A 57,671-nucleotide genomic window follows, 5' to 3' on the forward strand; every position below is an offset into this window, starting at 1 on the left:
AGAAGTCGGGGATCTAAACTACCTCTGCACACTACGAGGATCAAGAGCATCTCTTAAACCATCACCTAATACGTTGAATGATAAAACGGTGATAATAATCAGAATTGCTGGTGGGAGAATTAACCAAGGTTGTAAGACCAAAATAGAAGCATTACTAGCTAAAGAAAGCATATTTCCCCAAGAAGGATCTGGTTGTTGAATACCTAAACCAATTAGACTTAATACGGCTTCTGCACCAATAAAACTAGGAATTGTCAAAGTAGCAGAAATAATGATGTAAGTAGCAGTTTGTGGCAAAACATGACGGACAATAATATAAATCGGATTACCACCCATGACCTTGGCTGCTTGCACAAATTCAAGTTCTTTGATTGATAATACCTGTCCACGAATTATTCTAGCTAAACCAGCCCAACTAATTACAGAAGTGATCAAAATAATTAATAAAAATCGTTGGGCGCTAGTTAATTTGGGACTCAAAATACCTGATAGTGCTACTAATAAATAAATACTGGGAAATGTCATCAATACTTCGGCTAAACGCATGATGATGCTATCAATTAAGCCTCCAAAGTAGCCAGAAATTCCACCAATTAGTAATGCCAATGGATAGGTAATGATAATCCCAAAAATGCCAATAAACATACTAATACGACCACCATGCAACAAGCGACTAAATTGATCACGTCCTTGTTCATCTGTTCCCAAAATATTCAATTTTGCATCACCACTAACGCCAAACAAATGCCAATTTAAAGAAATACCAGGAATAATTGTAACTTCTTGCCATTTTGGAGGCAGGGAAATACTCAAATTGAATAATTGATATTTTGGTCCAGCAACAAATAATCTTAGTGGTGAAGGTTTTGTCTGGTCTATAATTATTTTTCTTTCCCCAGTTTCTAAGTTTGTATCACCTTGTGTTGTAGGATATACGTGTGGTCCAATAAACTGCCCTGACTGAGACATCCAATGAATCTGAGTGGGTGGGAGTAGTGAACCATTGGCTTGTGAATCATAAGGATTATAAGGAGCGATAAAATCAGCACCAATTACTGCTAAATAGAAACATAACAGGACAATTGCCCCAGTTCGTGCTAAAGGATTTTTATTGAGTCGTTGCCACCAATTCATAAGACCTCGCGGTAAGTGGGAAACTCAGTGTCTAAAGACACTGAGAGGGAAGCGACACGTGCGGTTTTAACCGCTGTGGATATTAAAATTGAAACCAGATTTTTGATTGGAATCTGGAAACCAACTCCCATTTCTGGGGTGATGTTAGCAACGACTGCGTTATAAGAGCTTGTTAGACTTGCAACACTGTTTCAGTGACCTTAAAACTGTTTAATTGCAAATGACAGAGCAGGGAACTAGCTTCGCATTCCGGGGTGTCGTGACTCAAATAACGGCTACCCTTCGACTACGCTTGTGGGTGGTCTGGTCAGCACGGCTTGCTTGATTACTCTTGCAAGCCCAGTCCCTTTAGGGCTGGGTTACTGACAGTTTTTGATGTAGAAGTTAATCTTGATTAATTGTTGATAAAAGTATATATCAATAAAAAACTGTAAACCTATTTTATGAACAACTTGCATCATCATCGCGCCCAATTTCCCGCTTTAAGTAATAAAATTTATTTTAACTACGGAGGCCAAGGGACTATGCCTCAAGGGGCTATGGATGCTATTACCCAATCTGAGGCACATATTCAAAATATCGGACCTTTTGGGAGTGCAGCATATAGTTGGATTTCACCGCAAATACAAGCCAGTCGAGAAGCGATCGCATCCCTACTAAATGTGCCAAGTAATACAATTACTCTCACTGGTAATGTGACTGTAGGTTGCAATATTGCGATGTGGGGCATTGATTGGCAACCTGGTGATCATTTACTGCTTTCTGATTGCGAACACCCTGGAGTCATTGCTACGGCTCAGGAAATTGCCCGCAGATTTGCGATAGAAGTTACCACCTGTCCCTTAATGGCTACTTTAAATGAGGGACAGCCTATCAGTATTATTGCTGAAAATCTCCGCCCTAAAACCCGCTTAGTTGTTTTAAGTCATGTTCTCTGGAATACAGGTCAAGTTTTGCCGATTGATAAAATTGTCGAAGTATGCAGAAGTAATAATTCTCTGTTGTTGATAGATGCGGCTCAATCTGTGGGGGTTCTGCCCTTGGATTTAACAGCCTTGGGTGTAGATTTCTATGCCTTTACCGGTCATAAATGGTTATGTGGCCCTGCGGGTGTAGGTGGGTTATATGTGCGCCCAGAAGCGAGAGAAAATTTGCACCCTACTTTTATTGGCTTAAATGGGGTAATTACTAATAATCAGGCACAACCGACGGGTTGGCAACCAGATGGACGCAGATATGAAGTATCTACTTTAGCCACTTCATTATATGTGGGTTTAAAGGCAGCAATTACAATTCATGAACAGTGGGGAACAGCACAGGAAAGATATGAGCAAATTTGCCGAAATAGTAATTATCTTTGGCAGAAATTAAACTCTTTAGCTGATGTCAAATGTTTAAAAAATTCACCTCCAGAAAGTGGATTAGTTTCTTTTTATGTAACTAATCAGCCTAGCTCTAAATTGGTGCAATCTTTAGAATCACAAAACATTTTAACACGAACAATTGCTAATCCTAATTGCATTCGTGTTAGCGTTCATTACCTAACTCTAGAGTCAGAAATTGACCAATTAATCGCAACGATAAAAGGCGACTAGAAGTCGCAGCTACACAAACAAAACCCACCTGCGTGGGTTAAATTCTATTAGTCCACAAAGGTGGACTTTGCCTGTGTAGTAGCGATTTCCAATCGCCCAATATTTAAAAGGCGACTAGAAGTCGCAGCTACACAAACAAAACCCACCTGCGTGGGTTAAATTCTATTAGTCCACGTTCGCGTTAGCGTTCCGAAGGAATAGGTGGACTTTGCCTGTGTAGTAGCGATTTCCAATCGCCCAATATTTTTAACCTTCTACCTTTTAAATCATGGAAAGACCAATTATATACATAGCAATTACCAATCACGGCTTTGGTCATGCTACCCGCACAGCTTCTATAGCTAACACCATTCAAAAATTATGTCCTGAAGTGTTGTTAATTTTAGTCACTACTGCACCTCGCTGGTTACTAGAATCTTATATAGAAGGTGATTTTATTTTACGTCAACGGGCGTTTGATTTAGGTGTGATTCAAGCTGATAGTTTGACAATGGATAAACCAGCAACTTTAGAAAAATTGCGAGAAATCAAAAAGAATCACAAATCCTTAATTGCTTCAGAAGTTAATTTTATTCGCCAAAATCGCGTTAATCTTATTTTAGCAGATATTCCTTTTTTGGCGGCAGGATTTGCTCAAGCTACGAATATTCCCTGCTGGATGATTAGTAACTTTGGTTGGGATTTGATCTATCGAGCTTGGGGAGGAGAATTTATAGAAATTGCTGATTGGATTAGTGATTGGTATGGAAAATGCGATCGCTTATTTCGTCTTCCTTTTCATGAACCTATGTCAGCTTTTCCAAATGTTACCGACGTAGGTTTAACTGGGGGTTCTCCCAATTTTACTATTGATGAATTACGCAGCAATTGGGGCATAAATACACTTCCAGAAAAAACAATTTTACTAACATTTGGGGGTTTAGGTTTACAAGAAATTCCTTATGCTAATATCAGCAAATTTCCCGATTGGCAATTTATTACTTTTGATGCCTCAGCCCCAGATTTACCTAACTTAATTAAAGTTACAAATCGCCAATACCGTCCTGTAGATTTTATGCCAATTTGTGGAAGAATTATCTCTAAACCTGGTTATGGAACATTTTCAGAAGCCACTCTTTTAGAAGTACCAGTTGTAACTATACCCCGTGATGATTTTGCCGAAGCAGCTTTTATGTTAGCAGGAATTACTAATTACAATCATCATCAAATTCTGACAGCATTAGAATTTTTTCAAGGAGATTGGGATTTTCTTTATCAATCACCTCAACCACCAAAACAAACCGAACAAATAGATAAAAATGGTAATGAAACAATAGCTAAAGCTGTGATAGATTATTTACAGACAAATATATGAACTAAACTAGCCATGACACATTACCAAAAATTATTAAGAGTTTCCACTAACGGGAAATCATTTCACAATATTACCGCTAAAATTGAAGCCATTGTTGCTGAATCTGGGATAGAAACTGGACTTTGTAGTTTATTTTTACGTCACACTTCAGCTAGTTTAGTAATTCAAGAAAATGCAGATCCTAATGTATTAGTTGATTTAGCCAACTTCATGGCAAAAATAGTACCAGAAGGAAACTATTATATTCATGATGATGAAGGGCCTGATGATATGCCAGGCCATATTCGCACAGTTTTAACCCATACTTCCGAACAAATTCCCATTAATAGTGGTCATTTGGTATTAGGAACATGGCAAGGAATCTATGTTTGGGAACATCGTCAAAGTCCTAATGTTAGAGAGTTGGTAGTTCACATTTCTGGATAGAAGAATTGGGAATTGAATTATTTTACCAAACAGAATTCAGGAGTCACAGAGTCAGAATTCAGTTGGGTATTCTGTGCGAGTGGCGGATGAATAACCGGCGTTTTTGCACCTCCACCAAATCGCAGATTTGGTGGTCTTTAATCAGTCGCAGGTCTGAATCCTCGACTGATTGATTCTGACTCGGTGGCTACTGACTCGGTGACTCCTTCTTCAATTGAGTCCTATTGAATAAAAAATATTTAAGCTTTGTATTGACTTAATTAACTGAACTAAATCTCTGAAAAATAACATGATAAACTTATTCAATTACAGCAGTTCCAAAACGATAACCTTTGCCATAAACAGTATGAATCATTGGTGTTTCACCCACTGTTTCCACCTTACGACGCAACAGACGAATTAAAGCTGCAATCACATTACTATTAGGTTGTTCTTCATTTTGCCATAAATGGTGCAAAATTTGAGCATGAGTCAGTAATTGTCCGGCATTTTCCATGAAGTATTGTAACAACTGACTTTCTTTTTGAGAAAGTTCAATCATTCTCCCGTGACGATAAGCTATTTGATTTTCTATATCTAGTTCTAAATCTGCTACAACTAACTTTCCTGTTGTACTACTATAGGATTCTGTACCAGCACGACGCAACAAAGCCCGAACTCTTGCCAGTAATTCCCGTAGTTCAAAAGGTTTAACCAAATAATCATCAGCACCAGCATCTAAACCTTGTACTCGGTCATCAAGGGTATCTTTCGCTGTCAAAAATAGTACAGGAGTTATTTTACCTTGACGACGTAATTCCTGACAAATCTCTAACCCCGTTTTTCCCGGTAACATCCAATCTAAAATCAGTAAATCATAACTGCCTATTTCTGCCAACTTACTGCCACTTGTTCCATCATAAGTAGCATCAACACTGTACCCTTCACGGGTTAATAGACGACTTAAAGGGTCAGTTAGTTCAACTTCATCATCAACTAATAAAATTTTCATTTTGTTGTTAGTGAGTAATATAGATATATTCTCAATATAGTGAACTGCAAACACATCAAGAACACAAAAAAAGAATGTTAACTGTTGCAATCCCAAAAGGGGAACTACTTAAACCTAGTCTCCGCATATTACAATCTGTAGGATTAGATTTTAGTGCTTTCTTAGAATCAGGAAACCGCCAATTGCAAATTCCTGATGCTAGTGGACAAGCAAAGGCGTTGTTAGTCCGAGCGCAAGATGTGCCTGTTTATGTAGAATATGGTCAAGCACAATTGGGAATTGTGGGCTACGATGTCCTTAGAGAAAAACAGCCTCAAGTTGCCCAATTAGTGGATTTAAAATTTGGATATTGTCGGATGTCTGTGGCTGTAAAAGCTACGAGTTCCTACAAATCTCCTTTAGATTTACCTGCTCATGGTCGAGTTGCTTCTAAATATGTAAATTGTGCGCGAGAATATTTCCAAGGTTTGGATTTACCTATAGAAATTGTCCCCTTGTATGGTTCTGTAGAATTGGGTCCAATTACCGGAATGTCGGAAGCAATTGTGGATATTATTTCGACAGGCAAGACTATAAAGGAAAATGGTTTAATTGAGATTGCAACTTTGTATGAAAGTACAGCGCGGTTAATTGTTCACCCTTTAAGTTATCGTTTGAATACAGGTAATTTACATCAATTAATTGCAAAAATTCGGTTAGGAATTCTCAGCGCAGTTTAGTTTATGAATATGGGCGAATAGAAATCGCAGCTACACAGACAAAACCCACCTTCGTGGGTTAAGAAGCTTGATTTTTGATTAGTCCACGAAGGTGGACTTTGCTTGTGTAGTAGCGAATTCTATTCGCCTTTTTCTGTTTTACTCACGGCACTAAGTTGATCTAAAATTGCTAAAATCTCTTGTTCAAAGGCAACTTGAGCGCGGTTAGTTTTTCCCCCAATATACAAAGTTTCGCCTTGTTGTAAAGCCCAAATTTGGGAATGGGAAAAATAACTCATTACCACACCTAACATCAATAACCCAAATCCTGTATAAACAATGGGAATACCAGGATCAAATTTAATTTGTAACCCCGTGCTACCAATAACATCCAGGATTTGCAAATTTACCCCATTTACAGGTATAGACATTCCTGCACGCACAGTATTAATTAATTTACCTTGAGCATCATAAATTAATACCATGCCTTGCAAATCTTTGGCTAATAGGGAAACACCTTCACTTAAATCAGGTTTAGTCGGAATCCAAGTTCCCCAAATTCTCCCTCTACCTTTGGTATCTAATTGTGCCATTGGTAATTGGAAAATTGGACTTTTATTTAATCTCACCCGAACGTTAGAAATTCCCCAATCTGTTTGATAGAAAACTACACCATGATAACGCAAAGGTTTATTAACATAAATCTTCTCATGATTAACTTCTTTACCTTCCTTATTCAACACAGACATATCTGAATAAAATTGGTCAATTCCTCCCGTGGGTGTGTAATCAATCCAAAAGCGATTTACCCGCACAGACCAATCTTTTAAGACATCTTGAGATGACCAAACACCAGCATCAACAATATTTTTCACCTGGAATGTATCACCACCAGAAATCATTTCTTGAGCCATAAATCCTGTCATTGATCCGAAAATTCCTCCCAGAAGAATAGCAACTATCCCAATGTGAACAATAATTGGACCAATTTTCCCAATTATCCCTTTACGAGCATAAAGAATATCATCTTTTTCTTGGAAAATTCGATAACTTTGTTGCTGCAAAATTGGCGTAATTGATGACAAATAAACACCTTCTAATTCCGCACTCAAGGCTAATTTTTTAAAATTGCGCGGTTCTTCATAGAATTTCCATTTTTGAGCAGCCTTGAGGGCGGGTAATTGACGAGTAAAGGTACAAGCTGTTAAACTAGTTCCAAATAGAACTAACAAACTCAAAAACCACCAAGTGCGATATACATGATCTAAGCCAACTACTTGAATCACTTTCCACGAAAGGAAACCAAACAAAGCTGGATGTTCGGGATAATTAGATTGATAAAAAGCAGGCGCTTGTCCCTGTTCAATTACCGTACCACTAACGCTAAATAAGGCAATTACTAATAGAAGAACAATTGCTAATCGTAAATCAGTTAATACAGGCAAAATTTCCCGGCGGATAAATCGCCCAGGTATTAACCACCAACTTAATTCTGTGGATGTTGTCTGATCTGAAGTCATTGCTTAGAAACTACCAATAGGAATGCGAGAAAGTAAAGAAAAAACACCAAAACCTACTAATAATGCCCCGCTAACAGGATTTATCCAACCAGACCAACGGCGCAATTCTAATATTTTTTTGATGGACGCAGTAAAAGTACCTGCTAATATTAATGGAGTTACATATCCGGCTGTGTAAGAGAGTAGCAAAACAGCACCTAGAATTAGATCTTGCGTATTAGCAACCCAACCCAATAAACTGGCTAAAACTGGTGTGCTGCAAGGGGAAGCAACCAACCCAAATGTTAAGCCAATAGAGTATGAACGCACTCCGGGAGGTAAATCTTGAGAAATCCAGTTTGTTTCATTCAAAGAAGGAAATTGTATGGGTAATGCTTCTAATAAATTCAGTCCCATAATAATAGCGATAATACTGACAATAATTGGTAAACCAATTCCTATTTGTCCATAAACTTTACCCACTAAACCTGCGACAATTCCCATTCCTGCCAATGTAGTTGCTAATCCCAACGCAAACCAAGTTGATTGGGCTGCTGCTTGTAAGCGAGTTTTAGCCTCATAACCACCAATATAGCCAATGGTAATGGGTAGCATGGACAGCATACAGGGCGTAAGGCTGGTAAGCAAGCCAGCAGCAAAAATAATGGCAATGCTGACAATACTCAGGTGTGTAAGTTGGTTAGCAACAAGGGTGTTAGCTAGTTGTTCAAGTTCGTAAATTCGGGTTTCTAGAGTTTCTAGCATGAGTATATTTAAGTAGAGAATGCTTACTCTGCTTGAATTTTAACGTATTTTGGCTGATGAAGTGAGGGAAAACAAGTAACCTGGTGCAAATCAGATTTCCGGATTTTTGTGAAAAATTGATGAATTTATAGTCAAGATTACTTCGAGAATGTTTGTAAAGCATTAATTTGTATCAAGAGATCCCCCCTAACCCCGCTTAAAAAGGGGGGAATTAGAGTCAAAGTCCCCCCTTCTCAAGGGGGATTTAGGGGGATCTCAATATTTTGGATACATGACGAAAGTCAAAGTCCCCCTTCTCAAGGGGGATTTAGGGGGATCTCAATATTTTGGATACATGACAAAGGACTTTTAAAACATCCTCTTAAACATCAGGTTAATTATTCTGAAGATTGTTTTAGACTCATCATCAAATATATATTGGAAACCAAAAATACTCATTAATCAGGAATCTACCACCATGACTCAGAAAATCAACAAAGTTTTCCAACAATCTGGAGTTATTCCCTATCGAATCATAGATGGGAAAGTTGAAATTTTATTAATTACCACTCGTAATCGTCAAGGTTGGGTAATTCCGAAAGGGGGACTTTGTAAAGGCATGAGTCCCCATGATTCCGCAGCAAAGGAAGCATGGGAAGAGGCAGGAGTTATCGGTAGAGTCACAACAGAAAATTTGGGTAATTATAAATATCGCAAACGAGGGAATACCTATCAAGTAAAACTATTTTTATTACCTGTAGAAACAGTATTAGAAGATTGGCCAGAAGCTACTTCAAGGGAAAGAAAATGGTTAGAAATTAACCAAGCTGCCGAATTGGTTAAAGAAATTTCACTAAAAAGAATTATCGAAAGTTTATAACGACTATTTAAAGAACTGCACAAAAAAATTATCCAATCTTGTGGGATGGGCATCCTGCCCGTCCTTGTATTATGTGCAGGGCCAGATGCCTGCACCACAAGAGAATTTGGGATATTTTTTTATTTGGAAGTCTCTTAAGATTAATTTAGTTTGAGATATAGTTGTGTGGTCATCGCTATCAGAATAATAAGTAGAGAATATTCAGCACTACTACCAGTGCTTAACCGGAGATTACGATTACCGGGACAAACACACCGCACAGGAGAAGGCCAAAACATTTCTACCCCAGAGCGAGTAAAGCAGTCGGCAAACCAGCCAAATGTATAACCAATTGTGAGGGCGCTCGCTATTGGTAGTAAGTTTGGTAGAAATATTGATGTTCCATAAGAGGCACTCGCTATTACCACACTAGCTACTAATGAATGTGTGCAGCTTCTATGGGGCATTGTACTTTCAAAATATCCAGATATCCAAGGAAACAACCGACCAGCCGATGATGTACTAACGTCAATATCTGGTAATAAACCACCCATTGCCCCAACAAAAATTAAAACAGGGTCCGCAGTTTCTAGTAGTAGACAAAGCAGCAGTGCCACTAATTAATAAATGCGAAATTCCTAACATTATCTAATTCTCCTTTCTTCTCTAGGCAAGCTGTCAAGTAGTCGATAAACTCCTAGGAAAATGGCCGCACTTATGCCACCAAATATATAGAGACCTTCATTATTAGTTCCCAAGCCAATAAACCGCATAATTATAAAAAGCACTCCAATTACTGAAATTAATGGTGTGATATCAAAGTAACGGCGGTGATCTGCACCTTCAAAATTTAAACCAAGGTACTCTTCCTCGATGGCACGGATAGCTAACATCGGATTTCCCCCAGCCCGTTGTTGTAATTTGGATAAGTCAGTCGGTAATAAGGCGATCGCTCTTTCAATTGCCGCACTTTCCATAATTTCCCTGATAGCCCTTTCTGGTAATGGCCTCAATTCAATTCTGGGGATTCTAATAAAAATATCCGAGCGCGGCGGATTTGTGGCTAAAACCAACATCGGCACACCCTGACGGCGTAACTTTTTAAGCCAAAATCTAAATTTCCTATCACAGCTTTGAGCATCATCGAGAATAAGAAAAGCTGTGTTTTCTTTGAAAAAATCGGCGATTCCTACGGAGCGCTTCGCTATCGCTATTTTTAATTTCTCTATAGTTAAAGATTTCCCTTGTAAAGTTTCAGTAGGAATATCAAGGCAAAAACAAATTTCTGTCATCATCTGCTTGAGTGTTGTGGGTTCTACAGATGCCACTAAAAACCCATCATCAGATAACTTTTTGATAACTGCTGATCTTAATACAGATTTACCAGAACCTTGTTCACCTACTACCAAAATGGCTCCATTCGCTAACAGAGATGCAGTGATTCTCCGTAGTTCGGGTTGACGGTAAATTTTAAACTCCCCATCTGGGGGTCTTTCTTGTACTTCCTCATTCATAGGGGATGCCTAGGTAACTGTGGAAAAAGTGAGAATAGGGCAATAATAACTAAACTAATGGGATTAAACGAACTTATTGCTAATAATAAGCCGTTTATAAACAAGATTAACCAATTAGTTCAGTGTCGTCTTTTTGTTGGTTGATTTTCTTCATGGCTAGGTTGATCAAGTTCTGCGGATTGTACGCAGCTTTGTTGATAGTGTTCCGCGATTGAGTAAAATTTTCTTTCATCTCCTCCAATTGTGCTTTGAGATCAGCAGGTAATCGATGTGGGTTTTGATAAAAGTAAGTTACCATTGCTTCTTGGACAATCATCAGACCAGTAGCTTTTTCCGCACCGGATCTAATAACATTCTCCATATCCTGATCCGTGATAAATTCAGTATTTATCAATGCTGTTTTTAATTCTTTTAAAATTTCGATAATCTCAGATGATTCAGCGTTAATAATCTGGGGATTTGTACTTTCTTTCTCTTCAAACTGTACCTTTTTAACTTTTTTCCACTCAGATACCAGGGGAGAAATTGTACTAAAACTCCCACCTCCCAACTGTTCTCGTACAGCCTCACGAGTTACTTTCTCATTATTTTTATATAGGTTTTCACAAATTCCAAAAATCTTTGATCTTAAATCTTCAGTTTGATTTATGGTAGTCATAGATTTCCATTAATGAAGGTCTGAAAAACTTTATCTGGTTCAATTCTAAAACATTAATTTATATATTAGCAATATTACAGAGAATTTGCAAAAAAAAATGACAAAAAATACCATCAAATTTTTCGGGGCTGCATTGCTAATCGTTTGAATAATCACAATCCATGCAGCATTGTCCTAAGAATCACTTACTTATAAAAATCTATGTCTTTCGGAGGATGCTATTAAGTTTGGCAATATTTTATGGTGTTATCCTTATTTTTACAGCAAATTGAGATAGCGAAGCGCGACCTAGGAATCAAAGCCGCCACAAATATAGTAAACTTTAAAAATGAAGAATTATTAAAGGTAATTGTGACAGACCTTGTCTGCCTTGTCTTCCAAGTCCTGTCCTCACCCAATTGTAAAAAACCTACACCTGTCAGACCCCCCTGCCCCCCTTCCCTACGTTAGCGCAGCGTGCCGAAGGCTGGGAAGGGGGGTTTCAAAGCCTCTCCCCGCTTCGGGGAGAGGTTTACAAGAGGGGTTTATTTATACATTAAAAACTTTTCAAACATCCTCTTAAGTTGACACCAATGCGGCTGCTCAAATCCCTACACTGCGCTATCCTAAATTAGGTCAAAATCGCGCCACCCATTAACCGCTCATACCTATATTTCAACTCATCCTTCATCAATGGCCAACGCTCCAAACTTGCATCCATATCAATCACTTTTTCCGCTGCTTGTCGCGCTAACAGCAAAACATCTTCATCTTCCACCAAACTAGCCAAAGTAAAATCTGCTACTCCAGATTGGCGAGTTCCCAGCACTTCCCCAGGGCCACGAAACCGCATATCCATTTCTGAGATAAAGAACCCATCTTGGGACTGTTCCAACACCTTTAACCGTTGTTGAGCATCAGGACTTCTGGTACTACTCATTAATAAACAATAAGATTGCGCTGCACCCCGTCCCACCCGTCCCCGTAATTGGTGCAGTTGTGATAAACCGAACCTTTCCGCGTGTTCAATTAGCATAACCGTGGCATTAGGTACATCCACACCCACCTCAATCACAGTGGTAGAAACGATAATTTGGGTTTCATTATCGCGGAATTTGTGAATTGCTGCCTCTTTTTCTGCTGAACTCATGCGTCCATGCAATAACCCAACTTGAAAATCGGGGAAAACACTTTCTTGTAACTTTTGATGTTCATCAACAGCCGAACGCAAATCTAATTTTTCCGATTCTTCTACCAAAGGCAAAACTACATAAACTTGTCTACCTTGGGCAACTTCTCGACGGATTAAATCGTAAGCTTGGGGACGTTGTTGTCCACTTAACATTGTGGTTTTAATCTGTTGTCTTCCCGGTGGTAATTCGTCAATTTGACTAACATCTAAATCCCCATGTACAGTTAATGCTAAAGTGCGAGGAATGGGTGTAGCCGTCATTGTTAAAACATGAGGTTGTTCGCCTTTTTGCTGTAATTTTGCCCGTTGTTGTACCCCAAAACGATGCTGTTCATCTATGACAACTAAACCCAAACGTTGAAAATTCACTTTATCTTGAATTAATGCGTGTGTTCCCACTAATAAAGGTAATTCACCTGTTTCTAACTGAGTATAAATTTCTCGCCTTTTAGCTATTTTTGTTGAACCTGTTAATAACTCAACTGGTAAATGTAGTAAGTTAAACCAACTAACTAATTTATGATAATGCTGTTCTGCTAATACTTCCGTGGGAGCCATTAAGGCGGCTTGATAACCTGATTGAATTGCTGCCAAAATAGCGACAACAGCCACAACTGTTTTTCCTGAACCAACATCGCCCTGAACTAAGCGATTCATGGCTACAGGTTTTTGTAAGTCTGTGAGAATTTCATTAACAACTCTTTGCTGTGCGCCAGTAAGTTTAAAAGGCAGGATTTCATTAAATTCTTCTAATAATTTACCAGTGGGTGCAAGGATGGCACTAGTTTGGATTTCTCTGGCTTTTTTTTGGCGTTGCAATAAGCCCAGTTGCAGGTAGAAAAATTCATCAAATACTAACCGACGACGAGCAATTTTCAAAGAGTCACTATCTTTAGGAAAATGAATATTAGGAATTGCATCTTTCAATTCCATTAAATTATATTTTTCTCGCAAACCTTTAGGTAAAGGATCTTTTAAATTAACAGCAGCGGTTAAAGCAATCATTACAGCCTGTCTGACTGTGTTTGCCATTACCCCTTCAGTCAGGGGATAAATAGGCACAACCCGCCCAATAGTTAGAGAATCAATAGTATCACCTGGATTTGCCAAAACTTCTAATTCTGGATTATCCAAAGTTAACCCATATTTACTTCCTTTTACCAACCCACAAGCCGCCAACATACTACCTACAGTATACTGGCGTTTTAAACTTTCTTGCCAACCCCGACTACTAAACCGCGCACCCGCATAAAAACGGCTAACTTTAATTTGTCCGCTATTATCTTTGAGGATTAATTCTAAAATTGATAACTTCTTATTTTTAGGACTGGTGAAAAAATTAAACCTTTTTACTGTTGCTATGATAGTTACTGTTTCCCCTCCTTCCAATTCACTAATATTCACCTGACGGGCATAATCAATATGATCACGAGGATAATAAAACAGTAAATCACGGACAGTATATAAATCCAACCGCGCTAAATTCTCAGATTTTCTAATGCCAATTTCTGGTAAATCTCTGAGTTTTTGGTCAATTGTTGGAGCTTGTCTTTTACTAATTTCGGCAACAATTGGGGTGGTGGGATGTTGGTTTTTAGATGCGTAATTTATTTTCGGTGCTTCTGTCTCTATTTCTTGCTGAAGTTGATGAAGATATCTTCTGATTTCTGCTAGTAAATGTTGTCTTTCTGGTAATGCCAAATTTGGATAATTAGCAAATTGCATTCCTACTTGATGCCAGCGAAGTCTTTCTTTTGGTGGTAAGGCAGTTGGGAAATTACCAAAAGTTAAACAAAGAAATTCACTAAAGCGATATTGTTTACCTACTAAATCTGTAAAGCCATTTTCCGCCTCAAATGTCAAGGCTTTATTTAGTCTGATCCAATCAGGTGTTTCATTAGTCATTAAATATCTCCAAAATACTAAAATTCCTCTTTCATTTTCGTTGATCTAGTCTACGCTTATATAATTCAGTACACTTTTAATTATAGGTTCATGACTATTGACAATAGATAGAAAATATAATAAGATAAAATGTATATCAGTTTTGATAAAAAATACCCATTAAAAATGATACAGAAATTCCAGTGCAAGTGTAGCACTTTTGAGCAAATATAATAAAACTTATCTATCTAGGTCAGAACATCCGCTAAAAATATAGGTTTTTCTCGTTCCCATACTCTGTATTTTCTCGTTTTCTCTTTCTCGTTCCCATACAGAGTATGGGAATGAATTCTAGAAGGCTCTGCCCTCCATGATAGCAGAGGCAGAGCCTCTGTGATAGCATTCCCATACAGAGTATGGGAACGAGATTAACCTACGAAGGTGGGTTTTGTTTGTGTAACTGTGATTGCTAGTCGCTGAGTAATAAATTAGACTTTTCAACCAAACTCTAAGAAAATATTTTCTGCCACCATGTTCTTGGTTGAATTTCGGGGTAATACATTTGTCTGAATCCTTTAACAAAGTCGATTGAATCCTGTGACTTAAATTCAGCTAACTTAGCATCTACAATTTGAGCTAAATTTTTGTCTAAATTTTCCTTAGCTTCTGATTTGACCGAAAACAATTTTTCTCCTGAACCGCAATTACCGTCCACAGCTTTAGCCAAGCAAATTGATATTGGACGATTGGATTGATTGCCATCAACTACTATATTAAAATTTAGTCCTTTATTGTAATATTCGTTGAATTTATTGGCTGCATTGTCACAATCTCCCTTAATATCCTTTGATTCGATATACTTGCTATCCCAGTGAATTAGCGGTATTTTTTTAGTTGTTTTAGAATTATAAGCAAAAGTGGTTCGTTTACCTTCAATTTTGCCACATTGAAATAAGTCTTTACTCGTAGGATTGGACTGACTAAAGGTTGGGGTAGCTGTAAGTGCGATCGCTGTAAGTGCTGTAGGCATCACTACCATCGTCAAACCCATGAACAATGATTTTTTAAGTGTCATATAGCTTATGTAGTGTAACTAAATTGATATTTATAAGAAATATAGCGAATTATTTGACTATTGTCTACTATTTGTAGTAAATATCAATACTAGTTCTGTTATCGCTATCCTTTGGTTGTATCGTATTAAATGAGACTAAATTATTTACCATACTGGGTTGTTGGCTGTCTCCCTTTGTGCTTACTTGCTGTCACAAACCCCACCAGAGCGCAAATAATTCCCGATCAAACTCTATCAGTTAATTCAGCGGTTACATCTCAAGGAAATACAAAAGTCATTAATGGGGGAACTGTTGCTGGCAGTAATTTATTTCACAGTTTTCAGGAATTTTCGGTTGCTACTGGTGAAAGCGCATATTTTAATAATTCTTTAAATATTCAAAATATAATCACAAGAGTGACAGGTAAATCAATTTCTAATATTGATGGTTTACTCAAGGCTGATGGTAATGCCAATTTATTTTTACTCAATCCTAACGGAATTATTTTTGGTCGTAATTATACTCTAAATATAGGCGGTTCTTTTGTAGCAAGTACAGCTAGTAGCATTAAATTTACTGACGGTGGTGAATTTAGTGCTATTAATCCTCAAAGTACATCTCTATTGAGCATAACCATGCCCTTGGGATTGCAATTTCCCGGAATGCCTGCAAGCATCATTAATCGTTCTGCTAATCTGCAAGTATCATCTGGAAAAACCATCGCTTTAGTTGGCGGGGATATTAGCTTAGAAAATGGTAAATTGGCTGCACCACAGGGACGAGTTGAACTGGGTAGTGTTGGTGGTGAAAGTCTAGTGAGTTTGCATCCCACAATCAATGGTTGGTCTTTAGGATATGACGGTATAAATAATTTTGGTAACATTCAACTACTAACTGAGTCTAAGGTAAGTGCTGATAATGGTGGGGATATTTCTATTCGAGCCAAAGATTTAACAGTGACAAATGGCTCTGCAATCTCAGCAAATACTTCTACTACAGCAAATGGTGGTCAAGTTACTATCCAAGCTAACAAAGTCGAAGTTAGTGGTGCATCGGCAAACGGTCAAATCTTCAGTACAATTGCTGCGACATCAACAGGAAGTGGCAATTCTGGAAACATAGAAATCACAACCAACAGGTTAATTACCAAAGAGGGTGGTGATGTGTCGGTGAAGACAGTTGACTCAGGGAAGGGAGGAAACCTCACCGTCAATGCTTCTGAGTCCATAGAACTGATTGGGGCTGTATCTATTCCTAATACTACCATTTTCAGTCGCAGTGGTTTTTTTGCTGCTACCGAAGGCATTGGAGACGGTGGTAATATCACAATTAATACTCCTCTGTTACAGGTGCTAGATGGTGCGCGGGTATCAGTTTCTACTCGCGGTGCAGGAAAAGACGGTATCACCGGAGGTAAGGGAGGTCTCTTAACCGTAAATGCAGCAATGATAGACCTCAGTGGTACGAGCGCTGATGGTAGATTTATCAGTGGTTTGTTTGCTTTGTCTGGAGAAGAAAGACCCAATATTAAAGAAACTGATGCTACAGGTAATGGGGGAAATATCAAGATTGAAACTAGTCAGTTAAATATTAGAAATGGAGCGCAAGTATCAGCAGCAACTTTAGGTATAGGCAAGGGCGGAAATATTACTGTACAAGCTGATACCATAAATATCGCTGGAGCATCAACTATTAGTCAGAAGTTTAGCACCTTAGCTACTGACTCTCATGCTACAGGAAACTCAGGAGACATCAAGATTGATACCAAACAGTTAAGAGTGAGTGATGGAGCAGATGTTTCTGTAACAGCTTTTGGAGCAGGGCGTTCAGGAAACCTCACTGTCAATGCTACAGAGTCTATAGAACTCATTGGAGCTAGTGCTATTCCTAATAGTACCATTTTCAGTCGCAGTGGTTTTTTTGCTGCTACCGAAGGCATTGGAGACGGTGGTAATATCACAATTAATACTCCTCTGTTACAGGTGCTAGATGGTGCGCGGGTATCAGTTTCTACTCGCGGTGCAGGAAAAGACGGTATCACCGGAGGTAAGGGAGGTCTCTTAACCGTAAATGCAGCAATGATAGACCTCAGTGGTACGAGCGCTGATGGTAGATTTATCAGTGGTTTGTTTGCTTTGTCTGGAGAAGAAAGACCCAATATTAAAGAAACTGATGCTACAGGTAATGGGGGAAATATCAAGATTGAAACTAGTCAGTTAAATATTAGCAATGGAGCAGGATTATCAGCAGCCACTTTAGGTGTAGGCAAGGGCGGAAATATTACTGTACAAGCTGATACCATAAATATCGCTGGAGCATCAACTGTTAGTCAGAAGTTTAGCACCTTAGCTACTGACTCTCGTGCTACAGGAGACTCAGGCGACATCAAGATTGATACCAAACAGTTAAGAGTGAGTGATGGAGCAGATGTTTCTGTAACAGCTTTTGGAGCAGGGCGTTCAGGAAACCTCACTGTCAATGCTACAGAGTCTATAGAACTCATTGGAGCTAGTGCTATTCCTAATAGTACCATTTTCAGCCGCAGTGGTTTATTTGCTGCTACTGAAGGGATTAAAGACGGTGGATCTTTAACTGTGAATACATCTCTACTGATAGTTAAAGATGGTGCCAGAATTTCCGTATCCACTCGTGGTAAGGGTGAAAATGGCATCCCTGGAGGCAAGGGAGGTAACTTGATTGTTAATGCCAAAGAAATTGAACTGAGTGGTATAGGTAAGGTGCAATTGCTACGCAATGGTCAGACCGAAACACGCACATTTCCCAGTGGATTGTTTGCGTTGTCTGGAGAGATCAGACCAAATATTGCAGACAATGAAGCTACGGGTGCAGGTGGTAACTTAGAAATTAACACTGACTTGTTAACTGTGCGAGATGGTGCAGAAGTATCAGTAACTGCTAAAGGTGCAGGAATAGCAGGAAACTTAGTTACAAAAGCCAATGGAATTAGATTGCAAGATGGCTCAATTATTGGTGCAACGGTGCAGGGTAGCGGCGCTAACATTACCTTAGAAGTTCGGGATTCTTTGCAACTAAGGGGTAACTCTCAAATCTCCACGACTGCTGGGGAAAATGGGGATGGAGGAAACATCAAAATCACCGCAGATACCCTGGCTATTCTAGAAAATAGTAGCATTAGCGCTGATGCTGGTAGACAAGGTGGTAATGTGCAAATTACAACCAAAGGAATTTTCTCCCTTCCAAATGCGATTACTGCCAGTTCTGCACAGGGAGCGCAATTTAGTGGGAATGTGTTAATAAATACTCCTGATATTCAACCGACTCAAGGGTTAATTGCTCCCCCTGAAAACTTTCTTAGTCCTGAAAATCAGGTAGCTTCAGCTTGTGTTTCGGAAAAAGGACAAAACCGCAGTCAATTGATTATTACTGGACGCGGTGGACTCCCACCTAATCCGACAGAACCGCTCAGTAGTGAAACGGTGAGGGTGAGTTCATCAAAATTGCCATCAGATCATAATTCTATAACTTCAGTACAGTTACCGCAACCGGCGACGGGGTGGGGAGTTAATAACAAAGGTGAACTGATTTTAATTGCTAATACAGCAACTTTACCAGGTCAGAGTTCTCAAATACCCGCTGCTAATTGTCATGTCCATTAAACATCGTAGCCTTGCTTTTTTGTGTGAGTTGTTAGTGCTAAATCTGGGATTTTTGGCTGTGGATGGGATATTTTTATCAGTGCGATCGCAAAATATTCCTCCTACTCAAATTCCAGTTAATCCTACTATCCCTGAACTCCCATCTAAACCTAAACCGTTACTTTCTCCAGAAGAACTCAAGGAAATTTTACCCTCAGATGCCAATAAACCAGAACAAAATTTCGATGTTTCTGGAAGTATTCAGGTTCATAAATTTGAGTTTATGGGTAATACGAAATCAGTATTTAGTAATGACAGATTAGCTAAAGAGTTGGAGGAATTTACTAATAAAGATATTACTTTTACGGAGTTATTACAAGCTGCTGCTAAAATTACTAATCTTTACATTGAAGAAGGATATGTTACTTCCGGTGCTTATATTCCAGCACAAACCTTAACAGGTTGTTTGGTGAAACCAGAACAAACTTCTCACAGTTGTGATATCACAATCCAGATTGTTGAAGGAAGTTTACAAGAAATTCGTATTAGTCGAGATGAGAACAGTAAAAGCTTTTTGCATGATAGTTATGTGCGATCGCGTTTGAATTTAGCCACCGGAAAACCTCTAAATATCCGTAGTTTAAAACAAGCTTTACAACTTCTACAATTAAATCCTTTAATTAAAAATCTTTCTGCTGAATTATCTGCGGGGACAACTCCTGGCACTAATTTACTGAAAATTAAAATAGCAGAAGCAGATTCTTTTAGTACCAAAATAATTGCTGATAATAGTAGAAATCCTAGTATTGGCAGTTTTCGGCGCGGTTTGGAAATAGAAGAATCCAATTTAACTGGATTAGGAGATAGTCTGAATCTAGCTTATAATAATACCGATGGTAGTAATGCCATAGATGCCAGGTATACCATACCAATTAATCCCCACAATGGAACTATCAGTTTTAACTATAGCAACACCATAAGTAACATTATTGAACAGCCATTTGATGAATTAGATATTAAGTCAAATTCTCGCAATTTTGAACTTACTTTACGTCAACCCATAATCGAGAAAGCTAATGAGAAATTCACCGAAGAACTGGCACTTGGTTTCACACTAAATAGAAAGGAAAGTAATAGTTCTATCTTGGGAGTAAACTTTCCTATATCTGTAGGAGCAGACGCACAAGGAAGCACGCGAATTTCTGCATTGCGATTCTTTCAAGAATGGAACCGGAAAAGTTTACAGCAAGTCTTTGTTGCTCGTTCTCAATTCAGTTTAGGAGTGGGAACATTTAGTGCGACAATTAATAATCAAGCACCTGATAGTCGCTCTTTTGCATGGAGAGGACAATTACTATGGTTACACTCACTTGGTTCTCAAACTGATAATCCCAAACAGAAACCAAAAATTTTACTTCGTTCTGATTTACAATTAGCAACTAGATCGCTTTTACCTTTAGAGCAATTTACATTAGGTGGTGTTTCCAACGTGCGGGGTTATCGTCAAGATGCTATTTTTAGTGATAATGGATTTTTTGCTTCTGCGGATTTTCAATTACCAATTTATAATACCAATAATGGAGAAAATATTTTACAATTAATTCCATTTATTGATGTTGGAACTACTTGGAATAGCTCTGGTAAACCAAATCCTGATTCTAACAACTTAGCTTCTTTAGGTTTAGGTTTACAGTGGCAAATGGGCGAAAAATTAAAAGCTCGTTTAGATTATGGCATTCCTTTAGTTAAAATTAATTCAATAGATAGAACATGGCAAGACAACGGTGTTTATTTTTCCATGCAGTACAACCTCTTCTAAAACCAATATTTATGTGGAAATATCGTCGCAAATTAACAACATTTTTCTTGGCATTATTAACGCTAATTTCAACCTTGATTTTTCCTATTTTCTCTGCCAATAAAGTGACAGGAACTGAAATAAAAATAAAACCAACTTCGGTTCTTATTTCTCAAGTATCTAATAGCTTGAATTTAGAACAACAAGGAAAAAAATACTATGATATTGGCAACTTTTCTGAAGCGGCTAAAATCTGGCAACAAGCAGCAGATGCTTATGGTAAAGATAAAGAAGGTAAAAATAAAAATCTCATTAATAAAGCCAAAGCTTTGCAATCCTTGGGTTTGTATCCTGAAACTTGTAATCAATTATTACAAGTATTTAATATTGTTGACTTCAAATGTGAGCAATTAAAGAGTAGTGATAAAAGTATTGATAATAAAATTATCGACCATCTAGAATCACAACCAAATTCTCTAAATAAAGTCATTGGTTTGCGGCTTTTAGGTGAAACATTCCAAAAATTTGGACAATTAGAACTTTCTCAACAACTTTTAAAAGTTAGTAAAATAGCAGCACAACAATACCCAGATCAGCAAAGTGCAATATTTATTAGTTTAGGAAATATAGAAAGAGCTATTGGTAATAGAGAGCGAGATAAGTTAAATTACACTTCGCAAATTGAGTTTATTCTTAGTGAGAAGTGTAATAATGAATTTAATCTACATGATGAAAATCAAATCAAATGTACTAACAATGAATATATAGATATAAAATCATATTATGAAGCATTTAGACATTATAATCAAGCTAGAAATTATTATAAACAAACAGCAAATAATCACACTAACTCCATAACAGGAATTCAAGCAGAACTAAATCAACTCAGTCTATTATTAGATATCCAAGAATGGTGGAATGAACAATTTAATAAAAGTCAAAGATATCAACCATATACTTGGACTGAATTAAAAGATGATCTGAATAATCAAATCGAATATTTATGGAAATCTATTAATTCTCATTTGGTTAAATTATCTGAAAGTCCTCAAATAATTCGTGAGTTAGTATACGCAAAGATTAATTTTGCAGAAAATCTAACTCGTTGGAGAAAAAATACTCAAAACGATAAACTTCCACAAGAACAAGAAATTGCTCAACTTCTATCAACAGCTATTCAAAACGCTCGTAAATTTAAAGACCAGCAAGCTGAAGCACTTGCTTTAACTCATCTTGCTAAGTTATACGAACTACAATCACAGAAAGAAAACCTCACAAAAGAAGACAGAGTTGATAACCTTTCTCAAGCGAAAATTTTCACAAAACAAGCTCTAATGCTGTTAAATAATCTGAATTTTGATAATCGGCAAATTCTATATCGTAATAGACACCAATTAGGGCGCATTTTAAGAGATTCAAAAAATATTGAAGGAGCATTAACATCTTATGCTGAAGCATGGAATATACTTCAGTCACTGCGAGCGGATTTAGTCAATAGTGCTGATAATCAGTTTTCTTTTCGTCAAAATGTCGAACCTGTGTATCGAGAATTTATTGATTTACTATTGCAAGCTGAGAGTAGTAAAATTAATTTTAAAAAACTAGGATTGCTTAATAATATCACCACAGTATACAGTTCTAATCAAGAAAATATTCCCTTCAATATAGCTCGTTTAGTTATGGAATCACTGCAATTAGCAGAGTTAGATAACTTCCTCCAAGATCCTTGTTTACCACCAATAGAAAAGTTAGTACAAATTGAAAATATTGATCAAGAAGCAGCAGTTATTTATCCAATTCTTTTGAAGGATAGATTAGAGGTTATTCTATTTCAAAAAAATAAATCTCCTTATCATTATTCAGTTCCTAAAGATTCGCAAATAAATTTTAATAAAACTATAGAAAATTTCGCCGACCTTATCTATAGTCAAGTTGAGGATGGAAAATTATCTGCTTTGGAACAACAGAATAGAGATAGAACCAAAACGTTTAATGAGAATAAAGAAGAGGTTTTAGAAGTTTCTCAACAACTATATAAATGGTTAATTGAACCGCTAAAACAAAAAGATCATCTAGACCAGGTTAAAACTTTAGTATTTGTACTAGACCGTGTTTTCCAAAACATTCCCTTAGCTGCTCTTTATGATGGTAAAAATTATTTAATTGAAAATTATAATATAGCTATAAGTGTGGGTCAACAACTCAAAGACTCAAAACGACTTGAACCAAAAAATATAGAGATTTTAGCGGCTGGTTTGAGTAAAGAGGTTTCAGTCCAAGGGAATAAATTTCCTGAACTAAAAGATATCAAAGATGAGTTAGAAAATATTAAAAATTTAAAGGATAAACTCAGAATAAGTCCAAAAATACTTTGTGATTACAAAGAAATTTGTCCCCAGGAATTTACCAAACATAATTTCCAAATAGAGATGAAATCTTCTCCTACGGTAGTACACTTATCAACACACGGTGTTTTCAGTTCTAACCGAGAGCAAACGTTTATAGTAACTAGTGATATTGACGACAATACGATTAAAATAGATGATTTTCAGAATTTACTCAACCCCCAAGGTAAAAGTAGAAACAAAAATATTGAATTACTGGTTTTAAGTGCTTGTCAAACAGCTTCGGGAGATGAAAAAGCAGCACTGGGTATGGCCGGGGTGGCTTTGCGTTCCGGTGCAAGTAGTACCATTGCTAGTTTATGGCCTGTATCAGCTAAAGGTACAACAGAGTTGATGAAGGAATTTTATGCAAATTTAACTAACTCTGATGCGAAAATGAGTAGAGCGGAAGCACTTCGTAAAGCCCAAATTTCTCTCATGAAACAAGATGGATATCAGCATCCTTTTTACTGGGCGGCTTTTACCCTTATAGGTAGTTGGCTTTAGCTATATTAAGAGATTAGCGTGATTAGAAAAGAAGTTCTTACACCTCTTCTTTTTTTATTCACAAAACTATCCATATTCATCTTATTTACTTTTAATTTCCTTTAAGTTGATCACGAAGTTCTTCCGCCTTTTTTTTTCCATTCTCAAATTTACCTCTATTATACTTGTCTACTTTATCAATTGCTTTCTGGAATTCTTTAATAGCTTCTTCTAAAAGTTGTATGGCTTTATTCTTATCTGATGGATTTAATTGTTTGGCTTGGTACATTAAGGTTTCACCTTTATTATATAAGTTTAAAGAACAACCTTTATTCAGGTCTGTTGGAGATTGATGACCTTTATTTTGAGGATAACAACTTAACTGAATAGCCTGTTCAAAAGATGCCTTTGCCCTATCATAATCTTGCAAATCTTTTTGAGCATATCCTAAACAAGACCAACCACTAAAATCATTTTGATTATTATTAGTTGCTTTTTCACAAACACTCTCTGCATCTTTATATTTTTTTTGATTATTATAGATTTGTCCTATGCTAACTTGAGGAAGTATATAAGTTTTATCATTTGCTATTTTTTGTGACATATTATAATCTGCGATTGCTTTTGTATATTTTTTTTGACCATTTAGCGCATTTCCTTTTAATAAATAAGCCTCTTTAGATGGACGGATATTGATGGATTTCTGACAATCTATTTCAGCTTCACCATAATTTTCCCGCTCATTTTTTTCCTTACAACTTATCAGCAAAGTCATTTCTGGTGGTTCTGGTCTGTTTAGTTTCCAAACGATATACGCTAAAAATCCTATACTAAATACACTAAAGATGAACAATAATTTCTTATCCTTCTTTAACCATTTCACAATTCCATTTTGAGGTTTGAATCCTCGACCTAAACTCTTCAAATCCTTCAAAACTTCTTGTGCAGATTGATAACGATCTCCTAAATGAAAGCGCACCATTTTAGTTAAAATTTTTGCCAATTTAGAGTTAATCCGGATTCCATTGGGCAAGATTACCTCATTACGCGAATCTTTTTCTAAATCTTGAGGATGTACTCCTGTTAAAAGTTGAATAGCTGTCATCCCTAAAGCATAAATATCACTACTGGGTTTTGGTTGATTTTCTTTTTGTTCAAAAGGCATATATCCATCCGTTCCCCCTGGTTGCTCAACTATTTTGTTATTTCTATACTCTAAAGTAAAAATTTCCTTGAATTTGGAAAAATCAATGAGAATAAATTTTTTATCTTCTGTTCGTTGAATTAAGTTAGAAGGCTTAATATCACCGTGAATAATACCTTGTTGATGGATAGGAGACAATAGTTCTAAAACATCTGTTAAGAAAGCAGTAATTTCGGCTTCATTCCAATGCTTACCTGTTTTAATTTTGTCGCTGAGATTGTCACCCTCTATAAATTCATAAACTAAAGATAAAGTTGTTCCCTCTATAAAGTTATCTAATAAATCTGGAACTTGCTTATGAAGAGAAAAATGTTTTTGTGATTCTAAGGCAGGTTCTAATCGAGATTTTACTTCCTGGACAATATGTGGATTATTAGTTGTCAGAGTAAATTGCTTAACAATACAACGACGGTTTTGTCTAGCACTGTGAGTATCCTCTACTGAATATGTATGACTAAAACCACTACCACCCAAATAGCTAATAATTTTATAGCGTTGAATTAATTTTTGACCCAAGAAAGTTAGTGGTTTTAAATCTACGAGAACATCATTAGCTGTTGAGTAACGTTTTTGTAAACTGACCCGCACCATCTTAGTTAAGATTCTCGCTAAGTTTGGGTTAACGGAAATCAGATTTTTCCATATAACTTCATTATCAGAATCTTTTTCTAAATATTGAGGCCTCACTCCTGTTAAAAGTTGAATTGCTGTCATACCCAAAGCATAAATATCACTGGCAAATTGTGGTTTTCCTGCAAATTGTTGTTCTGGGGGTGTATAACCTGGCGAAAACACAGGCATTGTTGTAACTGTTATGCCATCAGGTTCTAAGGTTAAGGTACTAACTTCTTTAACTGCACCAAAATCAATGAGAAAAATCATTCCATCCTGGTCTCTCTTCATTAAATTTGTTGGTTTTATATCTAAATGTTTAACTTTTTTCATATTGTTATGATGAATGTGATTTAATATTTTTAATACTTCATAGACAACATTAATAACATCCATTTCAGTCAAAGTCTGATCTTTAAAATCCCTACCTTGAATATATTCTTGCACTAAATACAATCTTTGATTTTCTTCAAAATCATCATAAAGTTGTGGTATTTGTGGATGATTTCCTAATACACGCAATATTGCTGCCTCATCTCTGAACATCTTTATGACTGTGTTCCGTGTTTTTGGATCTGTAGAACGGTAGCTTAGGTATTTTATCACCCGATAACATCCTGGTAACTGTATATCTTCTACTAGATATGTCTCACCAAATCCCCCATAACCTATAGGATTTATGATTTTATAACGCCCTTTTATAATTTCCCCATTTTTGTGTTCGTATTCGTGTTCGTATTGTTGTGGCATATAGGGTAGTGCAAGTTATTGTTAAGTAAGTAATTAATTAATTGCAAGTTTAAATACGAATACATCGAATAGAAGTTGATGTATTTTTAGAAACAAAAAACTCCTTGGTGCTGTTTTGGGAGTCTTTTAACCTATTTTTAGGTTTTAATCAATTTTCTGCATAAATTATACTACACTTATTTATACCATTTTCCAGAATATCAGCATTTTTTACTTTCCATCCGATAAATCCTAAAAACAAGCCCTGGCGATTATAAATCACGAAACCACACAAACAAAGTCCACCTGCGTGGACTAAGAAAAACTACTTGTTTTTAGCCCACGGAGGTGGGTTTTGCCTGTGTAGATGCGGTTTCCAACCGCCGATTTAATGTTAATAGGACTCTAATCCTCAAACCAACTGGCACGCCAAGCCGCTTCAGCTTCAGCAATTTTCAGTTCTCGTTGTCTTTTTTGATACTCTCGTCCTAGTTTATTCAATTGCATTAAAATATTCCGAATTCCTTTACGTTCTGATAATAGTGTCGCTTCCGCAAATTCTATTTCTCCTAATCGTAAGTGAATAGCCATAATCTGAGTCAGACTAGAATCTTCAGAATCTTCATCATTACTAATTTCTATAACTAAGTTTAATAGGTTGGGAGGGCTGGGGATCATATTACTAGAAGATTCTGAAGAAGCTGCGGCAGCGGTTGCGGCCATTAAAATCGGTTCTGGTAGTTTTTTGGGTAAAACCCCATTTTTTTGGATTAAAATATTAACTGCTTGGGAGACTTTTTTTAAGGTTTCTTGAATCGCTTCTTCTAAATCTTGTTGCCATTCAACTAGTTCTATGGGGTTAGAAGGATCTAATACTTTAGGCTGTTGTTCATTTTCTCCATTTTCTTCTTTTTCCTCGGTTTCTACTTCAGTTTTTTCTTCAGTTTTTTCTTCTTTTTCAAATTCTACTACTGTTTCTGTTTGGGTATCTTCTGGGGGTTGAATATAACTAATTAATTGTTGAAAGGCTTTTTTACTTAATTTGCGAATACCTTGTTGTAATTTTTGCCGCTGATTTAGTGATAAGTTCAGAAATTCCTCAGGATATCCTTGGGTACACAGGTAATAACTAGCCAAAATCAATTGTTTTTGTAAGACTGGTCCTAGGGTATTTATATATTTAGCATAAGCTGAATTGAGTTCTTGAGCGATCGCGCTAATCGCTACTTTTAATTCATTAATCTCTTTTTCTATCCGTTCAATTGCTCTTGCCATAATTTTATGCTGGTTAGTTGTCGGTAGTCAGTGGTCAGTAGTCAGTGGTCAGTTGTTAATTAATTTTTATAGTGTAAATATATGTAGTTTTGAAAAAATAATCATTAACCTAATAAAATACAGGCCAGCGCCTCACGCATGACCTGTAATAGCAATAGTTATCAGTCACAAGTTCATAATCAGTCACCAATTATTAAGTATATATTCTTAACAACTGACCACTGACTACTGACAAATAACCAAATTACTTAGCACCAATTTGGGCAGCAACTTCATCAGCAAAGCTCATTTCGTTCTTTTCAATGCCTTCACCGAGTATATAACGGACAAAGCGATTGACTTGAATTTCTTCACCAACTGTTGATTTTACTTGCTTCACCAGGTCTTCTACCGAAATACTTTGATCACGAATATAAGGTTGATCTAGTAAAGTCATTTCCTTGAGACGTTTATCAATTCGACCTTGAACAATCTTTTCTTTGATGTTCTCTGGTTTATTGCCCAAATCGTCCTTACCCATTTCGATGCTTTTTTCTTTAGTGACAACTTCAACGGGAATTTGGTCTACACTAACGTACTCGACATTAGGACAAGCTGCAACTTGCATTGCTGCATTTTTAGCCAAAGATTGAAATTCTGCATTAGCAGCGGCTGAAGCACTTTGAGCAGTTAATTCCATTAATACTCCCACACGTCCACCAGTGTGAATGTAGCTATCTGCTATCCCTGGTGTGCTAGTAAGAGAGTAATTAACAAAGCGGCGGACTTGAATATTTTCACCAAGAGTAGCAATGGTTTCTTTGATGAATTCATCAACAGTAACGCTGGGTTTTTCAGCATAAGATTGAGCCAATAAAGACTCCACGCTATCAGTAGTTGCGGCTTGTTGTGCTAGGTTCTTAACTAAGGCTTTAAAAGCTTCATTACGGGCAACAAAGTCGGTTTGGCAATTAACTTCTATCAGTACACCTACCTGACCATCAGGTTGAATGTAGGTATCTACTAGACCTTCTGCGGCAATGCGACTACTGCCTTTATCAGCTTTGGCAATACCCTTTTTCCGTAGCCAGTCTATGGATTCATCGACATTGCCATCATTTTCTTTCAGTGCTTTTTTGCAGTCCATCATGCCAGCACCGGTTTTTTGGCGTAGCTCTTGGACGAGTTTTGCAGATATTTCCGCCATATTGCCTCAATTCTTAACTTGACAGATATAAATATTTAATCAAGATTCTAAGATGAATCGCGCTCATCTTAGAATCATAAGATCACGCGGTAAGCAGGAAACTCAGTCCCTAGGGCTGAGAGGGAAGCGACACGAGCGATTTTAACCGCTGTGGATATTAAAATTGAACCCAGATTTTTGATTGGAACCTGGAAACCAACTCCCATTTCTGAGGTAATGTTAGCTTCGACCTGTTATAAGAGCTTGCTTGAGCTTGTAACACTGTTCCAGTGACCTTAGAACTGTTTAATCACAAGCGACAGAGCAGGGAACTAGCTTCGCATTCCAGGGTGTCATGACTCAAATAACGGCTACCCTTCGACTACGCTCAGGGTGGTCCAGCACGGCTTGCTTGATTACTCTTGCAAGCCCAGTCCCTTTGGGGCTGGGTTACTGACTTAATGCTGATTACAGATGCTTATGCTTCTTCACCTGATGATTCAGTGGTATCACTTTCATCATATTCGTAATCTTCGTCAGCGTAATCGTCGTAATCTTCTTCCGCTTCTAGCTGACCATGACGGCCTTCATAGATAGCATCTGCCAATTTACCGACAATTAGCTTAATGGATCTAATTGCGTCGTCGTTGGCTGGGATAGGAATATCTACAACGTCTGGGTCACAGTTTGTATCCAACATGGAAACAATAGGAATACCCAATTTTTCGCATTCTTGAACTGCGTTATATTCCCGCTTCTGGTCAACAATGACCACAATATCGGGAACTTTCTTCATGTTTTTAATACCACCCAAGTATTTCTGTAGCTTCGTCATTTCTCGACGGAGCATAGAAGCTTCTTTCTTGGGTAATAAATCTAGTGCGCCGGTTTCTTCTCTCCGTTCTAAATCTTTGAGACGTTCGGCTCTGGTTTTAATGGTTGCCCAGTTGGTGAGCATTCCACCCAACCAACGTTGGTTAATGTAGTGAGAACCGCAACGGAGGGCTTCTTGGGCAATAATTCCGGCTGCTTGGCGCTTAGTACCAACAAACAGGAATTTTTTACCTTGCTCTGATTGGGTTCGCATATAGTTATATGCGTTATCCATTAACTGGGCTGTTTGTACCAAGTCAATAATATGTACACCATTTCGTGAGGTGTAGATATAAGGAGCCATTTTGGGGTTCCAACGTCTGGTCTGGTGACCAAAGTGAACACCTGACTCCATCATTTGAGCCAAGGAAACTACTGGCATATTTTGTTACTCCTATTCGGGTTAAACCTCCACCTAGGTGCATTTCTTAAATTCTTGAATTCATGAAACACCCGAATTCCTAGATGTGCGGATTTTAGACAACTGTACTAGGGTAACATAAATATATTCAGTTTTCCCGTGAACCGGGATTTTTTGGGAAATTATCTTTTATGGACAGGTCTAATATGTGTTTTTCTGTATTTACTTATCTTTATACACCTTTGATTTTTTTGTTCGCTTACTTATTGATTTTAATTACAGGCATAGAAGTGGGTATATCTGTAATTGTAATATAGCGGTATGCACTTGAATGAAATACAGTGATTAAATTTCAAAACCTGTAGGGGTTTCCCCCCCCTCTCGATTGTATTGCATCCGGACGATAACCGCTATATAAGGAAAAATTAAGCCTTTAAAACCCACATTTGTGGATTTTGCTTGTTTAGTTGCAGTTTCTAACCGCTCTTACTCATTATCCCCAATATCCCGTTTTGGTGGACGTTTATAGGTAAAAGTAAAACTCTCCCCACTAGCAATTACCTTTCGCATTTCCTCATACATAGGATAACTACCAACACCGCTTAAATTCGCCCAACCTCGCGCCCTAGTTAAAGCCACAAATAACTGATTGCGGAAATTCACATCACTTTCATTTCGCGCCACATTATCAAAACCTACCACATAAATCATATCTGCTTCATGTCCCTTAGCGCGAGTAATGCGTGATACCGTCACACCACCATCACACCAAAATTTATCCGGGTCGTTATGAGGATATTGGGGAGCTAAATCATTTAACTTTAAAGCAGTAGGAATATAAACATCAATGTCCTGTTTCATTAAATAACTAGCAATAGATGTTTCTAACTCTATTGCTTCATAAGATGAACCTAAAACCAAAACCAAAATATCCCGACTGGGGTTAAGTCCGTCATGGACAATATTGTGCATAATATTCTCAGACAACGCCTTCATTTCTGCTTCACGAGAACTATAAGTTTCAAATTCTAAAACAGGTTTTCCCCACAGTTCAGGAATAGGATTTGGTGAAAATTGCGGCTGTCTTTCGACAGTTATGGGTTTACCAACTCGGCGAAAATCTCCCTTAACTTCATAACCAATTCTATGCCAATCATCTTTATTTGTAATTCCTGTTAACATTCCTTCTGGACGCAATAAACCCATACCAATAGCATGAGCAGATGTGAGAATTTGTCCAGGAGTTCGGTAACAACGTTTCATAACTTCGGAACGTTTTATGCCTCCTGAATACTGAGGTTGTTTACTTAATAAATTACTTAAATTTTCTCCAAATATTTCCTTAGCTTTGGGTACTACTAAATTATCCAAACTTTGTGCTTCATCATAGGCCCAAATTAAGCGTCTTTCTTCTGGCTTTTGTACATTTACAGGTCGTAAAGCTTGATAAGCTAACCAATAAATGGCTTGTTTATCTTCATATTTTAAATCATCTTCGGCTACTAAATCTTGACCTTCATCAATTAAGATGGCATCAAACATTGGTTCAATAGTAATTTCTTCTAATAACCGTTTACTTAAATCTATTAAACCGCGATTTGGCTGTCTTTCATTGGTATTTTGCACAGTTCCTGGTCTTTTACCATGATATTCGCAAATGGTTCTATATAAACCTGGTTGTTCTTTTGCCCCCCAGGCATGAAATACTTGTAATTTGAAGTTAGTTTTTGGATTATATTCCATTTCACCACAACTAAAACGCTTGATCCATTGATCTAGTAACCCAATCACCAAATCATATAGAGAACGGGTAAAAAATACTAAAGCAATATCCCAATCTGGATGTTTTAGGTGCATATTTGCGGCTTTTTGACACAGTAAAACGGTTTTTCCTGAACCTGCGATACCGCGAATCCGTTGGGGACCCGGGGGAATTTCTTTACCAATATGTTCTTGTTGTAAATCAATTTCATACAGTCTTTCTCGTAAACTATCAATGACACTAGAACGGGTTTTTCCAGTGGTATTAACTTGATTACGAGGTGGTTTACGCAATACAGGTGTTCCGGCTACAACTGATAGTAATAATTCCCAATCTTTATCTTCTAACTCTGCTCCAGGAATAACAATATTAGCTTGTTGAATCCGTTCAATTAAACCAACTTTTCCTAATTGGTCTTGAAATATAATTGGTGGGCAATCAGGTAATTTATCAAATCCTTTTTGCTGCCATTGTTCTGCGGTAATTTGCGGTAATGCAACTATAGCTCTACCATTAACTTTTCGCCACAGTGCGGTTTCTCTATCACTATATGATATTAATGCTCGCAGTTGATGTTCTGCCTGTTGATAGGGATTTATTTCTGTGATATCACTATTTTGTAATTGCCATTGTTGACCATTAATAGTGGCAATTTGGTCAATACTGATGGATTTTACTTCAACTACAACTATACCAAATTCTCTATCAACTATTAAGATATCTGGCTCTTTTCTAATTTCTCCAGCTTTTGAGAAAATGGGATAACGCCAATATCCAATACAGTTTTTATCAGCAAAAGCACTCCGAAAACCATCCCAAACTTTCTGTTCTCCATCTTGATTTTTGATTGCTTCGGTGGTGATAAACTTGCTACCCTGTTCTTCTATGCCTACAGCCATTTTCTTTACCCGCATAAAATCGTTATGGATTTTAAGCTACCATTACTAATAGTTTATAATATCTATCTGTGGGTAGATGATACTGAGTTTCTAATTTAAGCTTGTCTGATAGCGGAGCGTGGCGTTAGCCATATCAGGATTTTCAGGATTTGAGGATTTTCAGGATTGTCGTTGATGATTTATTTGTCAGTTTAAATATTAATTGTCTGAATCAGGATTTTCAGGATTTGAGGATTTTCAGGATTGTCGTTGATGATTTATTTGTCAGTTTAAATATTAATTGTCTGAATCAGGATTTTCAGGATTTGAGGATTTTCAGGATTGTCGTTGATGATTTATTTGTCAGTTTAAATATTAATTGTCTGAATCAGGATTTTCAGGATTTGAGGATTTTCAGGATTGTCGTTGAGGATTTATTTTTTAGTTTAAATATTAATTGTCTGAATCAGGATTTTCAGGATTTGAGGATTTTCAGGATTGTCGTTGAGGATTTATTTTTTAGTTTAAATATTAATTGTCTGAATCAGGATTTTCAGGATTTGAGGATTTTCAGGATTGTCGTTGATGATTTATTTGTCAGTTTAAATATTAATTGTCTGAATCAGGATTTTCAGGATTTGAGGATTTTCAGGATTGTCGTTGAGGATTTATTTTTTAGTTTAAATATTAATTGTCTGAATCAGGATTTTCAGGATTTGAGGATTTATTTGTCAGTTTAAATATTAATTGTCTGAATCAGGATTTTCAGGATTTGAGGATTTTCAGGATGTGAACTTGCATTTAAAGCTCGAACTTCAGACAATAATCATCGGCAATGACAAATAATGTTCAAAAATCCCCAAATTATAAACATCCTCAAAACACAAACATCCTCAAATCCCAAAAACCCAAACGCAAATAAACATCCTGAAAATCCTTAAATCCTGGATATCCTGATTCTGACAATTAAAATCCTCAAATCCCCAAAACCAAACACAAATAAACATCCTGAAAATCCTCAAATCCTGGATATCCTGATTCAGACAATTAATATCCAAAAACCCAAACGCAAATAAACATCCTGAAAATCCTCAAATCCTGGATATCCTGATTCAGACAATAATTATATAGGACTCACCTGTAATAAATCCAATCCCTGGGCAAAAATATCATCAATGGGTAACATTTCCCCTGATTCAGTCATGAATTTATGGTCTTTTGTAGCGCGAATAATTGCCCCATTTTCTAATAAATATTCATAAACTTCCTGCTGTCCCCGATTATGCCATTGGGCAATTGCTTGAGTATAAAGTGTTCCGTTACTATCAACTGTATACACACTACATTCAATTCGTTTTTCGACAATTTCGCCAATTTCTAAAAAACCATATTCAACTGTTAAAATTTGCGTTTCATAACTTAAACAATATTCGGCAAACTTCAACATATCCCCAAATAAATGTTCTGCAACTTGGGGTTTTACACCATTTTTTGCGGAACCATCAATAAAATTTTGCTTTTGTTTCTCCATTTCCGAGACTTTCTTTTTACCCATAGCCCGACGGAGTAAATCAGCTTGTCCTAAACTATAACCAGCCATATCTTGAGCAATTTTCATAATTTGCTCTTGATAAACCATGATTCCGTAGGTTTCATTTAAGATTGGTTCTAAAATTTGAGTATCATATTCAATTTCTTCTCTGCCATGTTTACGATTAATAAATTTAGGAATTAATCCTGCATCTAATGGACCTGGACGATACAGTGCTAAAATAGAAGAAATATCTTCAATATTTGAAGGTTTCAAATCTCGAACTATCTGTTTCATCCCTGAAGATTCTAATTGAAATATCCCTTCTAAATCACCTGCTTCTAATAGTGAATAGGCTTTAGCAACATCTTTTGGTAAGCTTGTATAATCACCTTTAGATAATATTTTTTGTGCTTTTCTTTCTTGTCCTGTAATTTCATCAGGATCAATTCTATATCCTTTACTTTGTTCAATTAAATCAATGGTTTTTTGAATTAGGGTTAAGTTCCGCAAACCCAAAAAGTCCATTTTTAATAATCCCAATGATTCCAAATCTTCCATGAAATACTGGGTAATTACAGAACCGTCATTATTCCGTTGCAGGGGAACAAGTTCATCTAATGGTTCTGCGGAAATAACGACACCGGCAGCATGAACTCCAAAGGTTTTATTAGTTCCTTCAATTCGGATGGCCATATCAAGCCACCGTCTTACATGAGGTTCATTATCATATTTGGCTTTAAATTCTGGTTCGGGGGTTTCATTAGAAATCATCACTTTGAGTTTTGTCGGTTTACCCCGGACGACTGGAATCATTTTCGCCATTTTATCAGATTCACCATAGGGAATATCTAATACTCTAGCGACATCTTTTAAAACTGCTTTTGATGTAAGACGGTTAAAAGTGATAATTTGAGCGACTCTATCAACGCCATATTTATTAGTAACATAATCAATCACTTTGTCTCGTTGATCAATGCAAAAATCCGTATCAATATCTGGCATTGATTTCCGTTCAGGATTGAGAAATCTTTCAAATAGTAAGCCATGATGTACGGGGTCAATATTCGTGATTTTCATGGCATAAGCTACTAATGAACCAGCCGCAGAACCCCGTCCTGGACCAACAGGAATATTATTATCTCGTGCAAATTTGATATAGTCCCACACTACCAAAAAGTAGGTAGAAAATCCCATTTGCTGAATCATTTTTAGTTCATATTCCAATCTTTCTTTATAGACTTGATCAACTTCGTTGCGAGATTTACGATTTAATCTTTCTAGAAGTCCCAGCCATGCCACTTCTTCGGCATAAGTATCTGGTGTATGTCCTGAAGGGATTGTAGGTGTAGGAATTTGCGGATCACCCATGATGTGATAAGGTTCAACTTTATCAGCAATTTCCTCGGTTGTGGCGATCGCTTCAGCAATGATATCATCTGGTAAATGATCACGAAATAGCTGGTGCATTTCCTCTGAGGATTTGAGGTATTCTGTACCGCTATACCGCATTCTTTTATCTTCGCTAATCAGTTTACCTGTTTGAATACATAACAAGGCATCATGGGCTTCTACGTCAAAACAAGAGATAAAATGGGAATCATTTGTAGCAATAATTTTAATTCCTAGTTCTCTGGCAATTTTGACTATTTCTACATTAACAATCCGGTCTTCTTGAGAACCATGATCTTGAATTTCTAAATAAAAATCTTCACCAAATACATCTTTATACCATTTAGCAACTTTTCTAGCTGCATCTGCCCGATTACTCATAATGGCTTGGGGAATTTCTCCACCTAAACAAGCGCTAGTTACTATTAAACCTTCACGATATTGTTTGAGTAGATCTTTATTAATACATGGACGAGAAAAAATACCTTTGCCTTGTACTCCTTTGAGGTGGGAAATTGTGGTAATTTTAACTAAGTTTTTATAACCTTGAGTATTTTTGGCTAAGACGACTTGATGATATTTGGGACGGCGTTCTTGTTTTTCAATATCACCATTGAGAATATACATTTCGTTGCCAATTATTGGCTTAACATTTTTGTTGCGGCAGATTTTAATGAGTTCAACTGCACCATACATGACACCATGATCTGTGAGGGCGATCGCTTTCATTCCCAATGCGATCGCTCGATCTACTAATTCGGGTAGTTGACTAGCACCATCCAGCAAGCTATAATCACTGTGAATATGTAAAGGAACAAATGACATATTAGTATTTGGTAGAGTAAAGTAATTTTAAATTAACAATTTTTACTATGACGATATCATATAATAACCTATTATGACCAACTATAAATTACTCCCTATTTATTAATTATCAATCAATCCAATAATGATGGCATACTTGAACAGTTTGTCAATATAGTGATGGGGGTAAAAACGGAGAATCAACAACAGTCTCTAAATATATCAGCAGCTACACAAGAACTAGATATCAAGGCAGTTTTAGTTTATATATTAGGAACTATCCTGCAAATAGAAGTGATTACTCTTGTATCGGTGGGAATAGAAAAATTAGTAAATTTGATTGATAAAAACTCTTCTTTTCCCAGTTAGTTTAGCACTTTAGTGACTGCATTATTTTTTAGTTTATTAAGTATCCGTTCCCAAATTTTTTCTCTTTTAGATAATACCCGTTCTCGGATAACTTATGACCAGGTAATCAGACTAAAATAGTCTCCTTCACCTTTAGCATTTCCTATAGTTTTGTGGGTAATTTCTTCTGTATTAATTTGGCAGAAAATAAATCACCAATTTTTAGTTCTACCTTTAATTTTGTTTACAGCACTTCCTGCTGTTATGAGGTACATTATAGCCCCCTCTCGAAGAGCGGGGGGGGTTCTGACAGGTGTAGGTTTTTAATATTTTCTGTAGAGGCAAGACCAGGAAGACAAGGAAGGATAGTAGACAAGGGGGATTTTATCCACAAAACACTCAACTGTAGTTTGTTCTATTACCAATCATACATTCCTTTGTCCGGTTTTCCTCCCTTGTCACCTTGTCTGCCTTGTCCCCCAAGTCTTGTCCTCAAGACAATGTAAAAAACCTACACTTGTCAGGGGAGGGGGTTGGGGAATCAGTAAGTACCTAAAATCAACACCTAAAACTTTTAAAACATCCTCTTACTCAATCAAGAACCGCTGTAAATTGAATTATCTATCTTTATTGATCCGATTAATCTTTAAATCTTGAAAATCCTGATTCTGACAACAATACCTTAACCAAATCAAAAAAATCATTGATTTCTAGGTTGGGTTGAGGGACTTGAAGCCATAACTCAACAAATAAATACGTCGGGTTTCTCTTCGCTCAACCCGACCTACACAAAAATGGCTAAGGTATTGTGACAATAGATTACTTTGATGATTTCATATCTGCTATAGCACCTCTAGTCATGGACGCGATCGCTTTATCAGTGGCTTTAGGTAAGTGATAATATTTACCTCCTGCTGTCTTAGCCAATTCCTTCGCAAAACCAGTGGATACAAACTTACTCTCTGTATCAATTACCAACAACTGCATCCCAGAGGCTCTAATTCTGCCCGCAATATCTAATAATTCGGCTTTGATATCTGGCTTTTCTCCTGGTTCGATGGGTTCACCTAAAGAACGAGCTAAAGGAATATTACCGCGACCATCAGTAATTGCCACGATTACAACCTGACCGATATCTCCACCCATTTGAGCATTTACCCCCACACGCACCGCTTGAGTTAAACCATGGGCGAGAGGTGAACCACCACCACAAGGTAATCTTTCTAAGCGATTTTTGGCTAAAGCAATGGAACGGGTAGGAGGTAATAAAACTTCTGCTTGTTCTCCTCGGAAGGGTATTAAAGATACTTGATCCCGATTTTGATAAGCTTCTGTTAAAAGCTGCATAACTGCACCTTTGGCAGATTGCATCCGATTTAGAGCCATTGAACCTGAAGCATCAACAACGAATACTATTAAAGCACCGGCTTTTCTCACCAACCGCTTAGAACGGATATCTCCCTGTTCAACAATTACTTTTTTATCAGGTTGTCGGGCGCGGCGTGATTTTTGATACGGGGCTGCGGCTCGAAGTGTGGCATCTACGGCTATTCTTCTCGCCTTACCTTTGGGAATCATCGGTTTGATATACCGTCCCCGGTCGTCTGAGAGGATAATACTGCGACTTCCAGATTTACCTTGACGTTGCGCCATTTGGGTAAAATAAAGCACTTCTGGGTCAAGAATTACCCCTTCTGGATCAAAAATAAATTCTTCAGGAATATCTGGGGGTTCTTGCTGTTCTTGTTCTTCTTCTTTCTCTTCTTTATCTTCTTCTTCTTGTTCTTCTTCCGATTCCGACTCGTCTTGATTTTCTTGTGGTGGTGGGGGAGGTGGTGGTGGTTGGTCTGGTGGTGGGGTCTGCACTATAGTTGTTCTGGGAACTATCACCAATTCCACGGCTCGACGTAAATCTTCGGCGGTTACGGTACTGCGTCCTTCTAAGGCTGCTGCGGCTTTGGCAACTCGCACCGCAAATAGTTCTGCACGATGTCCTTCCACACCCCCGCGAATGGCTTCATTGACTAGGTAGGTAATTTGTTCTTGGGTAATAGTGACTTCTTTTAACCATTCCCGGGCCAGGATGATTTGGGTTTTGAGGGAGTCTATGTCTTCGCTGTATTGTTGGAGAAATTCTGAGGGAGACTTAGAATAGGCGATCGCTTGTTCAACTGCCTGTACTCTTTGATCTATACCCAGAACTCCGTCTGCTGATAATGCGATCGCTATTCTATCAAGTAAATGTTCTCTTAACGCCCCTTCTTCTGGATTATAAGTGGCAATAAACAAAGGTTTGCAAGGATGTTGAAAACTTATTCCTTCCCGTTCAATTTGGTTACGTCCATCTGATAATACAGATAAAAGTTGGTTACTAATTTGGTCATCTAATAAGTTGATTTCATCCACATACAGCACACCTCGGTTAGCTGTAGCGAGTAACCCCGGTTGAAAAATTGTATCACCTTGTTTAACCGACTGTTCCACATCCACAGAACCTAAAAGCCGATCTTCTGTCACACCTAGAGGAATTTGCAAAAAAGGTGCAGGGATAATTTCCGTTTCTATCTCCTGTCTTTGTTCAGCTAAAAGTTTATCATCCCATTCTTCTGGATGATCAGGGTCACAGTTGCTAACGGAATTTTTAACAACTTCAATTGGTGGTAATAAAGCGTGAATAGCACGCGCCATCACAGATTTAGCCGTACCACGACGACCTGCAATTACCACACCCCCCAAAATGGGATCTACTGCTGTCAACAGCAAGGCTATCTTAATTGCTTCTTGACCAACTACAGCAGCCAACGGAAAAGCAGTCATTGTTGGGGTAAAAGTAGACGCAGGCATTGTTTCCTTAATAGTTATTATAATTTTAGCATAGCAATTTATGACGCATTTTAGTCAGCGATTAGAAGGCGATTAGAAATCACTTCTACACAAGCAAAGTCCACGCAGGTGGACTAAGGAAAATTCAACCCACGCAGGTGGGTTTTGTCTGTGTAGGCGCGAATTATATTCGCCTTCTTCTTTTACAATATATAATTATGTAACGGTAATTTCTAAAAGGAGCAAGATATATGACTACAATTCAGGCTAAACGCTTCACCCTAGAAGAATATCACAAGCTTACAGAAATAGGCTTTTTACATGAAGATGATCACGTTCAATTAATCAATGGAGAACTTATTGAAATGGTATCAAAAGGGACAGCGCATGAAACTTGTTTAAGAAGCTTATTGCGGCAACTTCCTAAACTTATAGGGAATCAGGCAACTTTGCAATGTCAAGCCCCTATCAGCATACCACCAAAAAGCGAACCAGAACCAGATTTTGCGATTATCAAAAACCGTGATGATAATTATTTATCATCTCACCCACAAGGGACTGATGTGTTGTTAGTTATAGAAGTTGCAGATTCTTCCATAGATTATGATCAAAAGGTGAAAATACCTCTTTACGCAAAAGCGGGAATTGCTGATTATTGGATTTTTAATTTATTAGATAATTACCTGGAATGTTACAGTGAACCATATCAAAATAAACAAAGTATATTTGGGTATGGAAGTAAGCGAATTATTTTACCAAATCAAGTTATATCTTTACCACATTTTTCTGATTTGCAACTTGATTTGAATAGACTATTTCCTTGAAATTTAGATCCCCGACTTCTTTAAGAAGTCGGGGATCTGGTATTCTGATATGGTGTTTTTGAACTTTATATGTCATAAATTATGAACCAGCGACTAACCCAAGAACAATTAAATCAAATAATTGCTGAAGTTCAAGGACTGCAATTACGTCAAGAAGCAGAACTTGATCAACAGCAAGTTAAAGAGATTTTACAAGATTTGAATTTACCACCTGAATTATTAGATGAAGCATTGATTCAAGTTCGACGTAAACAAGCCTTAGAAGTTCAACAACGCCGTAACAAATTAATTACTTTTGGGGTAGTTGCGGCTGTGATTATAGGAATAGGATCAACAGTATTTTTTAATCAGCAACAAGGTTCTTTACTAGCTAATGTTTCTGCACAACAGGATAAAATTACTCTAGAATCAAATAATGGGGACTTAAAAAATATCTCCCGTCAAACTAATTCAGAACTTTTTTACCGTGTGACTTTGAAAAATGCACCTATAGGTAAAAAACTGGCTTTATCTTGTAATTGGATTGATCCAAGTGGTCAAATTGTCAAGCAGAATAATTATCAAACCCGTGAAGTTAAAACTTCTATTTGGGATACATTTTGCCGTTATACTATTAATGCTACAGCACCAGTGGGTAATTGGAAAGTCGAAATGTTTCTAGAAGGACGGAAAATTAGTGAAGAACCTTTTATAGTGCAATAGTTATGTTTCCCTATCATTTTATTGGCTATTGGGGTGATGAGAAAAAAGAGTTTTTCATGCAAAGGCACAGAGGCACAAAGAGAGAAGTTAAGGAAGAAAAATTTGTTTGGGATGTTGTTTATATTGGTTGTGAGTCTGTGCCGTCGCTCCCTGAAAATACGATTGCTGGTATTTCTGCTGCGGGGGTTTTTGATAATCTTGATGTTTGGGTAAAGTTAGAATCAAATAGGTTGATTTTGGGAAGAGAAGCTTTTGGAAGGGTTTCTTTATTTTGGACTCAGCAAAAAGGGGTGATTTGGTTTGCTTCACAATTACAATTACTTTTAGAGGTTATAGAAAAACCGGAAATTAGTATTTCTGGTTTATATGGTTATAGTTGTTTTTCTTATGTTCCCAATCCTCTCACTGCTGTTAATGAGGTGTTTTCTGTACCTGCGGGAACTGAGATTATTTGGGAAAATGTTGATAATCCCCAATTTCGTAGTATTTATCAATGGTGTGAATCAAAGTCACAAATTCAAGATGAAAACACCGCAGTTTCTCAATTACAAGTTTTACTAAAAAATGCTATTCGAACACAAATTGCTGATTTAAAAGATGAACCTGTAGGAGTGTTTCTTTCTGGGGGTTTAGATTCTTCTATCGTTGCGGCTTTGTTGGTAGAAGCTGGGGTGAAAGTTCGTGCTTATACTTTAGATTTCGGGAATGTGGGAATCCCTGAATATCCCTATGCGGAACAAGTTGCACAGTTTTTGAATATTCCTTTGGTAAAAGTTGATGCTAGTCCAGGTAAGATTAAAAAGGCTCTTATTCCTACTGTCAAAGCCTTAGATTTACCTTTTGGTGACGGAGTGACAGTTCCTTTATATCTCCTGAATCAAGTTGCTTCTGGGGAAACTCAGGTGATTTTTAATGGTGAAGGTGGTGATCAATTATTTGCTGGTTGGACTAATAAACCTTTGATTGCTGCGGGTATTTATCAATCTGAACACCCTAATCAAGAAGAAAGTTTTATTCAACAATATCTGCGGACTTTTCACCGTCTTTGGGGTTATGAATCAAGGGTATATCAGCCGAAAATATATGCTCATATTCAGGGTTTAAATGCTCAGGATTGGCTGTTAAATGCTCTTGATAGCAGTTTTTGTCCTTCGTTATTACATCGCCTTCGTCGTGCCAGTTTGATGTTAAAAGGAGCGCAAAATATTCATCCGCGTGCGACTGCGTTGGGATTTGCTCATGGGTTGGCTGTGCGATCGCCTTTTTGTGATTTACTTTTAGCAGAATGGACTTTTCAGCTATCGGGTGAACTCTGTCTACATGGTGCTTGTGAGAAGTATATTCTCAAACGGGCTGTAGAAAATTTGCTACCTTCAGAAATAGTTTGGCGACAAAAACGCGGTATGGGTGTTCCCTTAACCTCTTGGTGTTTAAATGATTATTGGCATGATATCGGTAATTGGTTAAATCCTGGTATACTAAATGCGGATAACTGCTTTATTCCTGATCTTGCTGCACAAATTGTCACAGGTGAATTAGGGGGCGCAATTCAAGGCCGACGGATTGGTGAAAGTCTATGGTTATTGACAATGTGGCAACTTTGGCGTTATCATGTTTTTGGTTCTCAACTAGGTAAAAAGTCTTTATATCATCCATTTATCATACCTCGATGGTTATGGCAAAAATACCAACAATTCCCAAGTTAGAACTAGAACTTGCACAAGAGTTATTACAAGTTTATGGCTCTCCAATATATGTTTATGATAGCGATTTTTTACGCCAAACTATTGCACATATTACTCAATCTATCCGTTATCCCCACACCAAGTTTCATTTTGCTAGTGTGACCAATGGCAATATTGCATTATTGAAAATATTTAAAGCCGCAGGTTGGGGACTTCATGCTAATACTCCAGGTGATATTTATTTGGGTTTAAATGCAGGTTTTCATCCTAGTCATATTATTTATAGTGGTAGTAATTTGAATCGGGAGGAAATGGCACAGGTTTTAAATTGGGGTGTGACTACTCTTAATTTGGATAGTATTTCTCAGTTGCGGTTGTTGTCTGAGGTTTTTTTGTCTCATGCAAAGGTGCAGAGGAGCAAAAAGGAGGAGGGGTTACATCTTGGTTTGCGATTAAATGTTTCTGAAGATAGTCGCATTGGTGTGACTTCGGCTGATTTTGATGAGGCTGTTGCTATTACTAGTGCTGTGGGTTTAAAGATTTCTGGTTTACATTTTTATCGTGGTACGGGAACTAATGCCACAACTGCTTTTACTGATGTTATTGATCAGATTTTAGCAATTGCAGAAAATTTACCAGATTGGCAATATTTAGATTTTGGGGGTGGTTTTGGTTATCCCTATCATCAAAATGGTGCGGCTTTTGATTGGAAATTATTTGGTGATGAATTAAGTACAAAAATTAATAATTTAGATAGAAAAATTAATTTACTAATTGAGCCAGGACGTGCTGCTATTGCTGGTTGTGCTACTATGTTGGCTAAGGTTGTCTCTGTAAAATGGCAAGGAAAAAAACAAATTATTGGTGTTGATTCTACCATTGCTAATATTTCTGTTCTTTCTGTACATGGAGGTTATCGAGAAATTGTTACTTGGAAAAATCCCACTTCTGAAACCTGTCTCACTGATGTTTGTGGAAATACAACTTACTCACGCGACTATTTAGGAAAAAATTGCCAACTTCCTGTTCTAGAAATTGGTGACATTATTGCTATTTTAGATGTTGGTGCTTATGGTTATGCAATGTCATCACATTTTTTACATCGTCCCAAACCAGCGGAAGTGTTACTAGAAAATAGTACACATCGTTTAATTCGTAAACGGGAAGATTACAGCGTTTTACTTAACAATCAAATCCTTTAATTGAGCCTAAAACTATGAAATGTATTAAATGCGGAACTGATAATAATTTAAAAGACAGAACAGCAAATCAAGGAAGATGTACTAAATGCAATCATCCTTTTGCTTTTGAACCTACAAGCATGGGAACTGTGAAGATTACAGATCCTATGTTTGCTAAACTTATTAATGATATTTCTGCTAATAACACTTTATTTTTTACACCCAAACAACTACTTTACTTTCTAGATAGTCGTTTGCGAAACAAATCATTTAACGCATTAGGATTTGGTTTTTCATATTTCTTCTTAAATATTTGGGTAACAGGCTTTGTTGGTGGTTTTTTAAGTGGGATATTTGGATCTAATTCTTCTTTAATTGCAAATTTAATTTATCAAATTGGCGTAATTATTTATCTGTTTAAAAACACAAATTCTGCTAAATTCAATAATGCTAGTCGCAAAGCTAGTGCTAAATCTTTACAAAGACTAGGAATTTTGATTTTAGTTGTCGGAATATTTGCAAGTCTGTTTGTTCTTAAATCATTTGTTCTATTTGCCAGTTTCTTGACTATAGGAATGTCTTCATTATTCGTAGGAACTCAACAGTTAGGAAGAGTTGGTAAATTAAGACAAGAATTTTTGATTTCTCAAACTCAATTACAAAATTGGTTAAAACGCTGGGAGCAAATTAATAATATACCTGAAAAAATTCTCCCTTCACCAAAAGAACAAATTGCACCTGCGTTAATAAATCCTGATGTCACTGCTTACAGTTTTGATAGATTAGTAGTTTGTGATAGTTCTACTATTGCACAATTATTAATTGCTAATAATTTCCATTTTGAAAATAACTGTGCAATTCTCAGCATTACTGGTTATCCTCAAAGTATTTTTAACACGACAATGGAAATGCTGCGTCGTAACCCTGATTTAAAAGTTTATGCTATCCATGATTGTAGTCCTAAAGGTGTGAGCTTAGTGAATCATCTCCGCACCAGTGAACGGTGGTTTCTCAATAGCAATGTGACAATTATTGATATTGGACTTTTACCCAGACAAATTATGGCTACTAACCGAGAAGTATTTATCCAATCTTCTCCAGATTTAGCCACCGCAGCCAAACAATTAGCTAGAGAAATTCGTCAAAGTTTCACTTCTGAAGAATTAGCTTGGTTAGATGCTGGTAACTTTGTCGAATTAGAATCTTTCACACCGCAAAGATTAATTCAAGTTCTCCGCAGTGGTATTTCTGGAAGTTCTAATTTAGAAAGTGATGATAGTAGTATGATTTTAATGGATAACTCAGGAAATGATATTTATATGGTGGAAAGTTTTGGGTAACTAAAAATTGGTGTTGCTGATGATTATTCTGGCTGAGAAATTGCTTGTTGTTTTCTAATTGCACGAGCAATTAATGGAGCTTTCTTTTCTAATCCTGTTATGGTAATTTCACCATCAATATACATTTGATACCATGCTTGACGCTGACGAATAACTCGTTCATCATCCTGTAGATGTAATCTTTGCAGAGTAAATTCAGCTTTTTGGCGTTCCTCTATAGGTACTGCATTAGTTATTACTAATTGCAGGGAAGGTAACAAAATTTCAAACCAATCATCTTCAACTTCAAATGGGTCAAGCACTTGCTTATCAAGAGTTCCTTTACTACTATTAATCCAACCAGAAGCAAAACGGTAATTACTCCATTCATAAGCTAAATGACGATGATTATCACAGGATAAAAAATGATCTACCGTACCAACAGGTTCATACATTGCACTATAACCGCAAAGATTACCAAAACCATCAGCTAAATCACTTTTGAAATTTGACCAATAATCTCTTGGTCTTTTTTTAGGATCTGTATTTTTCTCTAACCAATTATTACCTGGTTGTCGTGCTTTTAGATCAAAATTTTCCGGTTCTGCTGGAGGATTAAACTTTAACATATTTACTATGAGTCTTATGAGTCTGATGATCTTGAATTTCTTTTTTCTGCTGTAACTATCCAACGTGGCCAAAATGAATCATGTCCTGGTAAAAGTCTTTGCAGTTCTTGATGAATTTGTGATTGTGTTCTCAAATTTTCAGGAAAAGCATTCATATCATCATTACGCATCCACGCTTCTGCGGCTTCAATTGCGGTTTCTGATTCTTGAGAACGCGCTTGTTTTAGTCCAAATATTTCCGATGTTAACCATCCTACTGTATCTCCTTGTTTAGTCCAGGAAATTTCATTTAGTTCAACGTCTTTTCCTTGCAATTCAAATAAAAATAATTTATCTTGTTCTTCATCAAAAATTGGTTCTAATGAAGCCAATACAAGTGGAGAATGAGTAGTTACTAAAGCTTGTACTGTTATATTTGGTTTTAACTGATTTACGACGGATAAGATAGATGGTAAAATGACTCTTTGCCAGCGAGGATGCAAGTGAGACTCAATTTCATCAATTAACAAAACTATTTGATTCATTGGTTCTTGCTTTCTGAGTTCTGAAGCTTTTTCGTGTTCATACCAAGTCCATACCAACAAATAAGCAAGTCCCAAAATCCGCTTCATTCCTGCTGAAGCTTGGGTAATAGGAATATTACCATAAGGAAGATTAATTGTGGGAATGTCGCGCACATCATCCACAGATACTCGCGTCGGTTCTCCTATTTCTATCCATTCATCTGGATGGGGTGAAAGTCGTTTTATGACATCAGATAAAAGTTGAAATGGCATTTTTTGTGGTTGATTTTGCCATGTTACCCAATCTTGAATTAGTCCACGACAAAGAGTTGTTCTCTTTAATTTCAAGCCATTCCAAAGTGTATATGGAGTAAAATTATAAGCACTATCACGGTTGCGAATAGGATCAAAAACAGAGAAACTACCATCAACGCGAACAAAAATAACTACCTCGTTTAATTCAGGAGGTGACTCTACATTTGTCCATTGTTGTTCAGAAAAATTAAAACCACTTTGATAGTCTTGTATACCATCTTTGGTACTAATTTGGGAGATAATTCTAGGAATTTCTTCTGTATTTCTTTGCGGATAAGCGGGTTGTTCTACCCAATTTCCGGTAAGTACCCACCAAGCAACATCTAGTAAAAAACTTTTACCTAGTCCATTATCCCCAGTAAAAATGTTGAGTCTATCAGCAAATTCAACATCAAATTGAGAAGATGGTCCAACAGACCTTAAATGAAGTTCTTTTAACATTTGACTACTTTTTGAATATAGATTTATTTACCTGTAACCAAATTTCCAAACTCACCAATAACCACAGCTTAACACCATATCTTCCCCAAACATCCCCTTTAAAATCTAACCACTCACGCAATATATCCTGATTGATATAAGCTGAAATCTCACTATTTCTATTTAACAATAATTTCCTCGCTTCCTGTTGCCAATATTTTCTAAATCCCAATTGGACAGGAACCATCATCCCACTTTTAGGACGATGAATAATACTAGGTGGTAAAATATCACTAACTGCTTTTTTTAAAACTGCCTTTTCCTCAACTCCTGAAAGTTTATATTCTGGAGGAATTTGCATACTTAATTCAACTACGCGCTGGTCAAATAATGGTGACAAACCTTGTAAATCTGCTGCTTGGGTTAAATTATTCACCTTGGTTAAAATCTGATCTGCACCTTTAAATTTAATATTCAATGCCATTAATCTATTTAAATAATTAGCATCAGCATTTAAATCATTATAAAATACAGATGGTTCATTTTTCAAACTTTGCCAAATTTCCGGTTTTAAAAGTTGCGGCAAATCTAAAGCGCACTTTTGAAAAGAAATTAAAAATGCCTGTAGTGAATCCTGGTTATTAATAGCACCATATAAACTATTAATTAACATGGGTTGATTTTTTGGACCACCAAAACAAGGATCTCCTCCTTCTCCATTGAGTGTAATCTGCACGTTTTCCCGTGCCATTCTACCTATTAATAAATTTGGGACTGTTAAAGGATCTCCAATAGGATCATCTAAATAAGCCATTGTTTCGGGAAGACCTTCCCACATATCCCGCAAGGTAATTTCTAAAATATGATGTTGCGTTTGGCAATATTGAGCAACTAAACTAGAAAATTCTAATTCGTTCGCAGTTTCTGCACCAAAATGAATAGAATAGGTATGAATTGGTGCATGATGCAATTTTGCTGCTAATGCGGTAATACTGCTAGAATCTAAACCACCAGAAAGAAAAATACCCACAGGTTGATTTTCTGGTAAATATTCTTTAACAACTTGTTCAAGTAAAGAACGGAGTTTTTCTGCATACCATTCTAAAGATTGATTTGTGTCTATAATTTGTTCTTTTAGTTGCCAATAATGATAATATTTATTTAATGGCATTTGCAGAAAAGTACCAGGACGAATTTCCTTGATATCTTGCCAAAGTGTCCTTTCTCCAGGCACAAATGCACAACAAAGATAATCTCGTAATGCAATTAAATCTAAATTATCACTACGATAAGGTGCAAGAGTTCTTAATTTTGAGGATATCCAACAAGTTACACCAGTTGTAGTATAATATAAAGTGTTGCCACCTATGGCATCTCTAATTAAATATAATTCCTGTTTTTCACAATCCCAAACTACTAACCCAAACATTCCCACTAGTAGGGTTAAACATTCAGAATTGTATTTTTCCCAAAGTTGAGCAACCAGTTGTTGATTACTGCAAGGATCATTAATTTCAATTCCTAATTTTTGCAGTAATTCACTTCGATTACTTAGCCAAATATCCCCAACTACTACAAATCTTTTAGTCGGACTCAGTGCAAATTTTTCTGATTTGGAAATAACTGCAAATTGCTGATCTTGCCAAATTACATCTGCTGTTAAATTATCGAGTTTTCCGTAAGCTACGCACCAACTAGACTTAAATTTAATATTGGCAATGGAAGATTGAGAAGTTTTAAAAAAATTAAATAGCATGAGTTTGAGTATTTGGGAGGAGGTAATTATCAATTACCTCTTCTCCCATTAAAGTCTAAGCAGCAAAATTTGCCGCGACAAAATCCCAATTCACCAAATTATCTAAGAAATTCTTGATGAATCCGGGACGAGCATTTTTGAAATCAATGTAGTATGCGTGTTCCCAAACGTCAATGGTAAGCAGTGCTTTTTTACCATGTGCCAGGGGGTTTTCAGCGTTGGGGGTTTTCATAACTTTGAGTGTACCACCATCATCAACCAACCAAGCCCAACCACTACCGAATTGAGTTGCAGCAGCAGCGGAAAATTCTTCTTTGAACTTCTCGAAGCTACCAAAATCTTTTTCAATTTTAGCCGCTAATGCGCCTGTAGGTGCGCCGCCACCTGCTGGTTTCAAGCAATTCCAGAAGAAGGAATGATTCCAAACTTGAGCCGCATTGTTGAAGATTCCCGCTTTAGCAGAGTCTTTAAAAGCAATTTGGATCACTTCTTCTAAAGACTTATTAGCTAATTCTGTATCCTTCGTCAAGTTGTTGAGGTTGGTTACATAAGCTGCATGATGCTTACCATAATGATACTCAAAGGTTTCAGCTTTCATGCCATAAGACTCTAAAGCGTCCGTTGCAAAAGGTAAAGGAAGTTGTGTAAATGCCATTTTATGAAATCCTCTTTTTACTGTTTTCTAGTTGCAAGCTATGAAGGAAGCTTAGGAAATTACAGATTTTGTATGGTGTTTTTTTATATCCTTAGTATGGGGACATAAAACTTAACATTTTTATTCTACAGTAGTTTGTCAATAAAGCAAATAACGCCAAAATAGGGAGTTTAATCAGCTACTACTCCAAAATATATAATCATCAACTGGGGCTAATATCCATCTCAAGTTAGATGAATTAATATGTAAATAGTTTACGATACTATGTTAACAACCAAAAATTTGCACTACTCAAAAGTAGGGTGGGCAATACCTAGCAAAACCCGCCTATTTGTCGTTACTCAGCTAAAACGCACCTAATTTAAATATTCGGGCGGGCAGGGATGCCCCTGACAGGTGTAGGTTTTTAATATTTTCTGTAGAGCCAAGACTAGGAAGACAAGGAAGACAAGGGGGATTTTATCCACAAAACACTCAATTGTAGTGTGTTCTATTACCAATCATACATTCCTTTCTACGGTTTTCCTCCCTTGTCACCTTGTCTGCCTTGTCCCCCAAGTCTTGTCCTCAAGACAATGTAAAAAACCTACACTTGTCAGCAAGGATGCCCACCCCACAATGTTTAGCATGAAATACAATCGAGTGCGGGTAAACCCCGCCCCTACAGGGTTTGTGATTTAATGACTGTATCTCATTTAAGTGCATACCGCTATAAGAGGTTATACAATTTAAATGCGGAACAACTTACCAATGCGAAAGACGCTGATTGTAATGGCTAATAATTTGTGCCGCAACCTCAGAAGCAGTTAAACCATCGGTTTGGAGTTCAATAGCATCAGCCGCTTTTTGCAAAGGGGAAACCTTCCGAGTGCTATCTTTCAAGTCGCGTTCAGCAATATCCCGTTCTAGCTGTTCTAAACTAACTTCGGGTTGATTTTGGGTTTGAAAGTCTTGCTGACGACGACGCGCCCGTTCTCCCACAGAAGCAGTTAAGAAAATTTTAATTTCCGCATCTGGGAAAACATGAGTGCCAATGTCTCGACCTTCAGCCACTAAACCCCCACGTTGTCCCCAACTTTGCTGTTGTTGCACCAATGCTTGCCGAACTGCACTTTGGGCAGCGATCGCAGATACAAGAGATGTCACTGCAATTGTGCGAATTTTTTGAGTGACATCTATATCATTAATCTGGACTTTGACGGGAGATTGCAAACTTTGGCTAGGAGTCAGTTCAATTTTACACCGAGTCGCTAATTCAGCAACAGCACAATCGTCATCAATGGCAATCCCCTGTTCCAGCACCAGCCAAGTAATAGCCCGGTACATAGCCCCCGTATCTAGATATACTAAGCCTAATTGATGTGCCACTTGGCGAGCGACTGTAGATTTACCAGCACCAGCAGGGCCATCAATAGCGATAATCGGTTGGCGTAACCCGTCGTTGACATCGCGTAAAACCGTGTTGTCAATTAGCCGTGTAGAACCAAGACGAGCAGCGATCGCCAACATTCCTTCATCCTCAACTTTTTCTAAAAACATCAACGTATTCGGTTCAACTAATTCAATATATTCCAAGCTGATATTGCTAACTTTGGCGATTTCTTGCCGCGCCAATGCTATGAGTTCACTGCTGTGACGAACGCCAGCCCGAAACGCCGCTTCAGCTTGCCGTAAACCTTTAAATAGCACCCTTGCTTGCTCTTTTTCTGTGGTAGTCAAATATTGATTACGAGAACTTAAAGCCAAGCCGGAAATTTCCCGCACTGTAGGACAAGTAACAATCTCTACTGGCAAATTTAAATCAGCTACTAACCGTTTAATAATTGCTAGTTGTTGACCATCCTTTTGTCCGAAGTAAGCTCGGTCAGGTTGTACCAAATTAAAAAGCTTGGTAACAATCGTGGCCACTCCTTGAAAATGACCCGGCCGAAAATTACCACACAAGCTAGATATCATATCAGATGGAGGGATCACTTGTGTCACCTGAGTTTCTGCTATATTCTTCCCAGGTATACCAATTTCTTCCGGAGTTGGGGCGAAAATCACATCTACCCCAGCTTGTTCACAAAATTGTCGGTCTTGTTCTAAAGTCCGGGGATAGCTTTGATAGTCCTCATGGGGTCCAAATTGCAGGGGATTGACAAAAATACTGACAATCACCGTCGAATTTTCCTGTCTAGCTCGGTTAATTAAGCTTAAATGACCTTGATGTAAACCCCCCATAGTTGGCACTAAACCAACATCTGTGGGATACCAACTAGTTTGTTCATCAAGTCCGAGATCCTCTGGTGGCCGCCGCTGGCTTTGGCAGCGGCGGCGATTTAAATAGCAGCGTAAAGCTGCAACTGTTGTCAGCACACGCACAAAATACCCCTAGTTCCTTTCTATCCTTTCCCCCGTTAGTTTATATCTGATAGCGCAGAGTGGCGCAAGCAATAATTGGGGGATAATGATCAATGAACCAGGGGTTAATTAATATTGAAGAGCGAAAAGAGAGTCAGAACTAGGAAGCGGGTTATCTTCCCAAAACCTCAAGACTGACTGGAGCAACACCACTGCCAATCATGCCTAATAATCTAGCAGCACCAGCGGAAACATCAATAATTCGACCCCGGATGTATGGACCTCTGTCATTGATTCGCACGACGACAGAGCGACCATTACGGGTGTTAGTTACACGGATTTTTGTCCCCAGGGGTAAGCTCCGGTGAGCAGCAGTTAATCCTTCAGGATTATATCTTTCACCACTGGCTGTTTGACTGCCAGAGCCATCATAACCGTACCAAGAAGCTACGCCCTGAAAACTGAGATTGATATTACCGAAGGCAATCTTTTGCGGTAGCTTGAGTGGGGATGCTGATTTAGCTACTGGTAAGTTAGTAATTTCGTTAATGGGAGACGCGTTGCCTATGAGTCTCCGCAGTCTATTAGTTGCTTGTAAGGCATCTTGGGAAAGATTTACGGTTTGCACCACCCTGTCACTATGGGCGCTATCTGCCAATCGTATCCCTTTATTGACTTCTACCAGTTCTTGACCGTCAATTGTAATGGTGTAGCGCTCGCCTGACGGTTGTTGACTTAAGAAGCCTTTTTTATCGGCTTTATTGTTAATTATGGAATTATCCGCTGCTTTCCAACTAACGGTAATCTTGCTTGCGTCTACATTTTTTTCGATGAGTTCATTAATTCTAGCGGCTATGACACTAGCTTTCTGAACTGGTTCATTGTCAACGGAACTAACTTTTTTGTTAAATTTGATTGTATTACCAGCATTGCTAAAACTGGCAACCTTGGCTGAACTGGTAGTAACAAGAGAGTCAGAATTGACATTCTCATTATTGCTAATTACTCCAACTTTGGTTTCTTTTTTACTAACTGGGGTAGAACCCAGAAACGTCAGAACAGGAATGTCCCGAACATAAAGAGTTGCTGCTTGTAAACCACGAACACTGTGAGGATAAATTCTAGTAATCACAGGATCTGAGGTGGGTTTTTCTGTTGGGGATTGGTATTCTCCTACTTTGACAGCATCACCTGTTAGTGATACTTGGCTAGTTGGGGAACTTTCCTCACTAGTTTGAGTTCGACCAACTAAGGGTAAACCCAAAACAGCCAGAAATACGGCAACTGTAGTCCACAAATGTCTTTGATTCATGCGTCCGATTTTAAAGCGACTATAGAACTTAAGTTTTTTGATTAGCGGGTTTTTCACCTTGTGAATAGTGACTTTCGCTGGAAACTCGAACCCGTTCCGTTTTCACTTTGTGTTTTGTAACTCGAATACATTAGCATGAATTTTTGGGCTTGGGGATCAGGGTTTTAGCGTAAGTCTCCAACCAATGGCCAAATTTACAGTTAGATTTGAGCTTGTAAACCGTGATTAATTCAGGACTTTGGCTATGTAACGTTTTTTTTTAAAATTTCCATATTTTCTTAAAAAAACTTAATCTTGGCTGATCATGTAATTCAACGGTTACTACCTAACATTTCTTATCAGTAATCGCAAATCTTGAGGTATTGAAAAGCCTATCAAGCTAACTTGCGTTTATATAAAATCTTACTTTCAATAATTTGATTATCAGCAGATATAATCAGAGAAAACACAATCTATACAAAGGTTGAACCCTAAAAATCTTTTGGTCTTTTTCACTCAATACATAGTTTTTTATCTACATTCTAGATAAGTAAATACAGCTAAATATTTTTCATTAATTAGTCTTAATTTATACATAAAATACCAAAATAATAAAAGTGATTTATCTCCAGTAAGTATTTATTCTTATCCCCCGATCAATAATAAATGAGACAATGAGAAGAGTGGCAAGCACATATATATGCACACTAAGGTATAAAATAAAACTATAGAATAGCTATTTTCGTAATAATACTAGTAATCAATTTTGTATCAATCAATCAACCCTATGTCTAATCCAGAAAATCCAGAAATATTACCACCAGCACTTTTAGACATTCTCCAAGAATTATACTCCCAGTATAAATCCCTGAAAGATGGTGTAGTAGCCAACTATATTCCCGAACTTGCAAAGGTAAATCCCGACTTATTTAGCATTTGTATTGTGACTACAGATAGTCAAATTTACGAAGTTGGCGATTTTCAATAACTGTTTACTATCCAGTCAATTTCTAAAGTCTTTGTCTATGGACAGGCATTAGCAGATCATGGTAGGGATTATGTTTTAAAGTGTGTGAGGAACTATCGCAACGGTTGGGATTACATCTTTTTGGATGATTAATTGCTTTCACACATTAATTAATCATCTTCATCAAATTAATCACGTAAATCATAGTGCAGAACTTTTAATGCTAGTGTTTATTATGGAAAATCCGTCTGAACTATGATTTTTATGATTTTTGTGATCAAGATGATTAATTGCTTTCACACATTAATTAATCATCTTCATCAAATTAATCACGTAAATCATAGTGCAGAACTTTTAATGCTAGTGTTTATTATGGAAAATATGTCTGAACTGTGATTTTTATGATTTTTGTGATCAAGATGATTAATTGCTTTTACACATTAATTAATCATCTTCATCAAATTAATCACGTAAATCATAGTTCAGAACTTTTAATGCTAGTGTTTATTATGGAAAATCCGTCTGAACTATGATTTTTATGATTTTTGTGATCAAGATGATTAATTGCTTTTACACATTAATTAATCATCTTCATCAAATTAATCACGTAAATCATAGTTCAGAATTTTTAATGCTAGAGTTAATTATGGAAAATCCGTCTGAACTGTGATTTTTATGATTTTCGTGATCAAGATGATTAATTGCTTTTACACATTAATTAATCATCTTCATCAAATTAATCACGTAAATCATAGTTCAGAATTTTTAATGCTAGTGTTTATTATGGAAAATCCGTCTGAACTATGATTTTTATGATTTTTGTGATCAAGATGATTAATTGCTTTCACACATTAATTAATCATCTTCATCAAATTAATCACGTAAATCATAGTGCAGAACTTTTAATGCTAGTGTTTATTATGGAAAATATGTCTGAACTGTGATTTTTATGATTTTTGTGATCAAGATGATTAATTGCTTTTACACATTAATTAATCATCTTCATCAAATTAATCACGTAAATCATAGTTCAGAATTTTTAATGCTAGAGTTCATTATGGAAAATATGTCTGAACTGTGATTTTTATGATTTTTGTGATCAAGATGATTAATTGCTTTTACACATTAATTAATCATCTTCATCAAATTAATCACGTAAATCATAGTTCAGAATTTTTAATGCTAGAGTTCATTATGGAAAATCCGTCTGAACTGTGATTTTTATGATTTTTGTGATCAAGATGATTAATTGCTTTTACACATTAATTAATCATCTTCATCAAATTAATCACGTAAATCATAGTTCAGAACTTTTAATGCTAGTGTTTATTATGGAAAATATGTCTGAACTGTGATTTTTATGATTTTTGTGATGAAGATGATTAATTGCTTTCACACATTAATTAATCATCTTCATCAAATTAATCACGTAAATCATAGTTCAGAATTTTTAATGCTAGATATTCAGATCCCCCACTTTAAAAAAAAATAGGGGCTATATTCAATTTACAATTTCTGCAATAATTCCTGAGTTAATTGCATAAATGCTTTAGAACCTGCTGTATTCGGACTTAGTAAGGATACAGGCATAAAACTATCAACAGCTTTAGCAACATTAACATCAACTGGTATTTGTGCTTTACAGATTTTATCTACTCCAAAATCTTCGATAACTCGGTGCATTACCTGTTTATAATATCTACCATTTAGGAGATTTGCACTGGACATACTAAAGACAATTCCCAACATTTTAATATCTATGTTGGCTTCGTGTTCGTGACTTTCTTTTAATTGGGCAATGCGTCTTTCTAAAAGTTGAATTCCCACAACAGATAAGGGTTCTGGTTTAGCTGGGAGAATATAGAAATCACTTGTAGCTAAAGCACTGCGAGTTAATAGATTGTAACCGGGAGCGCAATCTAAAAGAATAAAATCATATTCATCTCGCACGGGTTTTAAAATATCTCTAATTAAAACTCTTTCAAAGCGATTCCAGATATTTTCAAAATCCTGTTCTCCCAATGCTACTGATTGATTATGCAGCATTTCCGAAACGACAAATTCATCATATAAGTCTATATCTCCCGGTAATAAATTTAATCCGGTCAGATTACAAATTTGAGGTTGAATGATATCCCCAATTGTAAATTTTGCTTCTGGTTCAGGGTTAATAATTTGATCTAGCAAATATCTAAATGTCTTTCGTTGCTTGCGACGTTTGGCAAAATCTACTGGTGACATTAAACTCAGTGTGGCACTAATTTGACTGTCTAAATCTAAAACCAGGACTTTTTTTCCGTGATTTTTCGCCAAGCAAGTAGCTATATTGACGGTGATGGTAGTTTTACCGACTCCACCTTTCATGTTTGCGGTTGCAATTACATATCCCATTTTTAATTCCCCTACTGACGCTTTTCCATTGAGGTAGCGTTCATATTATCTAATAGATTTTCACTTTGGTTAATTTTAGTCTTTTGGGGGATGTGGAAAAGTAGGATTTGTAATAGATACCATTTCTTTATGAGAATGGACTTAATTAGCAAATGTAGAGACGTTCTTAATTAGAGAACTCCACAAAAAAAATAATCCAATCTTGTGGGATGGGCATCCTGCCCGTCCTTGTATTATTAACAAAGATGCCTGCACCACAAGAGAATTTGGGATATTTTTTGATTTGGAGGTCTCTTAGCAGATGTAGGGACGTTTCATGAAGCGTCTCTACAGTAATGGGAGTTGAATATTTTGTGCTAATAAGCTCTGAAGACGTTGTAGTTGCGAACCAACTTGGTAAACTAAATCGCCTTTCCCTATCAGGTAAGCTGCTACGGTTGATGTCCCACCTAAGATTATTTTTGAATCAGCTTCGCTTTTGGTGCTGAGTGCAACCCGTCCAGGTAAGTTAGAACGAATAATTGGGGTGACAATACTGGCTTCTGGACGTTGTGTGGAAATAATTAGATGAATTCCGGCGGCTCTTGCCATTGCGCCTAGACGTTTGATACTTTGTTCCAATATGGTGCGAATTTCTTTTTCTGCCATAAAATCGGCATATTCATCAAATATACAGACTATTCGCGGCAAAGATGGAGAAGAACGTTGATTATAGGTAATTAAATCAGCACATTTAGCTTTTTCAAATTTTTGATAGCGAGATTCCATCTCTGCAACTAATTCTTGCATTAATTCTACAGCGCGATCGCTATCTTTGACTACTGGTGAATATAACCACGACATTTGCTCAAACTCTGGAAATGTCACCCGCTTAGGATCAACTAAAGCAATTTTCAAATGTTGGGGAGAATGACGGTAGAGTAAACTGAGCAGGAGCGATCGCAAAAATTCGCTTTTACCGCTTCCAGTTGTTCCCCCAACCAAAAAATGACAAGTATTCGGATCTGATAAATCAGCCTCTAACAATTTACCATCAATACTCACGCCAATGGCAATTTTCACGGGT

38 protein-coding genes and 3 pseudogenes (1 of these 41 cut by a window edge) are annotated in these 57,671 nt (G+C 37.0%); 17 read left to right on the forward strand and 24 right to left on the reverse strand.

Annotation, left to right across the window (positions count from 1 at the left end):
- Positions 1-18: 18 nt before the first annotated feature.
- A complete protein-coding gene (locus EZY12_15940) occupies positions 19-1,134 on the reverse strand; it encodes an ABC transporter permease (GenBank protein QSX66310.1) in 1,116 nt (371 codons plus the stop codon).
- 27 nt (positions 1,135-1,161) lie between these two features.
- Here EZY12_15940 and EZY12_15945 point away from each other — a divergent pair, with 27 nt between their 5' ends.
- The 4 genes from EZY12_15945 to EZY12_15960 all read left to right on the forward strand — a co-directional run bounded on the left by EZY12_15945 (position 1,162) and on the right by EZY12_15960 (position 4,509).
- Positions 1,162-1,299, forward strand: a complete 138-nt coding sequence (locus EZY12_15945; GenBank protein ID QSX66311.1) for a hypothetical protein — start codon at positions 1,162-1,164, stop codon at positions 1,297-1,299.
- A gap of 278 nt (positions 1,300-1,577) precedes the next feature.
- Positions 1,578-2,729, forward strand: coding sequence for an aminotransferase class V-fold PLP-dependent enzyme (locus EZY12_15950; protein QSX66312.1), 1,152 nt, complete (start codon positions 1,578-1,580; stop codon positions 2,727-2,729).
- A gap of 268 nt (positions 2,730-2,997) precedes the next feature.
- Complete coding sequence (locus tag EZY12_15955) at positions 2,998-4,083, forward strand: glycosyl transferase (GenBank protein QSX66313.1); 1,086 nt, start codon at positions 2,998-3,000, stop codon at positions 4,081-4,083.
- A gap of 12 nt (positions 4,084-4,095) precedes the next feature.
- A complete protein-coding gene (locus EZY12_15960) occupies positions 4,096-4,509 on the forward strand; it encodes a YjbQ family protein (protein ID QSX66314.1) in 414 nt (137 codons plus the stop codon).
- A gap of 298 nt (positions 4,510-4,807) precedes the next feature.
- Here EZY12_15960 and EZY12_15965 read toward each other — a convergent pair whose 3' ends face one another.
- Positions 4,808-5,500 carry a response regulator transcription factor gene (locus tag EZY12_15965; GenBank protein QSX66315.1) on the reverse strand — a complete coding sequence of 231 codons (693 nt, stop codon included), beginning with the start codon at positions 5,498-5,500 and terminating at the stop codon, positions 4,808-4,810.
- 74 nt (positions 5,501-5,574) lie between these two features.
- Between EZY12_15965 and EZY12_15970 the strand changes: the two genes are divergently transcribed.
- On the forward strand, positions 5,575-6,219 hold the full coding sequence (locus tag EZY12_15970) for an ATP phosphoribosyltransferase (GenBank protein QSX66316.1): 645 nt from the start codon (positions 5,575-5,577) through the stop codon (positions 6,217-6,219).
- A gap of 119 nt (positions 6,220-6,338) precedes the next feature.
- On the opposite strand, the gene EZY12_15975 is transcribed toward EZY12_15970, so the two are convergent.
- Both EZY12_15975 and EZY12_15980 read right to left on the reverse strand, forming a co-directional pair.
- Positions 6,339-7,718: a cytochrome c biogenesis protein gene (locus tag EZY12_15975; GenBank protein ID QSX66317.1), complete on the reverse strand. Its 1,380-nt coding sequence runs from the start codon at positions 7,716-7,718 to the stop codon at positions 6,339-6,341.
- Positions 7,719-7,721: 3 nt separating this feature from the next.
- Positions 7,722-8,462: a sulfite exporter TauE/SafE family protein gene (locus tag EZY12_15980; protein ID QSX66318.1), complete on the reverse strand. Its 741-nt coding sequence runs from the start codon at positions 8,460-8,462 to the stop codon at positions 7,722-7,724.
- A gap of 457 nt (positions 8,463-8,919) precedes the next feature.
- On the opposite strand from EZY12_15980, the gene EZY12_15985 reads away from it, so the two are divergent.
- On the forward strand, positions 8,920-9,321 hold the full coding sequence (locus EZY12_15985) for an NUDIX hydrolase (GenBank protein ID QSX66319.1): 402 nt from the start codon (positions 8,920-8,922) through the stop codon (positions 9,319-9,321).
- Positions 9,322-9,491: 170 nt separating this feature from the next.
- Here the strand turns inward: EZY12_15985 and EZY12_15990 are convergent.
- From EZY12_15990 to EZY12_16010, 5 genes and pseudogenes are all read right to left on the reverse strand, one after another.
- Positions 9,492-9,945: pseudogene (locus tag EZY12_15990) on the reverse strand (metal-dependent hydrolase).
- Complete coding sequence (locus EZY12_15995) at positions 9,945-10,814, reverse strand: ATP-binding protein (GenBank protein ID QSX66320.1); 870 nt, start codon at positions 10,812-10,814, stop codon at positions 9,945-9,947. Before EZY12_15995 ends, EZY12_15990 begins: the two are co-directional and overlap by 1 nt.
- 106 nt (positions 10,815-10,920) lie before the next feature.
- Entirely contained in the window at positions 10,921-11,472 is a 552-nt protein-coding gene (locus EZY12_16000) for a DNA-binding protein (GenBank protein ID QSX66321.1), read from the reverse strand.
- Between the two features lie 610 nt (positions 11,473-12,082).
- The gene (gene recG / locus EZY12_16005; protein ID QSX66322.1) at positions 12,083-14,548 is read right to left on the reverse strand and encodes an ATP-dependent DNA helicase RecG; all 2,466 of its coding nucleotides are present in this window, start codon (positions 14,546-14,548) and stop codon (positions 12,083-12,085) included.
- Positions 14,549-15,035: 487 nt separating this feature from the next.
- The gene (locus EZY12_16010; GenBank protein QSX66323.1) at positions 15,036-15,602 is read right to left on the reverse strand and encodes a hypothetical protein; all 567 of its coding nucleotides are present in this window, start codon (positions 15,600-15,602) and stop codon (positions 15,036-15,038) included.
- A gap of 129 nt (positions 15,603-15,731) precedes the next feature.
- On the opposite strand from EZY12_16010, the gene EZY12_16015 reads away from it, so the two are divergent.
- The 3 genes from EZY12_16015 to EZY12_16025 are packed head-to-tail and all read left to right on the forward strand — an operon-like array spanning position 15,732 to position 23,888.
- Positions 15,732-19,220 carry a filamentous hemagglutinin N-terminal domain-containing protein gene (locus EZY12_16015; GenBank protein QSX66324.1) on the forward strand — a complete coding sequence of 1,163 codons (3,489 nt, stop codon included), beginning with the start codon at positions 15,732-15,734 and terminating at the stop codon, positions 19,218-19,220.
- Positions 19,210-21,018 carry a ShlB/FhaC/HecB family hemolysin secretion/activation protein gene (locus EZY12_16020; protein ID QSX66325.1) on the forward strand — a complete coding sequence of 603 codons (1,809 nt, stop codon included), beginning with the start codon at positions 19,210-19,212 and terminating at the stop codon, positions 21,016-21,018. Before EZY12_16015 ends, EZY12_16020 begins: the two co-directional genes overlap by 11 nt.
- Positions 20,970-23,888, forward strand: coding sequence for a CHAT domain-containing protein (locus EZY12_16025; protein QSX66326.1), 2,919 nt, complete (start codon positions 20,970-20,972; stop codon positions 23,886-23,888). The genes EZY12_16020 and EZY12_16025 overlap by 49 nt, the downstream gene beginning before the upstream one ends.
- A gap of 91 nt (positions 23,889-23,979) precedes the next feature.
- On the opposite strand, the gene EZY12_16030 is transcribed toward EZY12_16025, so the two are convergent.
- The 5 genes from EZY12_16030 to EZY12_16050 form a co-directional block, all read right to left on the reverse strand.
- A complete protein-coding gene (locus EZY12_16030) occupies positions 23,980-26,433 on the reverse strand; it encodes a protein kinase (protein ID QSX66327.1) in 2,454 nt (817 codons plus the stop codon).
- A 384-nt stretch (positions 26,434-26,817) separates the two neighbouring features.
- Positions 26,818-27,687, reverse strand: a complete 870-nt coding sequence (locus tag EZY12_16035) for a hypothetical protein (protein ID QSX66328.1) — start codon at positions 27,685-27,687, stop codon at positions 26,818-26,820.
- A gap of 244 nt (positions 27,688-27,931) precedes the next feature.
- Positions 27,932-28,873: an elongation factor Ts gene (locus EZY12_16040; protein ID QSX66329.1), complete on the reverse strand. Its 942-nt coding sequence runs from the start codon at positions 28,871-28,873 to the stop codon at positions 27,932-27,934.
- A 457-nt stretch (positions 28,874-29,330) separates the two neighbouring features.
- The gene (rpsB, locus tag EZY12_16045) at positions 29,331-30,107 is read right to left on the reverse strand and encodes a 30S ribosomal protein S2 (GenBank protein QSX66330.1); all 777 of its coding nucleotides are present in this window, start codon (positions 30,105-30,107) and stop codon (positions 29,331-29,333) included.
- 465 nt (positions 30,108-30,572) lie between these two features.
- Positions 30,573-32,747 carry an NERD domain-containing protein gene (locus EZY12_16050; protein QSX70698.1) on the reverse strand — a complete coding sequence of 725 codons (2,175 nt, stop codon included), beginning with the start codon at positions 32,745-32,747 and terminating at the stop codon, positions 30,573-30,575.
- Positions 32,748-32,896: 149 nt separating this feature from the next.
- Here EZY12_16050 and EZY12_16055 point away from each other — a divergent pair, with 149 nt between their 5' ends.
- On the forward strand, positions 32,897-33,466 hold the full coding sequence (locus EZY12_16055; GenBank protein QSX66331.1) for a hypothetical protein: 570 nt from the start codon (positions 32,897-32,899) through the stop codon (positions 33,464-33,466).
- Between the two features lie 383 nt (positions 33,467-33,849).
- Here EZY12_16055 and EZY12_16060 read toward each other — a convergent pair whose 3' ends face one another.
- On the reverse strand, positions 33,850-36,474 hold the full coding sequence (locus EZY12_16060; GenBank protein QSX66332.1) for a DNA polymerase III subunit alpha: 2,625 nt from the start codon (positions 36,472-36,474) through the stop codon (positions 33,850-33,852).
- Between the two features lie 108 nt (positions 36,475-36,582).
- Here EZY12_16060 and EZY12_16065 point away from each other — a divergent pair.
- Positions 36,583-37,047, forward strand: a pseudogene (locus EZY12_16065) (TspO protein).
- A 573-nt stretch (positions 37,048-37,620) separates the two neighbouring features.
- Here the strand turns inward: EZY12_16065 and bchD are convergent.
- Positions 37,621-39,645: a magnesium chelatase ATPase subunit D gene (gene bchD, locus EZY12_16070; GenBank protein QSX66333.1), complete on the reverse strand. Its 2,025-nt coding sequence runs from the start codon at positions 39,643-39,645 to the stop codon at positions 37,621-37,623.
- Between the two features lie 230 nt (positions 39,646-39,875).
- On the opposite strand from bchD, the gene EZY12_16075 reads away from it, so the two are divergent.
- From EZY12_16075 to EZY12_16095, 5 genes are all read left to right on the forward strand, one after another.
- Positions 39,876-40,448 (forward strand): Uma2 family endonuclease, encoded by a 573-nt coding sequence (locus EZY12_16075; protein QSX66334.1) that lies wholly within the window; start codon positions 39,876-39,878, stop codon positions 40,446-40,448.
- Positions 40,449-40,529: 81 nt separating this feature from the next.
- Complete coding sequence (locus EZY12_16080; protein QSX66335.1) at positions 40,530-41,150, forward strand: DUF3859 domain-containing protein; 621 nt, start codon at positions 40,530-40,532, stop codon at positions 41,148-41,150.
- A 2-nt stretch (positions 41,151-41,152) separates the two neighbouring features.
- Positions 41,153-42,856 (forward strand): asparagine synthase, encoded by a 1,704-nt coding sequence (locus EZY12_16085; GenBank protein QSX66336.1) that lies wholly within the window; start codon positions 41,153-41,155, stop codon positions 42,854-42,856.
- Positions 42,826-44,037, forward strand: a complete 1,212-nt coding sequence (locus tag EZY12_16090; GenBank protein QSX66337.1) for a decarboxylase — start codon at positions 42,826-42,828, stop codon at positions 44,035-44,037. The genes EZY12_16085 and EZY12_16090 overlap by 31 nt, the downstream gene beginning before the upstream one ends.
- Before the next feature lie 14 nt (positions 44,038-44,051).
- A complete protein-coding gene (locus EZY12_16095; GenBank protein QSX66338.1) occupies positions 44,052-45,356 on the forward strand; it encodes a hypothetical protein in 1,305 nt (434 codons plus the stop codon).
- A gap of 23 nt (positions 45,357-45,379) precedes the next feature.
- On the opposite strand, the gene EZY12_16100 is transcribed toward EZY12_16095, so the two are convergent.
- The 6 genes from EZY12_16100 to EZY12_16125 form a co-directional block, all read right to left on the reverse strand.
- Positions 45,380-45,964, reverse strand: coding sequence for a hypothetical protein (locus tag EZY12_16100; protein ID QSX66339.1), 585 nt, complete (start codon positions 45,962-45,964; stop codon positions 45,380-45,382).
- Between the two features lie 14 nt (positions 45,965-45,978).
- Complete coding sequence (locus EZY12_16105) at positions 45,979-47,223, reverse strand: AAA family ATPase (protein ID QSX66340.1); 1,245 nt, start codon at positions 47,221-47,223, stop codon at positions 45,979-45,981.
- 4 nt (positions 47,224-47,227) lie between these two features.
- Complete coding sequence (locus EZY12_16110) at positions 47,228-48,958, reverse strand: asparagine synthase (GenBank protein ID QSX66341.1); 1,731 nt, start codon at positions 48,956-48,958, stop codon at positions 47,228-47,230.
- A 55-nt stretch (positions 48,959-49,013) separates the two neighbouring features.
- Positions 49,014-49,613 (reverse strand): superoxide dismutase, encoded by a 600-nt coding sequence (locus EZY12_16115; protein ID QSX66342.1) that lies wholly within the window; start codon positions 49,611-49,613, stop codon positions 49,014-49,016.
- Positions 49,614-50,357: 744 nt separating this feature from the next.
- A complete protein-coding gene (locus EZY12_16120; protein QSX66343.1) occupies positions 50,358-51,977 on the reverse strand; it encodes a bifunctional pantoate--beta-alanine ligase/(d)CMP kinase in 1,620 nt (539 codons plus the stop codon).
- A 151-nt stretch (positions 51,978-52,128) separates the two neighbouring features.
- Positions 52,129-53,268, reverse strand: coding sequence for a septal ring lytic transglycosylase RlpA family protein (locus EZY12_16125; protein ID QSX70699.1), 1,140 nt, complete (start codon positions 53,266-53,268; stop codon positions 52,129-52,131).
- Positions 53,269-54,034: 766 nt separating this feature from the next.
- Between EZY12_16125 and EZY12_16130 the strand changes: the two are divergent.
- Positions 54,035-54,367, forward strand: a pseudogene (locus tag EZY12_16130) (glutaminase).
- Between the two features lie 1,353 nt (positions 54,368-55,720).
- Here EZY12_16130 and EZY12_16135 read toward each other — a convergent pair.
- Positions 55,721-56,605: a ParA family protein gene (locus tag EZY12_16135; GenBank protein QSX66344.1), complete on the reverse strand. Its 885-nt coding sequence runs from the start codon at positions 56,603-56,605 to the stop codon at positions 55,721-55,723.
- A gap of 327 nt (positions 56,606-56,932) precedes the next feature.
- Positions 56,933-57,671, reverse strand: partial view of a PD-(D/E)XK nuclease family protein gene (locus tag EZY12_16140; GenBank protein QSX66345.1) — the end only. 1,916 nt of this gene lie beyond the right edge of the window; only the last 739 of its 2,655 coding nucleotides appear in the window; the start codon falls outside the window, past its right edge; it ends in the stop codon at positions 56,933-56,935.

Origin of the sequence: Dolichospermum sp. DET69 (genome assembly GCA_017355425.1) — a bacterium.
Classification (GTDB): Bacteria; Cyanobacteriota; Cyanobacteriia; order Cyanobacteriales; family Nostocaceae; genus Dolichospermum.

What these genes read in the sequence shown, in the direction of transcription:
- EZY12_16015 (QSX66324.1), top strand. Translation starts at nt 15,732, where the DNA reads ATGAGACTAAATTATTTACCATACTGGGTTGTTGGCTGTCTCCCTTTG.
- EZY12_15985 (QSX66319.1), top strand. Translation starts at nt 8,920, where the DNA reads ATGACTCAGAAAATCAACAAAGTTTTCCAACAATCTGGAGTTATTCCC.
- recG (QSX66322.1), bottom strand. Translation starts at nt 14,548, where the DNA reads ATGACTAATGAAACACCTGATTGGATCAGACTAAATAAAGCCTTGACA.
- EZY12_16020 (QSX66325.1), top strand. Translation starts at nt 19,210, where the DNA reads ATGTCCATTAAACATCGTAGCCTTGCTTTTTTGTGTGAGTTGTTAGTG.
- EZY12_15970 (QSX66316.1), top strand. Translation starts at nt 5,575, where the DNA reads ATGTTAACTGTTGCAATCCCAAAAGGGGAACTACTTAAACCTAGTCTC.
- EZY12_16035 (QSX66328.1), bottom strand. Translation starts at nt 27,687, where the DNA reads ATGGCAAGAGCAATTGAACGGATAGAAAAAGAGATTAATGAATTAAAA.
- rpsB (QSX66330.1), bottom strand. Translation starts at nt 30,107, where the DNA reads ATGCCAGTAGTTTCCTTGGCTCAAATGATGGAGTCAGGTGTTCACTTT.
- bchD (QSX66333.1), bottom strand. Translation starts at nt 39,645, where the DNA reads ATGCCTGCGTCTACTTTTACCCCAACAATGACTGCTTTTCCGTTGGCT.
- EZY12_16075 (QSX66334.1), top strand. Translation starts at nt 39,876, where the DNA reads ATGACTACAATTCAGGCTAAACGCTTCACCCTAGAAGAATATCACAAG.
- EZY12_16100 (QSX66339.1), bottom strand. Translation starts at nt 45,964, where the DNA reads ATGTTAAAGTTTAATCCTCCAGCAGAACCGGAAAATTTTGATCTAAAA.
- EZY12_16010 (QSX66323.1), bottom strand. Translation starts at nt 15,602, where the DNA reads ATGACACTTAAAAAATCATTGTTCATGGGTTTGACGATGGTAGTGATG.
- EZY12_15950 (QSX66312.1), top strand. Translation starts at nt 1,578, where the DNA reads ATGAACAACTTGCATCATCATCGCGCCCAATTTCCCGCTTTAAGTAAT.
- EZY12_15965 (QSX66315.1), bottom strand. Translation starts at nt 5,500, where the DNA reads ATGAAAATTTTATTAGTTGATGATGAAGTTGAACTAACTGACCCTTTA.
- EZY12_16040 (QSX66329.1), bottom strand. Translation starts at nt 28,873, where the DNA reads ATGGCGGAAATATCTGCAAAACTCGTCCAAGAGCTACGCCAAAAAACC.
- EZY12_16025 (QSX66326.1), top strand. Translation starts at nt 20,970, where the DNA reads ATGGCAAGACAACGGTGTTTATTTTTCCATGCAGTACAACCTCTTCTA.
- EZY12_16095 (QSX66338.1), top strand. Translation starts at nt 44,052, where the DNA reads ATGAAATGTATTAAATGCGGAACTGATAATAATTTAAAAGACAGAACA.
- EZY12_15940 (QSX66310.1), bottom strand. Translation starts at nt 1,134, where the DNA reads ATGAATTGGTGGCAACGACTCAATAAAAATCCTTTAGCACGAACTGGG.
- EZY12_16050 (QSX70698.1), bottom strand. Translation starts at nt 32,747, where the DNA reads ATGGCTGTAGGCATAGAAGAACAGGGTAGCAAGTTTATCACCACCGAA.
- EZY12_16125 (QSX70699.1), bottom strand. Translation starts at nt 53,268, where the DNA reads ATGAATCAAAGACATTTGTGGACTACAGTTGCCGTATTTCTGGCTGTT.
- EZY12_16060 (QSX66332.1), bottom strand. Translation starts at nt 36,474, where the DNA reads ATGTCATTTGTTCCTTTACATATTCACAGTGATTATAGCTTGCTGGAT.
- EZY12_16085 (QSX66336.1), top strand. Translation starts at nt 41,153, where the DNA reads ATGTTTCCCTATCATTTTATTGGCTATTGGGGTGATGAGAAAAAAGAG.
- EZY12_15980 (QSX66318.1), bottom strand. Translation starts at nt 8,462, where the DNA reads ATGCTAGAAACTCTAGAAACCCGAATTTACGAACTTGAACAACTAGCT.
- EZY12_16115 (QSX66342.1), bottom strand. Translation starts at nt 49,613, where the DNA reads ATGGCATTTACACAACTTCCTTTACCTTTTGCAACGGACGCTTTAGAG.
- EZY12_15955 (QSX66313.1), top strand. Translation starts at nt 2,998, where the DNA reads ATGGAAAGACCAATTATATACATAGCAATTACCAATCACGGCTTTGGT.
- EZY12_16110 (QSX66341.1), bottom strand. Translation starts at nt 48,958, where the DNA reads ATGCTATTTAATTTTTTTAAAACTTCTCAATCTTCCATTGCCAATATT.
- EZY12_16030 (QSX66327.1), bottom strand. Translation starts at nt 26,433, where the DNA reads ATGCCACAACAATACGAACACGAATACGAACACAAAAATGGGGAAATT.
- EZY12_16135 (QSX66344.1), bottom strand. Translation starts at nt 56,605, where the DNA reads ATGGGATATGTAATTGCAACCGCAAACATGAAAGGTGGAGTCGGTAAA.
- EZY12_15975 (QSX66317.1), bottom strand. Translation starts at nt 7,718, where the DNA reads ATGACTTCAGATCAGACAACATCCACAGAATTAAGTTGGTGGTTAATA.
- EZY12_16080 (QSX66335.1), top strand. Translation starts at nt 40,530, where the DNA reads ATGAACCAGCGACTAACCCAAGAACAATTAAATCAAATAATTGCTGAA.
- EZY12_15960 (QSX66314.1), top strand. Translation starts at nt 4,096, where the DNA reads ATGACACATTACCAAAAATTATTAAGAGTTTCCACTAACGGGAAATCA.
- EZY12_15995 (QSX66320.1), bottom strand. Translation starts at nt 10,814, where the DNA reads ATGAATGAGGAAGTACAAGAAAGACCCCCAGATGGGGAGTTTAAAATT.
- EZY12_16105 (QSX66340.1), bottom strand. Translation starts at nt 47,223, where the DNA reads ATGTTAAAAGAACTTCATTTAAGGTCTGTTGGACCATCTTCTCAATTT.
- EZY12_16000 (QSX66321.1), bottom strand. Translation starts at nt 11,472, where the DNA reads ATGACTACCATAAATCAAACTGAAGATTTAAGATCAAAGATTTTTGGA.
- EZY12_16090 (QSX66337.1), top strand. Translation starts at nt 42,826, where the DNA reads ATGGCAAAAATACCAACAATTCCCAAGTTAGAACTAGAACTTGCACAA.